This window comes from Amycolatopsis sp. NPDC098790 (assembly GCF_044759945.1).
Taxonomy (GTDB): domain Bacteria; phylum Actinomycetota; class Actinomycetes; order Mycobacteriales; family Pseudonocardiaceae; genus Amycolatopsis.
The window spans coordinates 830,488-884,254 of record NZ_JBIWAI010000001.1; the positions used below are offsets into that span (position 1 = coordinate 830,488).

Genomic DNA, 53,767 nt, shown 5'->3' on the forward strand with positions numbered 1-53,767 from the left:
AGCTCGGGCCCCAGGTCGGAGCTTTCACGTGAAAGCTCCGCGTTGGCGGGGTGGGCGGGTGCGGCCTAGCGTGGGCCGGTGACTGAAGCTCTTCCTGCCTGGCGCCGGCGGACCTCCGGGGAAACTCGGTGGCCCGCCATGGGTGTGGTCGTCGCGACCCTCGTGCTGCAGGTCGTCCTGCCCGACGACATGGCGCTGCACCCGTGGTGGCTGCTGCCCGGCGTCTCCGCGCTGCTCGTGGTCGCGCTGCTGCTGGTCAACCCCGGACGCATGGCGCAGTTCAGCGCCGTCGAACGGGTCATCTCGCTGCTGCTCGTGGCCACCGTGACCGCCGTCAACGCGTTTTCGGCCGTGTCCCTCGTCTACAACATCGCGACGGGCTCGATCGGCGACCGCGCCGGCGCCGTGCTGGTCACCGGCGGGATCGTCTACTGGACGAACGTCGTCGCCTTCTCGCTCTGGTACTGGGAGTTCGACCGCGGCGGCCCGGGCCGGCGGGCCGCAGGCCGGGCCGAGTTCCCCGACCTGCAGTTCCCGCAGATGGCCGACCCGGGCCTGGCGCACCAGGACTGGGAACCGTCCTACCTGGACTACCTCTACTTCTCCTTCACCAACGCGGCCGCCTTCAGCCCCACCGACGTCATGCCGCTGCGGATCTGGGCGAAGATGACGATGATGCTGCAGGCCGTCATCTCGCTCGTACTGGCGGTGATGGTGGTCGCCTGGGCGATCAACAACCTGAAATGACCGCTTGGGACCAACTCAGTGGCGCGAGATCGTGAAGCTCTGGCCGTCCGAGCCGATCGCGCCCGGGATCCAGGTGTTCGTGCCGCGGTCGTCGGCGTTCAGCGCGGACGGGCTGGTCGAGGCCAGGTTCGTCCCGTTGAACTTGACGCCGGTGAACTTGATGCCGCCCGAGATCGTCGGGTAGGAGTCGGTCGGGGACTCGATGATCGCCTCCGCCGACGCGTGCTTCGACGTCAGCGACTTCGTGGTCGTCTTGGTCCAGCCCTTGGTGGTGTCGGACAGGTCCAGCCGGTAGGTGTTGGTGGCCGTGCGCGTCACCGTGGCGGTGATGTGGTCGCCCGCGCTGACGGACACGTTGTAGTACACCGGCGCGGCCGGGTACATCTCGTACCAGGCGGAGTACACCGGACGTCCGCTCGAGCAGTCCGTCTCGACGCCGGTCTGTTCCACTGTGGACGATCCGTCGCCGTCGATGCCGACCCACGGCGCGAAGAGGTCGTTGGTCGACCGGCAGGTCACCGACGGTTCGGTCCAGCTCGCCGTCGCCGTCGTGAAACTGCCGAAACTGACATAACCGCCCCAGTTTCCGCCGGAGAACTGGTGGCCGTGGAAGTGGGATCCGTACTCGACCGCTGCGTGCGCGGTGCCGGAGACGGCCAGACCGGCGGCGGCCGCGGCGACCGCCGTGAGGACGCGGGCAGCACGCGACGAAAGGATTCTGGACATGCGAGGGACTCCGTTCACCGATGGGGACCGGGAAAATCGTTCCCCAAGTGTTGGAGCCGCACGAAAAGAAAGGTAGCTACTTTCGCATGGTCTTGCCCGCCCGAAACAACTGCCCGAAAAGACCCGTAAAGGCCTCCGCGGGGGAAAGAGGCCTTTACGGGTCGATATCGCTCACCAACCGCCCGGTCAGGTGAGCGGGGCTCCTACTGTTGCGACGCCGCGCGAGCCGCGTCCACGAACTTCGTCGTGTACGTCTGGGAAAGGTCGATCTTGTCCTTTTTCGGCTTCACGTTGCTGGAGGACTCGCCCAGCACCTTCAGCACGTTCTGCGCGCCCGCCGGGTCCATCCGGCCGTCCGGCGTGAACATCGGCAGGCTGTCCTTGAGCGACTTCACGTACAGCGCCTTGTCCCCGCCGGCGAACGACGGCGGCATGATGTCGGCGACCTGTTCCGGCGAGTGCGTCGAAATCCATTTCAGGGTCTCGACGTACGCATTGGCCAGTTTCTGCACGATGTCCGGATACCGCTTCACGATTTCGCAGCCCATGTACAGCGAGCTGGCCGGGTACAAACCGCCCAAAGCGGCTTTCGTGCCTTCGACCGTGCGCATTTCGTAGAGCACCTTGGCCTGCCCGGTGTTCGTCAGCTGCGCGATCGTCGGGTCGGTGGTCATCCCGGCGTCGATCGAACCCTGGTTCATCGCCGAGATGAACGTCTGCCCGGCGCCGACCTTGACCGGCGTGTAGTCCTTCGAGCTGACGCCGCCGCGCGCGGCGAGCGCCTTCGTCAGGAAGTCCGTCGACGAACCCAGCGACGTGACGCCGAGGTTGCGGCCCTTGAAGTCCGCGCCCGACTTGATGTCGCCCGCCTTGCCGGTGGCGACCATCTCGGCCTCGCCCGGCACGTTCGCGAACTGCACGACGCTCTGGATGCACTGCTCCTTGGCCTGCAGGTCGATCGTGTGGTCGTAGAACCCGACGACTCCCTGCACCTCGCCGGCCAGCAGCGACGTCTCGGCGTTGGCGCCCGACGGCTGGTCGAACAGCTCGACGTCCAAGCCCTGCTTCTGGTAGGCGCCGATCTGCGCGGCCAGCTGCCCGGGCAGGTAGATGACCTTCGAGATGCCGCCGATCATGATCTTGATGTGCGGCCGGCCGGTGTCGCCGAGGGCGATCTCCCGCGAGTCGCGGCAGGCGGTGAGCCCGGCCGCGGCGACCGCGACGGCCGCCAGGACGCCGATTGTCCTCTTCAAGCGCATGTCAGACCGCCCTGGTCGCGGCTTCGGAGGCCGACGGCGGGCGCCACCGCAGCAGCCTGCCCTCCAGCGTGCTGATGCCCCATTCGGCCAGCAGCGCCACCACCGTGATGATCAGCATCCCGGCGTAGACGCCCGCGGTGTCGAACGTGCCCTGCGCGTTGGCGATCAGGAAGCCCATCCCGGCCTTCGCGCCGGTGTACTCGCCGACCACCGCGCCGATCAGCGCGAACCCGAAGGCGACGTGCAGCGACGACAGGATCCACGACGTCGCACTGGGCAGCACGATCGACTTGAGCACCTGGCCACGGGTCGCGCCGAGGATGCGGGCGTTGTCGATCAGGTTGCGGTCCACCTCGCGAGCGCCGGTGAAGGCGTTGAAGAACACCGCGAAGAACACGAGCACGACGACCGTCGCGACCTTCGACGACAGCCCTAACCCGAACCAGATGACGAACAACGCGGCGAGCACGATGCGCGGCAACGCGTTGGCGGCCTTGATGAACGGCGCCAGCACCTGCGCGAGGTAAGCGCTGCGGCCGAGGATCACGCCGAGCACGACACCGGCGATCGCGCCGATGACGAAGCCGATCGCGGCTTCCTCGACGGTCACCAGGATCTGGTACCAGATCGAGCCGAAGTCGGTGCCGGTGGAGAACCACTCGACGAGCCGCTCCCAGATCTTCGACGGCTTCGAGTAGAAGAACGGGTCGATCCAGTAGGTCGCGGTCAGCTCCCAGCTGCCCAGCCAGACGACCACGATCGCCAGGCGCAGCAGCCAGATGTTGCGCTTGCGCTTCGCCGAAGCCTGCTTGGCGCGGGCGAGGATGTCCTGCTCGGTCTCGAGGACCGGGAGCGGCGCGGACGTGGCCGCGGGGGTCTCAAGCGACATTGCTCGCTCCCTTCTCGCGGGCCTTGTCGACCTCGCTGCGCAGTGATTCCCAGATGTCGGCGTAGAGCTTGCGGAACTCCTCGGTGAGCCGCAGCTCCTCGACCTTCCGCGGCCGCTCCAGCGGGATTTCGAAGACGTCCTTCACCGTGGCCGGCGACGTCGTGAGCACGACGACCTTGTCCGCCAGGGCGATCGCCTCGTCGAGGTCGTGCGTCACGAAGATGACCGCCGCGCCCGAACCGGACCACAGCCGCAGCAGCTCGTCCTGCATCAGCGCCCGCGTCTGGACGTCCAGCGCCGAGAACGGCTCGTCCATCAGCATGATCTTCGGCTTGGTGACCAGGGTCTGGGCCAGCGCGACGCGCTTGCGCATGCCGCCGGAGAGCTGGTGCGGGTAGTACTTCTCGAAGCCGGCCAGCCCGACGCGGGCGATCCAGTCGACGGCCTGCGCGCGGGCCTCGGCCTTCGAAACACCGCGGAAGCGCGGGCCGGACGCGACGTTCTCCAGCACCGAACGCCACGGCATCACGGCGTCGGTCTGGAACATGTAACCGACACCGTCCGGAATGGACTTGACGTCCTCGCCGTTCACCCGCACCCGGCCGGCGGACGGCGGCTGCAGGCCGGACACCAGCGAGAGCGTCGTCGACTTGCCGCACCCCGTGGGGCCGACGACGGCGACGAACTCGCCGGGCTGCACGGTCATGGTCAGATCGCGGACGGCCGTGTGCACGGAACCGGACCCGCTCGGGAACCTTTTGGTGGCTCCGGTGAGTTCGATCAGTGGGGGAACCATGGGGAGGTGACTCCTTCGTCACGTGGTGGGGCTCACGTTGGGAAGGGACGTTAAGTACGCGTGGCGCCCGCGTGAAGCTTGTCGACGTTCTGCGTGCCAAGTGCGCGTTCTGAATGTTTTGCTCATTTAGCGCACCCCCCTGACCAGGGGGTATGGTTCCGAGCCATGCCAAAGTGGGCGCTCTTCCCGCGCATGCGGTTCAGCAGGCAGGTGCTGCTGCTGCAGATCGGCGTGGTGCTCCTCGTCGTCGGGATCGGCGTCGCGCTGGTCAGCGTGCTCCTGCGCAGCACGCTGAACGCCCAGTACGGGGAACGGGCGCTGGCCATCGCGAAGTCCGTCGCCGCGGACCCCGTGGTGGTCGCCGACACCGCCGCGAAGCTCCCCGGCGGCGCGCTGCAGGACCGCGCGCTGGCCGTGGGCGACCGCACCAACGCGCTGTTCGTCGTGATCACCGACGACCGGGGGATCCGGCTCGCGCACCCGACCCCGACCGAGATCGGCAAGAAGGTCAGCACCTCGGCGGAGCGGGCGCTCGCCGGGCTCGACGACGTCAACACCGTGGCGAGCGGCACCCTCGGCCTGTCCGTCCGCAGCAAGACGCCGATCTGGACACCGGACCACCGCCGGGTGGTCGGCGAAGTCAGCGTCGGCTTCGAGGTCGCCCAGCCGATCAGCGACTTCAACCGGCTGCTGACGATCACGCTGCTGTTCGCGGGCGGCGCGCTGCTGCTCGGCGCGGGCGCGTCGGCGCTGCTGAACCGGCGGCTGCGGCGCGTCACGCACGGCCTCGAACCGCACGAACTGACCGAGTTGCTCTACGAACGCGAAGCCGTGCTGCACGGGATCGGCGAGGGCGTGCTCGCCGTCGACGAGGCGAACCGCGTCTCGGTGCGCAACGACGAGGCCGAACGCCTGCTCGGCACCGAACTCCCGCTCGGCGCGGGCCTTTCCGAACTGGAACTCAGCCCGCGCCTGCACAAGGCCGTCGCCGAGGGACGGCCGGTCGACAACCTCCTCGCGGTGGCCGGAAACCGCGTGCTCGTCGTCAATTCCCGCGCGGTCCGGCTCGACGACCGGGACATCGGCACGGTGCTGACCTTCCGCGACCGCACCGACCTCGACACGCTCACCCGCGAGCTCGACGGCATCCGCGCCCTCTCCGACGGCCTGCGCGCCCAGCGGCACGAGTTCGCCAACCGGCTCCACACGCTCTACGGGCTGCTCCAGCTCGGCCACCACACCGAGGCCGTCGAGTACCTGCAGACGCTGACGGACTCGCCGTCGGCGCGGCCGAGCGAACTGGGCGACGCCGTCGCCGACCCGTACCTGCAGGCGCTGCTCGTCGCGAAAACCGAGCAGGCGCAGGAAAAGGGGCTCACGCTCAAGCTCGCCGACGACACCTGGGTGCCCACGACCGTGACCGACCCGATCGCCGCGAACACCGTGATCGGCAACCTCGTCGACAACGCTCTGCACGCGGCCCGGATGGGCCCGCGACGGCCGGCGACGGTCGAAATCAGCCTGCTCGCCGAAGGCGGGACCCTGCATCTGTCCGTTGTGGACAGTGGTCCTGGCGTGCCGGCGGACCTGCGGAGGACGTTGTTCGACGAAGGCGTCTCGACGAAGATCGCGCCCGGCCACGGCCTCGGGCTGGCGCTGGCCCGCCAGGCCGCGCGCGCCCACGGCGGCGACGTCTGGCTGGCCGGCGCCGGAGACGGCGAGACGGGCGCCCTGTTCGTCGCGAAACTGCCCGGAATGCTGACGGAGGACCGATGATCCGCACGCTCATCGTCGACGACGACTTCCGGGTCGCCCGGGTGCACGCGGGGTTCGTCGAGGAGGTCGAGGGCTTCGCGGTGGTCGGCACCGCGCACACCGCGGCGGAGGCACGGGCGAGGGTGCGCGAGCTGGCCCCGGACCTGGTCCTGCTCGACGTCTACCTGCCCGACGAGTCCGGTCTCGCGGTGCTCCCGGAGCTGCAGACCGACACGATCGTGCTGTCCGCGGCGACCGACAGCACGTCGGTGACGGCGGCGATCCGGGCCGGGGCGCTGAACTACCTGATCAAGCCGTTCACCACCCGCCAGCTCGCGGAACGGCTGACGTCGTACGCGCGCTTCCGCGGCCTGCTCGCCGAAGACCGCGCCCTGGGACAGGACGACGTCGACCGCGCGTACCGGGTGCTGCACGACCAGGACCGCACGTCGGCACCGAAGGGCCAGTCGACGGCGACGTCCCGGCTGGTCTCGGAGCAGCTGCGCCGCGCCGGACGTCCGCTGTCGGCCGCGGAAGTCGCGGGCGAGCTGGGCATGGCGCGCGCGACGGCGCAGCGGTACCTGACGGCGCTCGCCGAGTCCGGGACGGTCCAGATGCGCCTGCGCTACGGCGCCACCGGGCGCCCGGAGCACGAGTACCGCTGGAGCGATGCCTGAAGTCAGCGGCGCGTGGTCGTCGTGTCCACGCGGTACTGGTACTGCTGCATCATGCTTTCGGCCACGCCGACCCAGCTCTGGACGAGGTTCGTGGACGGCGTCGGCGACGGCGGCAGGTCGACGCGGGCTTCGTCGGTCTCCGCCTGCTTCTTCTTCCCCTGCGGTTTCGCCTGCGCCTGGACGTTCTTCGGCGCCGGCTTCGCGGGCACGGGAACGAACACGGTCGTCGGGGCCGGCGTCGCGACCGGCGCCTGCGGGGCTTGCGGCTGGGGCGCGGGTGCCTCGGCGACCGCCGGGCGCGCGTCCAGCTGGGCGACGTCGGCCGGGGCCGAGCCGAACAGGCCGCCGGTGGCCAGTCCGCCGGCCAGCCAGCCCGCCGCGACCAGTAGCACCGCCGCGCCGCTGCCCAGCCACGTGCGGGCCCGGCGCCGGATCACCACCGATTTCGGGCGCAGGTCCTGGTCGCACACCGGTGGCCGGGTGAAGATCGGCTCGGCGGCCGGGACGTCGTCGTCGGTGCGGCGGCGCCGGGGCAGGCTCGCCGCGACGATGCCGGTGCGGTCCAGCAGCTCCACCGCGGTGCGGTCGCTGGACTTACGGGTCGCACTGCGCGGTGCGGTGCGAAGCATCGGGGACCTCCGGGACGGGACTGGCGGACCCCACGCATTCTGGACCATTTCGGACGACGCTGTCCGAAAGGCAACCTGAATGAGTGAAGCTCATTCTGGTCAGGCCGCCGCGCCCCGCCCGCGAGCCGGCGGCCGCAGCGGGTGCCATGCGGCGGCCGACGGCTGAATGAGCTTCACCGAACTCAGCTGTCCATTTGCTTGAGTCCCATCCGCGCGAGAATGGCGAGCGGCCGCTGGTACGCCGAGCCGAGCACCCGCGGGATCGCGTCGATGACGTAGGCGTCCGGCCCGATGAGGATCCGCGCCGACTTCCGTTCGATGCCACGGAGGATCGTCTGCGCCGCCTTCTCCGGCGTCGTCTTCGCGATCCGCTCGAAACCCTGCGCGGCCTTCTCCTGGTCGTCGGCGATGCTGCGCGCGTTGCGCACGATGTTCGTCTTGATCCCGCCGGGGTGCACGCAGCTCACCGCGACCGGGTGCCGCGCGATCAGCATTTCTTCGCGCAGCGCTTCGGTGAATCCGCGGACGGCGAACTTCGCCGCGTTGTACGCGCTCTGCGTCGGCACGCCGACGAAGCCGAAGACGCTGGAGATGTTCACGACGTGCCCGTCGCCGGACGCGATCAGGTGCGGCAGGAACGCCTTGGTGCCGTTGACGACGCCGCCGAGGTTGACGCCCATCAGCCAGTCGTAGTCCTCGAAGGTCATCTCCTCGACGGTCGCGCCCAGCGCGACCCCCGCGTTGTTCACGACGACGTTGACGCGGCCGAACTCCTCGGCGACCTCGTCGGCGTGGGCGAGCACGGCGGCGCGGTCGGCGACGTCCAGGACGTACGGGCGGGCGTTGTCGCCGGCTAGCTTCGCGGTCTCCTCGGCGTTCGCGGCGTTGACGTCGGAGAGCGCGACCCGCGCTCCGCGGCGCGCGAACTCGAGTGAGAGCGCCCGCCCGATCCCCGAACCGGCTCCCGTGACCACCACGACCTTGCCCGCGAACTGCTTCATCGGCCCTCCCTGGGTGTTACTCCGGAGTTACGGATACTAGCGGCTGTGAGCTTGCTGTGGGTGCGCCGAAAGTGTCGGTGCGGCGCCTTAAGGTGATGGGGTCGGTGCCCGGGGCGAGTGCGGCGAGGAGGCGATGCGCGTGCGGCGGCCCGCCGTCCTGCTCGTCTTCGCCGCGGTCCTGCTGCTCGGCGCGGCCTTCGTCGTCTTCGCGACCCGGCCGGCGCGGACCGCGAGCGCGACCCGGCCGGACCCCGGCGTGGCCGAAGCCGCGCCGACGCCCGACTTGCCCGCGGTGTCCAGCCCGGCGGTCGGCGCGTTGTTCCTCGACGGCGCGCACTACTGCACCGCCAGCGTCGTCCACAGCGACCAGGGTGACGTGCTGCTGACCGCGGCCCACTGCATCCACGACGGCGAGGGCGGCGGCTACCTCGCCGGCATCACCTTCGCGCCCGGCTACCACGACGGCGTCGCGCCGTTCGGCTACTGGACGGTCGCCGACGAGCTCGTCGCGCCCGGCTGGAGCGCGTCGTCGGACCAGGACCTCGACGTCGGCTTCGCCACCGCACACCAGGCCGGGGCCACGCGGTCCCTGGAAAGCCTGGTCGGCGCGAACACCCTGGCCACCGGCACGGCGTTCGAACAGGCCATCACGCTCACCGGCTACCCGGACGACTCCGAGGTGCCCGCCGTCTGCCGGAACACGACGAGCAAACAGGACACCTACCAGCTGAAAGTCGACTGCGCGGGCTTCCCGACCGGCACCAGCGGCGGCCCGTGGGTCACCGGGCAGGACCCGAAGACCCGCCTCGGCACGGTCGTCGGCGTCATCGGCGGCTTCGAGTACGGCGGCGACGACCCGGACACGTCCTATTCGAGCTACTTCGACACGGACGTGCAGGCCCTCTACCGGCAGACGACCGCCCGGGCATGATGCGCGTATGAGCGATCCCGTCGACGTACCCATCACCGGCGAGCCCATCCGGCTCGGCCAGTTCCTCAAGCTGGCCGGCCTCGCCGAAGACGGTTCCCACGCGAAGGACCTGATCGACGCGGAGGAGGTCACCGTCAACGGCGAGGTCGAGACCCGCCGCGGCCGGCAGCTGACCGACGGCGACGTCGTGGCGGTGGGCGCCGACCGCGGCAAGGTCGTCCTGGTCTCCTAACCCACGCTGGTCAGCGGCGGCAGGCCGATCGACGCGGCCAGCGCGTCCAGCTCGCGGCGCACCGGGCCGGGCAGCGGCACCCCCAGCGCCCGGCACTGCTCCAGGTGCTGGGCTTCGCGCCAGCCGGGGTAGCGGATCGGCGCGCCGCCCTCCCAGCCGAGCATGCTGCCGAACAGCGCGCTGGCCGCGCGGTAGAAGCCGTCGGCGCTGCGCAGCGTCGTCGGCGCGATCGCGAGCACCAGCAGGCCGGTGTCGTGTTCGTGGTCGGCGACGCCGGAGAGCACGCCGGCGAGAACCTCGACCAGCAGCGTCAGCCCGGCGGCTTCGGCGCCCGGCTTGTCCATGTCGAAGACGAACTCGGGGTACGCGCCCCCGGGCGCGGCCATGCCCAGCGGGTTCACCGGCTGGCCCGGTTCCCCGCCCGCGGCGAGCACGAGCCCGATCATGGCGTGCGGCAGCGCGCGGGCGGCGTGGTGCCCGGCCCGGCCGAACGGCCCGATCCCGCGCAGCGAAACGAGCCCGACGCCGAAGCGGCCGGCCCGCACCACCGCCCGGTCCATGGCGTCACCGACGGCCCAGAGCCCGGACGCGCGGCGGTAGTCGATCAGCGCGGCGGCCCCGCGGTCGGCGATCATCAGCGGCTGCGCGTGCGGCACGACCAGCCCGGATTCCAGCAGCGGCAGGTGGACGCGGGTCAGGTCGGCGACGCCCGTGTCCGGCGAGCCGGTCAGATCGCCGTGGCAGAGCGCTTCCGCGGCGATGCGGGCACGGGCTTCGGGGAAGCCGTGCGCGGCGAAGACGTGTGCCACGAGGGTGACCAGCTCATCGGCCCGCACGCGCGGCCAGGCCTGTTCGGGGATCGGGGTTTCCGGGGCCTCTTCGTCGAGGATGCGGAGTTCGGGGCGGGCGGAGCGGAAGGGACGCGGTCTGAGAGGCACTTCCCCGACATTGCCCAAGCGCGGGTTCGGGCGTCAACGAGGTTCGCCCGGCCCTACCCGACCGTGTGATCGGGACGTCCGAAGCGACGTACCCTGGGCGGCATGTGCCGAAACATCACCACCCTCCGGGGGCTCCAGCCGGCCGCGACGGGCGAGGAGATCGAGGCCGCGGCCCGTCAGTACGTCCGCAAGGTGACCGGCGTGCAGTCGCTGTCGGACGCCACGCGCGAGCCGTTCGAGGCGGCGGTCGCCGAGATCACGCGGATCACCGCGGAACTGCTGGAGCAGCTGCCCGAACGCCGTCAGCCACCGGCGACCGTGCCGCCGCTGCGCCGTCCCGAGGTCCGGGCGCGGATCGCGGCCCAGGCGCTCAAGCAGCCGTAATTGTCGGACCCCGTCGCTAGGCTGGCCGCATGAGCGGACAGGGTCTGGTGCTGGGCGGCGGCGGGGTCGCCGGCGTCGCGTGGATGACGGGGTTGCTGACCGGGCTGGCCGACCACGGCCAGGACCTGACGGGTGCGGACCTGCTGGTCGGGACGTCGGCGGGCTCGGTGGTCGCGGCGCAGGTGACGAGCGGGGTGGCGCTGGCGGAGCTGTACGCGCGCCAAGCGGACCCGGCGCGGCAGACCCGGGAGATCCCGGTGGAGGTCGACTTCGAGAAGTTCGCGGCGGAGTTCGGCGGCGCGGTCACCGGCGCGGCGACCCCGGCCGAGGTCCGGCGCGCGGTGAGCCGGCTCGCGCTGACGGCCGAGACGGTGCCCGAAGCCGACCGCCGGGCGGTGGTCGCGGAACGGCTGCCGGTGCACGAATGGCCGGAGCAGCGAGTGGTGATCGTGGCGGTGGACGCCTCGACCGGTGAGCCCCGGCGGTTCGACCGCGCATCGGGGGTCTCGCTGGTCGACGCCGTGGCGGCGAGCTGCGCGGTCCCGGGCATCTGGCCGGCGGTGACGATCGAGGGCAAGCGGTACGTGGACGGCGGCGTCCGCTCGGCCGACAACGCCGACTACGCGACGGGCTGCACCCGCGTCACGGTGGTGTCCCCGCTGGGCGCGGCGGATTCGCCGTTCCCGATGGAGAAGCCGTTGCCGGAGGTGCTGGACGACCTGCGCGCGGCGGGCGCGGAGGTCGCGCTGATCACCCCGGACGAGGCGTCGGTGGCGGCGATCGGCGCGAACCCGCTGGACCCGGCGACCCGGAGGCCGGCCGCGGAGGCGGGTCGGGCCCAGGGGGCGGGGTTGACGCTCAGCTGGAAGTAGGCCGGCTTGGCCGGGCTCGCGGCCGGCCGGCTCCGAAGCCTGGTGACGGCTGCCCGCGAGCCCGCCCGGGCAAAGTCCTTTCCCTCGTCGGCTACCCTCGTGGAGCGAGGTAGCGTGTCCGAGCGGCCGAAGGAACATGTCTTGAAAACATGCGAGGGGGCAACCTCTCCGTGGGTTCGAATCCCACCGCTACCGCTCTGGCTCCCGGGCGCGCCGTAGCCGCGCCCGGGCTCAGCCCTCCACCTGCTCTAGGTGCTCGAAGACGCGGTCGAACGCCGCCGCGATCGTCGCCTGCTCCTCGGGGCTCAGCAGGTCGATCAGGTGCTCGCGCACCCCTTCCACGTGCGTCGGCGCCGCCTTCTCCAGCAGGGCCTTGCCCTCTTCCGTCAGCTCCGTGATGACGCCGCGCTTGTCCTCCGGGTCGCGCACGCGCCGGACCACGCCCGCGTCCTCGAGGCGGCCGACCTGGTGGGACAGCCTGCTCTTCGTCGACCCCATCAGCACCGCCAGCTCCGACATCCGCATCCGGAAGCCGTGCTGCATCTCCAGGCAGACCAGCACCTCGTAGTCGGTCAGCGAAACGTCGTGCCGCTCGGCCAGTTCGCGGTGCAGCCGCTGCCGCAGCCTCAGCGTCGCCACGATGTAGGAGCGCCACGCCGCCATCTCGGCTTCGTTCAACCAACGCACAGGCCGCTCCTCGCTCATAAGGCAGCCTAGAACGCTGATCAAGCGACCGCGCGGTCCGAGTCCGAACTGCGCGCGGCTGAAAACGTCACCGCAACATCGCCCGAAGGTGGGGTTACGAAAAGGTTGAGACTCGGCCGGAAAAGGCGCATTCTGCTTGTCGGCGGATGGTCGGCCAGGGTAGGGCGCGGCGACGGTGACGTGCCGGCCCGGCTCCCCGCCGGGAGAGGTCAGGTGGTTGCGTGGCGGGTGATCCTCGCGGTTGACCGCCGGCTGTGTCCCCGCGACCGGAACGGCTCAAGAACGGGCCGGGCGCGATTGCGAACAGCCACACGCGCGGGCTTCCATGCGTTCACGCATACGGCGTCGATCGGGCCTGTATCGGGTCACGACCTCGGCAGTCGTGACGACAGCGCCTGAACGCCGGCCCCAACGCGGCCAACCGCTCGACCAAGACAAACCTCGGTACAGAGCCTGGGTGCGGCCGCCAGCGCGACGGCCGGGCCCAGGCTCGTTAATATCCTGCGGGTGAGATTCGACGACGACGCCGGCCTGGACGCCTCCGAAGTCCAGGACCTGCGCGGAAGCGGTGGAGGCGGCGGCGGGATCGGCGGCCGCGTTGCGCTCGGCGGCGGCGGGCTGGGCGTCGTCGGGGTCATCATCTACTTCGTGCTCTCCCAGCTCGGCGGGGTGAGCACCGGCGGCAGCGGCCTGAGCGGCGGGCTCGGCAGCGTCGGCTCCGGCCAGCAGGTCGACAACTCGAAGCTCTCCAGCGAGTGCCGGACCGGCGCGGACGCCAACAACAACCACGACTGCGCGATCGTCGCGATCGTCAACTCCGTCCAGGACTACTGGACGCAGCAGTTCTCCCGCTCCGGCTCGACCTACCGCAAGGCGCCGACGAACTTCTTCAACGGCGGCGTCCGCACCGGTTGCGGCAGCGCCACCTCCGACACGGGCCCGTTCTACTGCCCGGCCGACTCCGAGGTCTACATCGACCTCTCCTTCTTCGACGAGCTGAAGTCCCGCTTCGGCGCGCAGGGCGGCCTCTTCACCGAGGCGTACGTGCTCGCGCACGAGTACGGGCACCACGTGCAGAACCTGCTCGGCACGTCGAAGAAGGGCACCGGCACCGGCCCGACGTCCGGTTCGGTGCGCCTGGAACTGCAGGCCGACTGCTACGCCGGCGTCTGGGCCAACCACGCCTCGACGACGCCGACCGAGAGCGGCAAGCCGCTGATCACCGACGTCACGCAGGACGACATCAACTCCGCGCTGGACACCGCGTCCCGCATCGGCGACGACTACATCCAGCAGAACCTCGGCGGCGGCCAGGTCGACCGCTCGAAGTTCACCCACGGCACGTCCGCGCAGCGCAAGAAGTGGTTCACCACCGGCTTCCAGACCGGTGACCCGGCCCGCTGCGACACCTTCGGCACCAACAACTTGGGCTGACCAGCGCCCCAATGTGGCCTTCGGTGCGTCTGACGCACCCAAGGCGGCCTTCGGTGCGTCAGACGCAACCAAGGCCGCCTTGGGGCGCTGGGCTCAGGAAACCAGCGCGTGCGGGTCACCCGCGGCGTGGGCCGTGAGGGACCGCTGAGCCGACCGCTTCTGCGCCGTCAGCGACTTCGACTTGGCCTTGCCCGGCTGGACGCCGTTGATGCTCTCGGTGCTCGTCGCGTAGACGCCGAGGGCCCAGGCGACGCCGTCGGCGTTGCGGTCCAGCGCGACCCGGTCGACGTTGCCCAGGTTGTCGCAGGCCTGGTGGTAGCACGGGTCGAACGCGATGCCGGCCGTGCCGCCCCACTTCGCCGCCTGCGCCGGGGTCTTCACGACTTCGGCGCCGGTGTCCAGGCCGCCGGCCGGGATGCCGACGGCGATGAACTCGCCGTAGTCCGAGCGGCCGGTGAAGTCGGTGCCCTCGAGGGACACGCCCCGCGCGGCCTGCAGGTAGTCGACGAAGGTCTTCTCGATCTGCGCCGAGCCGTACGGGCCGGCGCCCGCGCCGACACCGTCGGAGTTGTCGCCGTCGTAGGCGAAGTAGCCGGCGTTCGGCGAGCCGATCATGTCGAAGTTCAGGTACAGCGCGATGTCGAGCTGCTGCTCGAAGGTCAGCTGGTCGACGTAGTAGGTCGAGCCGATCAGGCCGAACTCCTCCGCGCTCCAGAAGCCGAAGCGGACGCCGTTGTTGACCTTCGGGCTGCTCCCCAGCTGCAGCGCGGTCTCGAGCAGGGCCGCCGAGCCGGTGCCGTTGTCGTTGATGCCCGGGCCGGCCGGGACGCTGTCGAGGTGCGACCCCAGCATCACGACGTTGTCCTTGCGGCCGGTCTTGGTCTCGGCGATGACGTTGTAGCTGGTCCGCGCTTCCTGGAAGGTGCGCAGCTCCAGCGTCACCGGCTGCCCGGCGAGGGTGGCCAGCTGCGCCCCGTTCGCCGCGGTCACGCCCCCGGTCGGGATCTCCGCGACGGCCGGGTCCCCCAGGGTCCCGTTCAGGTCGCCGTCGGTGTTGTTGTAGACGATGGCGCCGATCGCGCCCGCCGCCGCGGCGGTCTGCTGCTTCTGCGCGAACGAGCAGCCGCCGCGCTTGATCAGCGCGATCTTGCCCGCGACGTCCGCGGTGTAGTCGGTGGCCTCGCAGCCGCTCGTGTCGTCGACCGGGATCACGGCAAGCGGCGCGGTGATGCCGCCGACGGGCGTCGAGACGGTGTACTCCATCGCGATCACCGGGACGTTTTGACCGCCCGCGGTCAGCTTCTCGGCCAGGGTCTCGGAGTAGGTGAACGGGAACTCCTGGCGGGTGACCTGGAAGCCGGCCGCCTCGAGCTTCGTCGCGATGTACTCGGCGGACTTCTGGTGGCCCGCGGTGCTTGCCGCGCGGGTGCCGCCGTTGGTGTCGGCGATCCGCTGGAGAGCGATCAGGTGCCGGTTGACGCCGTTGACGTCGACCTTCTTGACGAGCTGTTTCGCCAGTGCCGGACCGTCGGGGACCGTGTTCGCCGCGGCGGCCGGGGTCAGTCCGAGCGCCAGCGTCGCGCAGGCGGCTAGGGCCACCGGCGGGAGGGTTCTCTTTCGGAAGAGTGACATGGTTGCTCACCTTTGTTCCGAATGAGAAGGACGTCAATGCGTCATTCGGCGGGAACTTCACCCGCCGGTATACAGTCGACACATGTACGCGATCACCATCCGTGAACCAGGTGACCCGGAAGTTCTCGAGTGGGCGGAGGTCGCGGATCCGCGTCCCGGCCCCGGCGAAGTGCTGGTGGACGTCGCGGCGAGCGCGGTGAACCGGGCGGACCTCCTGCAGCGCCAAGGCCACTACCCGCCGCCGCCCGGCGCGAGCGAAACCCTCGGCCTCGAATGCTCGGGAACCATCGCGGAACTCGGCGAAGGCGTCGAAGGCTGGAACGTCGGCGACGAGGTCTGCGCGCTGCTCGCGGGCGGCGGCTACGCGGAAAAGGCCGTCATCCCGGCCGGGCAGCTGCTGCCGGTGCCGGGCGAGATCGACCTGCTGACCGCGGCCGCGCTGCCCGAGGTGGCGTGCACGGTGTGGGCGAACGTCGTGATGCACGGGAAGCTCACCGAAGGCGAGGTGCTCCTCGTCCACGGCGGCGCCGGCGGCATCGGCACGCACGCCATCCAGGTCGGCAAGGCGCTGGGCGCGACCGTCGCCGTCACCGCCGGTTCGGCCGACCGGCTCGAGAGCTGCCGCCAGCTCGGCGCCGACCTCACGATCAACTACAAGGAAGAGGACTTCGTCGAGGTCCTGAAGGAGGAGACGGGTGGCGCGAACGTCATCCTCGACAACATGGGCGCGTCCTACCTGCAGCGCAACGTCGACGCGCTGCAGCAGGACGGGCGCTTGGTGATCATCGGCATGCAGGGCGGGGTGAAGGGCGAGCTGAACGTCGGCTCGCTGCTCGGCAAGCGGGCGTCGGTGTTCGCGGCGGGCCTGCGCTTCCGGCCGCTGGAGCAGAAGGCGGCGATCGTCGCCGACGTCCGGGAACGCCTGTGGCCGCTGGTGTCCGACGGTCTGGTGAAGCCGATCGTCGGCCAGGTCGTGCCGATGGCCGAAGCCGCGAACGCGCACCGGATCCTGGAAGAGGGCTGGGTGTTCGGGAAGGTCCTGCTGGCGGCGAAGTCCTAGCGGAGTTCTTCGAGGACCCGCACGAGCTGGTTGATCTCGAAGACGTTGGAGTAGTGGGCGAGCCCGATGCGCACGGCGCCGCCCACCTCTCCGACGCCGAGGGACGCGAAGACGCCCGCGGTGCCGTCGTCGGCGAAGGCGCACAGCCCCTGCGAAGCGAGGTACTCGGCGACTTCGGGCGCCTTCTTGCCGGCGACGGCGAAGGCGAGCGCGGGGATGCGGCGCATGGCGTTGCCGATGACCATGATGTGCCGCAGCGAAAGCAGTTCCGTCGACAGCTGCGCGAGCAGGCCGGCGTGGTACGACTTCGCCGAGCCGAGCGAGGTGACCAGGCGCTCGCGGCGTGACCCGGTCGCGGCGTCGTCGAGACCCGCGAGGTAGTCGATCGACGCGATCAGGCCGGCCAGCAGCGGGTAGGCGTGCGGACCGAGTTCGAGGCGGGCGGCGCCGCGCGCCATCGGGTCGAGCGAGACCGACGAGATCCGCTCGATCAGTTCGGGGTCGCGGAAGACGAGCGCGCCCACCGACGGGCCGCCCCACGCCTGCGCGGACACGACCATGACGTCGGCGCCGAGCGCGTTGATGTCCAGCGGCAGGAACGGCGCGGCGTACGTGGCGTCGACGACGACCAGCGCGCCGACGCGCTTGGCGAACTCGATGATGGTCGGCACGTCCGGCCGGGTGCCGACGGACCCGGACGCGAGCGTGACCGCGACGGCCTTGGTGCGCGCCGACACGAGCTGCTCGTACTGCCACGCGGGAAGTTCACACGTTTCAATGTCGATCTCACCCCAGCGCACGACGGCCCCGACGCGCTTCGCGGCCCGCTGCCACGGCGCGAGGTTGGCCTGTTCGTCGAGCCGCGACACGACGACTTCGTCGCCGATGGTCCAGCGCTCGGCGAGCGCGTCGCAGAGGCGGCGCAGCATCACCGGCGAGCTGGGCCCGAGCACGACGGCGGCCGGGTCGGCCCCGACCAGGTCGGCCACGGCCCGGCGGGCCGCGGTCACGATGCTTTCCGCGCGCTGTGAGGCCGGAAACGCTCCGCCCGGCCCGGACACCGGGGCGCGCATCGCCGTCGAAACGGCCGAAGCGACCTGTTCCGGGACCAGCATTCCGGCGGCGCCGTCGAAGTGAATCCAGCCGTCACCCAGCGCGGGAAAGAGCCCACGGATACGAGCGACGTCGAACGCCATGGGGACACCGTACGGACGTGCGGTTTCGCCGCGCGTCCGGGGTTGGGTGGAGAGCCACCGGGAACCCGGTTTACGGCTACGCTCGGAGACGGACGCCCCTCGGGTGTCGCGGAGCGTGGCGGAGGCAAGCCAGGATGGAGCACATGACCGAGCCGAACTTCACAGCCGGTGACGCTGGCCAGGAATCTTCACCCCACGTGGTGGTCGTGGGCCCGGACGGCACCCCGGTGGGCGCGACGCCCATCGAAGGCGAGCACCCCGAGTCGGTGGGCGACCTCGTCGAAGAGCCGGCGAAGGTGATGCGCATCGGCACGATGATCAAGCAGCTGCTGGAGGAGGTCCGCGCGGCCCCGCTGGACGACGCGTCCCGCAACCGGGTGCGCGAGATCCACCAGACTTCGGTGAAGGAACTGGCGGCGTCGTTGGCGCCGGAGCTCCAGGACGAGCTGGAGCGGCTGGTGCGCCCGTTCACCGACGACTCGACGCCGTCGGACGCCGAGCTGCGGATCGCCCAAGCGCAGTTGGTCGGGTGGCTAGAGGGGTTGTTCAGCGGAATCCAGACGGCGCTGTTCGCCCAGCAGATGGCGGCTCGGGTTCAGCTCGAGCAGATGCGGCGGGGGTTGCCTGCCGGGCCTTCGGCTGGTGGGCATGGGCTTGAGGGGCACGGGCCGGGGATTTCGGGGACGGGCCAGTACCTCTGAGTTCGGTTGTGAAGGCCTCCTCGGCCGGCTTTCGGTTTTCGGCTTTCGGGTCGGCGGGGAGGCCTTCTCGGCTTTTGGCGGTGTCCGGCCTGCTTTCGCTTTGGCGAGCGGGGTCGACTCTTCGGGCTCGCCTTGTTCGGGCTCGCGGCCGGTGAGGCCCAGCTCGCGAGGCATACGGGCCGAGTCTCGCGTGTAGCCAGACCGACTCGGGATTGGCTCCGGAGGAGGTTGTCCACAGACCGAAGGGGATGTGGACAACCTCTGTGGACAACTCGCTTTCCGGCGGGTTTTGTCCCCCGGCGCCGATAGACTGGCCAAGGGGACGCCCCCCAGGGAAGGGCGGGGGCCGGTTTGCCGGACTGTGGCCCTCCCCGCCTCCCGCCTCCCCGCCGCGGCGGTCAGCTCAGTGAGCGGCGTGCGGCCGATAGCTGCCTGGACTGCCGGCAGCGGTCCGGCTGGTGGCTGCGGTCCGGCTGCTGCCAGCGGTCTGGCTGGCGGCTGAACGTCGAAATCGGCGGCCGAGTTCGAAGGCGATCGCCCGCAGCGACACCCCCGGGCTGGCGGACCTGATCGGCGATCCGGGGCTCAACCACCGCGCTCTGGAGCGGCCGGTGCCGCCGCCGCGCGGACGGCGGCGCTCCAGCGTTTCGGTAGTTGATCCCGACCGCCCGCAGCGGTCAGCTCAAGGAGCGGAAGAACTCCCGGAGATCGCCGATCAAAGCGTCTGGTTCCTCCAGCGCCGGGAAGTGGCCGCCCCTCGGGAACTCCGTCCAGTGCACGATCTTGTCCGTTCGCTCGGCCAACGTGCGGATCGGCAAGCCGATGTCGTCCGGGAAGACCGCTACCCCCGTCGGGACCGTGTTCGATGCCGGCGGGGCTCCCCAGCCTCCCGTCAACGCGGCATACAGGCGGGCCGACGAGTTCGCCGTCTCCGTGAACCAGTAGATCGACACGTCCGTCAGCAGGTCGTCGCGGTCGATCAGGTCCGCTGTCGTGTTCGAGAACGAGCGGAACTTCTCCGCTATCCATGCCAGCTGGCCCACCGGTGAGTCGTGCAGGCCGTACGCAAGCGTTTGCGGCTTGGTCGCCTGGATGATCGCGTACCCCGTGCCCGTTGCCGAGAACGCCTGGCCCTTCTCCAGTGATCGGCGGCCGGTGGCCAGCTCGTCGCCCGTCAAGCCTTCCAGGTCCGCCGGCGAACGCGGTACCGCCGACGCCACCATCGTCACGTGGATCCCCAGCAGCCGCGAGGGGAACTGGATCGCCAGCTCGCGCGAGATGATCGCGCCCCAGTCGCCGCCGTGGGCGCCGAAACGCTCGTAGCCCAGCGTTGTCATCAGCGTGGCGAACGCGCGCGCGATGCGGTCCGGGCCCCAGTCCGGGGTCGGGGTCGGGCCCGAGAAGCCGTAGCCCGGGATCGACGGGACCACCAAGGTCAACGCCGAAGCGGGGTCGCCGCCGTACGCGCGCGGGTCCGTCAGGGGGCCGATCACGTCCAGGAACTCGACTATCGAGCCCGGCCAGCCGTGGGTCAGCAACACCGGCGTCGCGTCCGGCTCCGGTGAGACCACGTGCAGGAAGTGCACCGTCGTCCCGTCGATCGACGTCGTGAACTGCGGGAAGCCGTTGATGCGCTCCTCCTGCGCCCGCCAGTCGAAGCCGGTGCGCCAGTACTCCGCCAGCTCGCGCACGTAGTCGACCGGTGCCCCGAGCCGCCAGCCGGCGTCGGCGGGCTGGTCGGGCCAGCGCGTCTTCGCCAGCCGGTCACGCAGATCGTCGAGGTCGGCCTGGGGAACGTCGATGCGGAACGGCTTGATCGTCATACCCCGACAATACGAACTATCGCGGACAGATCCGGTCCTCGATGCGATCCAGTACCCGGTCGACACCCCGGCCGTCCACAGTGGACGACGCCGTCGCGGACAACCGCTCCCGAAGAGCCGCGTCGGACAACAGCGAACGCAGAACCGCCGTCACCGCCGGCAGTCGCGCGGAAAGGGACTCCGCTGGGCCGAGCCCCGCCGCCAACCCGAGGTCGAGCGCCGCCCGGTAGCCCGGCTCCTGGTTGTCCACCAGACGCACCGCGGCCGTCGGGACGCCGAGGCAGCACAGCTCCACGAACGTCACCCCGGCCGCGCTCACCGCGACGTCCGTCGTCGCGAACAGCTCCAGCAACGCCGGGCTCGGCGCCGCGACCCGGACCGACTGGCCCGGCCGCAACACGGGCACCGCGGGTTCGCCGCGCACCAGGACGTCCGCTGCGAAGGGCAGCTCCGTGTCGCGAAGCGCGCGAAGCAGCAACCCGACCGTCGGGGCCCACTGGTCGCCGCCGCCGAGGGCCACCGTGACGTGCGGCGGGGGCCCGGCGGGCGTCCGGCGCGTAGAGCGCACGACGTCCCGAAGCGGTGCGTACGCGATGCCGCGCAGCAACACATCCGAGCCGTCGTCAGGCCGCGAAGCAGGCGCGAAGCCCGAATCCACGACGATGTCCGCGGGCCGGCGCCCGAACACGTCGTCCTCGATCGACACCAGCAGTGCACCCGAAGCGTTGACTTCGCCACGCAGGTCACCGAGGCCGTAGTGGTCGACGACCACCGCGTCGAACCCGGAAGCGTCGAATGGCACGCGCGTCACGCCCAGCTCGTCGAAGCGTGAAGCGAGCCACCCGACACCGTCGACGCTGCCCGAGAACGCGACGGACCAGCCCCGCGCCACCGCCCGCTCGGCGTAGGCGACCATCCGCGCGACGTGCCCCGCGCCGATCGACGGCGAAGCGTCCGCGCGCAGCAGCAACCTCACGAACCGACCTTCTTCTGCTCGACGTGCGCGTTCAGCGCCACCAGGTCCGGCCGCGACCGCAGCAGCCCGGCGACCGCGCGCCAGTCGCCGACGCCGTCACCCAGCTCAAGCACCACAGCGGACAACAGCTCCCAGTCCTCCGCGGTGTCCAGCGTCACGCGCAGGTCGTCGGCGGCCGGGCTCACCACGACACCGGCGCACGAGTAGCGCGAAGGCTGCGAATAGATCCCCGAGGTGACGTGCTCGCGGTCCGCGCCGGTCGCGGAAGCGACCTGCTCGAGCAGCACGGAAGCCCGCACCAGCTCGGCGTCGAACCCGCGCGGCAGCGTCCGGACGAGCGTCGTGCTCACGTAGTCCAGCGACGGCTGGGCCCGCCACAGCGTCGCGAGCTGGCCGATCAGCGACGGGTCCAGCAGCGGGCAGTCGGCGGTGAGCCTGATCACGGCGTCGGCGGGGTGCTCGCGCAGCGCGACCGCGAACCGCTCGAGGACGTCGTCCAACGGCCCACGCACCACCGCGGCACCGCAGCGGGTGGCCTCCAAGGCGACGTCGTCATCCGAAGCGTCCGAAGAGGTCGCGACCACCACCTGGTCGACGCCCGGAGCGGCCGCCGCGGCCCGCACCACCCAGCCCAGCACGCTGCGGCCGGCCAGGGGCCGCAGCACCTTGCCGGGCAGCCTGGTCGACGACGACCGGGCTTGGATGACGGCGTTGACCACGGGCGCTCCACGCATGGGTGACATGATGGCCGACGGCCACAGTCACCGAAACGCGGAGGTCAACGATGTCCGAGCTGGATGGCTCCAGCATCCTGCTCACCGGCGGGACCGGTTCCTTCGGCAAGGCGTTCATCGCGCACGCGCTCGCCGAACTGAACCCGAGCCGGCTGGTCGTGCTCTCCCGCGACGAGCTGAAGCAGTACGAGGCCCGGCAGTTGTTCAACGACGACCCGCGCCTGCGCTGGTTCATCGGCGACATCCGCGACCGGCGCCGGCTCGAGCGCGCCATGCACGGCGTCGACTACGTCGTGCACGCCGCCGCGCTCAAGCAGGTCGACACCGGTGAGTACAACCCGTTCGAGTTCGTCCAGACCAACGTCGTGGGCTCGCAGAACGTGATCGAGGCGTCGATCGACATGGGCGTCAAGAAGGTCGTCGCGCTGTCGACGGACAAGGCGTCCAGCCCGATCAACCTCTACGGCGCCACCAAGCTGTGCGCCGACCGGATGTTCATCAGCGGCAACCACTACGCGGCCGCGCACGTGACGCGCTTCTCGGTGGTCCGCTACGGCAACGTGATGGGCTCGCGCGGCAGCGTCATCCCGTTCTTCCGCAAGCTGGCCGAGCAGGGCGAGTCGCTGCCGATCACGCACAAGGACATGACCCGGTTCTGGATCACGCTCCCCCAGGCCGTGCGGTTCGTCGTCGACTCGTTCGACCAGATGCACGGCGGCGAGCTGTACGTGCCGCGGATCCCGAGCATGCGGCTGGTCGACCTGGCCCAGGCGATCGCGCCGGGCAGCGAGATGCACGAGGTCGGCATCCGCCCGGGCGAGAAGCTGCACGAGGAGATGATCGCCCCGGACGACGCGCGCCGGACGGTCCAGCTCAAGGACCGCTACGTCGTGCAGCCGCACCTCGCCGGCTGGGGTTTCGAGCCGCCGGCGGACGGCACGCCGATGCCGGAGGGCTTCGCCTACCGCTCGGACACCAACGACCTCTGGCTGAACGGCGAGGAGCTGCGCGAACTGGTCGAGCAGCATGCCTGACTTCCTCCCCTACGGCCGTCAGTCCATCAGCGACGAGGACATCCAGGCCGTCGTCGACGTGCTGCGCGGCGACTGGCTGACCACCGGGCCCGCGGTCCAGCAGTTCGAGACGGACCTCGCGGCCCACACCGGCGGCACGTCGGCGGTGGCCGTCACCTCGGGCACCGCGGCCCTGCACGTCGCGTACGCGGCGGCCGCGCTCAAGCCGGGTGACGAGGTCGTCGCCTCCCCGATGACGTTCGTCGCCACCGCCGCGACCGCCGCGCTGCACGGCGCGAAGGTGGTCTTCGCCGACGTCGAAGCCGACACCGGCAACCTCGACGTCGAGGCCGCGAAGGCCGCGGTGACCGAGCGCACGAAGGTCGTCGCCGCCGTCGACTACGCCGGCCACCCGGCCGAGCTGGACGCCCTCGGCGAGATCGCGCACAACGCCGGCGCGCTGCTCCTCGAAGACGCGGCGCACTCCGTCGGCGGCTCCTGGCAGGGCCGTCCGGTGGGCTCGATCGCCGACCTGACGACGTTCTCGTTCTTCCCGACGAAGAACCTCACGACGGCCGAGGGCGGCGCCGTCGTCACGCCCGACGAGAACCTCCTGGACCGGGCGCGGAAGTTCCGCAACCACGGCCTGGTCCGCGACCGCGCCGAGCAGCGCTACCCCGACGAGGGCGGCTGGCACCAGGAAGTCCACGAGTTCGGCCTGAACTACCGCCTGCCGGACGTCCTCTGCGCGCTCGGGTCCAGCCAGCTGAGCAGGCTCGCGGAGTTCAAGAAGCGCCGCGCCGAGATCCACGCCCGCTACAACGCGGCGCTGGCCGACGTCGACGGCGTGGCGACGCCGCCGAGCCGCCCGGGCGCCGATCCCGTGTGGCACCTGTACCCGCTGCGGGTCCTCGAAGGCCGCCGCAAGGCGCTGTTCGAGCACCTGCGCGGCGCCGGCATCGGCGTCCAGGTCAACTACATCCCGGCGTACTGGCACCCGGTGTTCGAGGACCTCGGCTACCGGCGCGGCCTCTGCCCGAACGCCGAGGCGTACTACGAGCAGGAGCTGTCGCTGCCGCTGTTCCCGTCGCTGACGGACGCCGACGTCGACCGCGTGGTCGACGCCGTGCGCGCGTTCTTCTAGATCAGGTCCCAGGTCAGGGGCGTGCCCTTCGCGGCGTCGACGCGGAAGGTGCGCCCCACGACCTTGGTGATTTCGGCGGGAGCCAAGCCACCCGCGGGCCGGATCGAGCGAACGTTGGCCGCGGTGACCTCGTCGCCGGCGCGGACGTCCTCGACGACGTAGAGGGACCGGCGCAGCCGCAGGCCCTCCTTCTCGCTCTCGCGCGGGCCCAGTACGGGCTGCCCGAGGGCCTCCCACGCCCGGTGCGTCTCGGTGACCAGGGCGGCCAGCTCCGACGGCTCCAGCGAGAACTCCGAGTCGACGCCGCCGTCGGCGCGCGCGAGCGTGACGTGCTTCTCGATCGCCACCGCGCCCAGCGCGACGGCCGCGACCGGCGCCCCGATGCCCGGGGTGTGGTCGGACAGGCCCACCAGCGTCTGCGTCAGGCCCGCGAGCAGCGGCAGGCCGCGCAGGTTGCTCTCGGTCGGCGACGCCGGGTAGCTCGCCGTGCAGCCGAGCACGATCAGCTGCTCGTTGCCCGCTTCGCGCGCGGTGCGGACCGCGGCGTCGATCTCGGCGACGTTCGCCATGCCGGTCGAGATGACCAGCGGCTTACCGGTCTTCGCGCACAGCTCGACCAGCGGCAGGTCGACGATCTCCGACGACGCGATCTTGTACGCCGGCGCGTCGAGGGATTCCAGCAGCTCGACCGCGGTCGGGTCGAACGGGCTGGAGAAGATCTCCAGGCCGTGCGACCGGGCCCGCTCGAACAGCGGCGCGTGCCACTCCCACGGCGTGTGGGCCTTTTCGTACAGTTTGTACAGGTTTTCGCCGCCCCACAGGGAATGCGAGTCGCCGATCCGGAACGCCGGGGTGTCGACGTCGATGGTGATCGTGTCGGGGCGGTAGGTCTGCAGCTTGACCGCGTGCGCGCCGGTCTCCGCGATGGCGTCGACGATCGACAGCGCGCGGCCGAGGTCGCCGTTGTGGTTGCCGGACATCTCGGCGATGACGAAGGGCGCGTGACCGGGGCCGATCGAGTGCGCGCCGATCCGGACGTCGTGCATGGTGCCTCCCCGGGGTGGACTGCGGGTCAGCTCAGAGTCTTGCGCAGCTGCCGGAAGCCGCTGACGGCAGGCGCGGCTTCGGCGTACCCGGCGCCCTCGAAGAGCTTTCCCGAAGCGGCGTTGTCCTGGTGCACGGCGGCGAACACGATCCGGACGCCGAGGCGCTCCCGGGCCACCCGCTCCCCCTCGGCGAGCACCGCGCCGGAGAGCCCGCGGCCGCGGCTTCCGGGGGCGAGCGTGATGCTCACCTCCCAGCCGTCGCCGTCGCGCCGGTCGAACCGGACGGTGCCGACCGGCGCGTCCTCGTGCTCGACCACGAGCAGCAGCCGCTCGGGGTTCGCGAGCACCCCGCGCAGCCACGCGAGGTGCTCGTCCAGGGCGACCACCGCCGTCGACCGCGACGACTGCCGGGTCTTCGGGTCGTTGCGCCAGCCCAGCAGCAGCTCGGCGTCCGCTTCGGTGGCTTCCCTGGCGCGCAACCTACTGGCTGACGGGCTCTTCGACCCGGTCCTCGAGACGGCGCAGCCGGTCCTCGTAGCGGGAGATGCCCGCCAGCCGGACGCGGATCTGCGCGTGCTGGCGCTGGATCTCCTCGATGAGCGTGCGGGCCTCGGCGATCTCCGCCGAGTCGGCCTTCGGCACCAGCGACATCGACTCGCGCAGCGTCTCCAGGCGGCCTTCCTGCGCGGCCACGTGCGGGATCAGCCGGTCGAGCTCGGCGCGCGTCCAGCGCAGGTCGCCGCGGGCCTGCTCGAGGCTGTGCTCCGCGTTGTCCAGCCGGCGCCGGTGGTCGGCGGTGGCGTGCTCGAGGTCGTTGACGCGCGCGGCCAGGCCGCGGGTGCGGTCGTCGACGCGGAAGTCGATGAGCTTGGCGATCCGGTCGATCACGCCTCTGCCGAGTTTCTGCACTGCCATGGGTGGTCCTTACGTGGGTGGGGGTGGCGCGTCTAGCGCAGGAGGGTGGTGTCGCCGGTCTTGGTCCAGGAGTCCAGCAGCCGCCCCTCGGCGGCGATCTGGTGCTCCGGGCCGACGATGCAGGAGTCGCCGGCGGCGTGCTCCCACGAGGTCTGGTCCGGGTTGTCGATGAACGAGAACCCGGTGAGCACGAGCTGCGCGGTCGGGAACGACGTGCGCGCGATCCACGCGGCCAGCGTGCCGGTGGTCGACCACGTCGGCTCGTCGCGCGTCGGCAGGCCCAGCGCGTCCGACAGCGGGAGCACGACCTCGCGGTTCGACACCGGGACCGCGCCGAGGTCGGCGGGCCACCAGCCCGGCACGTCCTCCGGCTCCCAGTGCATCCGGCCGGGCTCGACCAGCAGGTAGAGGCGCCTGCGGTAGTCCTGGAAGACGTACGGCGTCGCCCGGATCGCCCGGTTGAACACGACGACGTGCGTCCGCGAGCCGACGACCTCTTCGCCCGGTTTGTCCACGACGAAGCCGTTGACGCGGATCACGAGGTCGCACGCGTCGACCGCCTTCGCCCGCTGGGGGTCGGGCGGGAGCGGCTGGTTTCCGACGACGGCGACCGAACGGGGGTCGGGCCGGTCGGCGTACGCCGCGAGCAGGTTGACCATCAAGCTCGCCGCGCCGAGAGCAGCAGTCATAAGCCGAGAAAGTACCAGCACGCAGGACACACCCCGCCGCGTAGCGGTGCCTAACGTCTACCACACGGGCGGGGTGGCCCGGACGCCGCTCGTCCCATCGGTACCCTCGTCCACGTGCATGCCACCAGCACGGTTCAGGCCGCGAACTCCCCCGTTGCCGCGTCGGCGCCGCCGACGTCGGACAGCAAGACGTTCGCGCGCGCCTTCGCCGACATCAAGGCCGGTTTCTCCGCCCGCGAGCTGTGGGGTCACCTCGGCTGGCAGGACATCAAGCAGCGCTACCGCCGCTCGGTGATCGGGCCCTTCTGGATCACGATCAGCCAGGCCGTCATCGCGCTCGGGCTCGGGCTGCTGTACTCGCAGCTGTTCAACTCCCCGATCCAGGTGTTCCTGCCGTACCTGTCCACGGGCTTCATCCTGTGGGGCTTCATCAGCGGCTGCCTCGCCGAGGGCATGGAGACGTTCATCTCCAACGAGGGGCTGATCAAGCAGCTCCCGGCGCCGCTGAGCGTGTACATGCTGCGCACGGTGTGGCGGCAGTCGCTGCTGCTGGCGCACAACATGATCGTCTACGTGGCGATCCTGGCGATCTTCTTCACCGCGCTGGACAACCCGTACTCGCTGGGCGACGCGAGCGGCCAGTGCGCGACCGGCCTGTTCTGCCACCCCGGCCTCAGCTGGAACATCCTGCTGGCCATCCCCGGGTTCTTCCTGCTGGCGCTGAACGCCGGCTGGGTGACGCTGCTGCTGGGCATCATCTCGACCCGCTTCCGCGACATCCCGCAGGTCATCAACTCGCTGATCCAGCTGCTGTTCTACGGCACCCCGATCGTCTGGCCGGTCGACCAGCTGCTGTCCGGCGGAACCCGGTCGGGGATCTCCTGGGTGCTGCCGATCATCCAGCTGAACCCGCTGTACCACTTCATGCAGGTGGTCCGCGCGCCGCTGATCGGGCAGTCGTTCACGCCCGGCAACTGGATCGTGGTCGGCTCCATCACCATCGTCGGCTGGGCGCTCGCGCTCGTCGCGATGCGCAACTACCGTGCCCGCGTCTCCTACTGGGTGTGACACAACATGGTCAGCATTGACGTCCAGAACGCCTTCGTCGACTTCCCGATCTTCGACGCGAAGACCCGGTCGATGAAGAAGCGGGTCCTCGGCAAGGTCGGTGGCAAGATCGGCACCGACACCAAGGTGCCGATCATCGAAGCCCTGCACGACGTGACCCTCAACCTCCGCGAAGGCGACCGGGTCGGGCTCGTCGGGCACAACGGCGCCGGCAAGTCCACGCTGCTGCGGCTGCTCGCCGGCATCTACGAGCCGACCCGCGGGTCCGCGCGGATCCAGGGCAAGATCGCGCCGGTCTTCGACCTCGGCATCGGCATGGACCCGGAGATCTCCGGCGAGGAGAACATCATCATCCGCGGCCTCTTCCTCGGCATGACCGCCAAGGAGATGGAGAAGCGGGTCGACGACATCGCGGAGTTCACCGAGCTCGGCGACTACCTGCAGATGCCGCTGCGGACGTACTCGACGGGTATGCGCGTGCGGCTCGCGCTGGGGGTCGTCACCTCGATCGACCCGGAGATCCTGATTCTCGACGAGGGCATCGGCGCGGTCGACGCGGCGTTCCTCAACAAGGCGCGCGACCGGCTCAAGGACCTGGTCAAGCGCTCGGGCATCCTGGTGTTCGCCAGCCACGCCGACGAGTTCCTGTTCGAGCTGTGCGACTCAGCGCTGTGGATGGACGAAGGCCACATCAAGCAGCAGGGCTCGCTGCGGGACGTCCTCACCGGCTACAAGGGCCGCGACCCGTTCCAGGACATGAGCAAGGAAACGCTGCAGCGCCTGGGCATCGAACCGGTGGCGACGACGAACGGCGGGGAATGATGGCCAGCGAGACCCGGCAGCTGCCCGACGGCGCGGTCGTCGGCGTGGTCGTCACGCGGCACCGGCGCGAGCTGCTCGCGGACTCGCTGAAGATCATCGCGGCCCAGACCCGGCCGGTCGACCACCTCGTCGTGGTCGACAACGGGCCCGACGACTCCGCTCGCGAAGTCGTCGAGAACTACCCGCTGCCGCACACGTACCTGCCGTCGCACCGCAACCTCGGCGGTGCGGGCGGGTTCGCGCTGGGCATGCTGCACGCGTTGTCGCTGGGCGCGGACTGGGTCTGGCTGGCCGACGACGACGGCCGCCCGGCCGACGAGAACGTCCTGGCGATCCTGCTCGAAGAGGCGGAAAAGCGGGGCCTGGCGGAGATTTCGCCGGTGGTGTCCAACATCGACGCCCCGGAGAAGCTGGCGTTCCCGCTGCGCCGCGGCCTGACGTGGAAGCGGTCGCAGTCCGAGCTGGGCGTGGACTTCCTGCCCGGCATCGCGTCCCTGATGAACGGCGCTTTGTTCCGAGCGTCCACTTTGGACGTCGTGGGCGTGCCGGACCTGCGCCTGTTCTTCCGCGGCGACGAGGTCGAGCTGCACCGCAGGCTCGCGCGGTCGGGCCTGCCGTTCGGCACGTCGCTGAAGACGAAGTACCTGCACCCGGACGGCTCGGACGAGTTCAAGCCCATGCTGGGCGGCAAGTTCCACGCGCAGGACCCGGAGAACGAGGTCAAGCGGTACTACACGTACCGCAACCGCGGGTACCTGTTGTCCCAGCCGGGAATGCGCAAGATCGGCGCGCTGGAGATCGTCCGGTTCGGGCTGTACTTCGTCGGCGTCAAGCGCGACCCGAAGGCGTTCCTGCAGTGGCTGAAGCTGGTGCGCCAGGGCCGCGCGGAGAAGTTCTACCGCTACTGAAACTGCCCTTCGAGCGGCACCGGCACGGATTCGGTCCGGATGTTGGTGATCTCGCCTGCGGGCACGGTCTTCCGCCAGACGCGGTAGTCCACTTCGGACAGACCGAGGTCGCGCGCGACGAGGTAGTCCTCGTCGACCAGGTGCAGGTCGGCGGAGTCGCGCGTCCGGCCGAGGAGTTCGAAAGTCCCACCGCGCCACCGGCACAGCGTCCGCACGAAGGTCAGGTCGTCCAGCTCGACCTGGTCGACGGCCTTCATCCGGAAGCCGTAGGTCTCCCCGAAATCGGCCGGAGCGGCCGCGCCGGGCAGCGGGTGCAGGACGACCCGCGCGGGGCCCGCGAACTCGGCGTCGAAGTCGCCACCGCGGTACCGGGCGGTGTAGCCGCGGCGGACGAGCGGCGGCAACGGCACGGGCGGCGGGAAGAAAGTGGCCTCGCCGAAAGCGTCCTTCTGGTCGGGGATCCACCCGACTTTCCGGCTGTGGTACTGCGCGAGCCGTTCTTCGCTGTTGTCGGCGCGGCGCACGAGGAGTTCGGCGCCGACGGGAATTTCGGTCAGCAGCAGGACGTATTCGGGCAGCGGGTGGTCGACGCCGGGGAAGTACCCGGTCCCGAGGTACGGCGGCGGGTAGACGCGGGTCATTCCCAGTTCGTGCGCGATTTCCCGGTCGGTGGAGCCGTAGGAGGTGCGGAACGGGAACGTGTGGCCGGCGGTGAAGCGGAGGAGGTAGAGCTCGTCGAGCGGGCCCCAGCCGGGGATCTTGGCCAGGCCGTAGTTGCGGACGGAAGCGGCGGTGTCGAGTTCGGCGACGTCCTCGGCGCGGCCGGCGAAGCCTTGGATCCGGTGCGGTTCGAAGCGGCCGGGGACGAGGACGTTGCCGAGGTAGAGGCCGACCAGTCCCGGTTTGACCGGCAGCTGGACGACCGTGCTGCCGAGGAGACCGGCGGGAGCGTCAGGACTCATCGGTTCTCCTGCCGTTCCCGCCACGGTCCGAGACTGTCTGTGCGGACCTCGTGGATGTCGCTGACCATGTGCTTCGGAACCGTGGCTTCGAAGGTGAACTGGTCGGGCCGGTTGAAGTTCACTTCGGGGTGTTCCTCCGGCTTGGCCCAGGTCTCGGCCATCCAGCGTCCGTCTCCGGTGCCGACGGCACCGATGCCGTACCCGTCTTCACCCTCGCGGTAGATCTCGAACTCGTGCTCGAGGAAGGTGCCCCAAGTACGGATCGTGTACCACTCGTCGAGGTCCGCGATCGGCACCTGCTTCCACGGAGCGCCATCGCGGTAGAGCTGCATTTCGGCGGGCACCCGAGCTGCCGCTCGATAGGTTTCGCCCTGGTAGACCGCGTACTCCGCGGGCGAGATACTACGAACTTCCGGCACTTGCGCCTCCTCGGCCGCGTACGTCGAACCACCCACGGTCGGGCAGGTACACCCCCGCCAACGTTTCCGATCCGTCAGCGTTCACGAGCCACATCTCACCACGACCTGCATAGGCTTGGGGCGTGTGGATCCATTCCGGCACACCGCCGCCGGTGTAGCCCGTACCGAGGAACGGCGGGTCCCACGGGCGGGGCTTGGCCTGGCCGGAAAGCATCTGCATCTCATGCGCGGTGACCGGGTCGGTCCCGCCGTAACTGATCTGCATGGCTTTGGCATCGGGGGATGCCGGGAACCGCAACTGGTAAGCCTCGTTCGCGCCGGCCTTGATCGGTGTCCAACCTGCGCCCTTGTCGTCGAGAGCGAGCTTGTCGCGGAACTCCTGAGGCGTCCCGTACTGCGATGTGTCGCTGCCGCGCGCGATCGATCCGCCGACCGCAGCCGGATCGAACTTCTCGGTGGGCTTCGGGTTCAGCAGCGTGTTTTCACCGATCTCCGGCTTGACCACCTTCGTCATGATCTCGCCCGGGTTGGCCTTCAGCTCGTCGCGGACCGCCACGATCTCCGCGCGCTGGGCGGGGGTCAGGTCCGCCGTCGGCTTGAGGGTCATCGCCAGGTGCTGGTCCGGGTCGTAACCCAATCTGCTCGCCGCGTCGCGGATTTGGTTGTCCGTCGAAGTGGGGCGCGTCTGCATCGACGGGCGGGTGTACTGGCCCTGCAGCTCGTCGGCCGTGGCGTGGTGGCCCAGGTTGTTGCGCATCCCGCCCGCGCCGTCCGGTGGGTGCGTTGGTGGCGGGTTCGAGCCCGGTGGTGGCGGGTTGCCTCCGCCGCCGGCCGCGGCCGTCTTCGTCGGTGGGGCGTCGACCGGTTTGCCCGCCGCCGCGATCGTGGCCGCGTTGTTCGCTTCCGTTGTCTGGTAGTGCTCGTGGACCGCCTTCGTGCGCGCTCCCGCGTCCTCGACCGCTTTGCCCGCGCGGGATACGTGTTCCTTGGCCGCGCTCACCGTTCCGTTGAGCGTGCCCGTCATGCCCGCGCCGATCACGCCCATCGACTTCGCGCCGAAGTTCGCTCCCGCCACCGTCTGGCCGACCGCGTGGACCTTGTCCTTCGTGCGGCCGAGGTGGCCCTCCATCGTGCCGAGCGAGTCCGTGTGGACCCCGTAGCCGCCGCCGTGACCGCCCGACGGCGCGTGGGACTCGTGCGCCGGGCGTGGCTCCGCCGGGTGCGGGTTCGGCGTCTCGTGGTGCGTCGGCGACGTGTCGACGTGGTGGGGCGTGCTGGTGTGGTGCGGCGTGCTCGTGTGGTGGGTCGCCACGTCACGCCTCCGTCTCGTACGGCTTCGCGGCCTGGTACGCGCCCATCGTGAGGCCGCCGACCGTCGAGAACCGGTCGAGGCCCTTGGTCAGCTTCTCCATCGCCTCCATCAGCTTGGCCAGCCGGCCGCCCTGGCGCGCGAAGCCCTCCAGGAGCTTGCTGATCTTGCCGGCGATCTTCGACGCCGTCGCCGCGGCGCGGGCCGACGCGACCCCGCAGAACGCCGCGATCGAGCCGCCGAACGTCACCCCCGCCGAGGCCGCCGCGATCAGCGCGTCGCGGATCAGCTCGGCGATCACCGACGAAATGAGCCCGAAGACGATGCCGCGCAGCGTGCAGACGAGCATGCCGGAGATACCCGCGACCGCCGCGGTGCCGTCGAGCGTCTTGCCGAGCGACTCCAGCTCCTCGGCCATCTTCGTGAGGCTGTCGCGGTAGGCGTCGGCGGCCTGGCCGGTCCACTCGGCGACGCTGCGGAGGTCGTCGCGGTGCTCCTGGGCGAGGGTGTGCATCTCGGCCGCGGCGGACTTGAGCTGGTCGACGTTCGCGTTGATCTCGTCCGGGTTGCCGAGCAGCGCGTCGAGCGGCTCGCGCAGGAAGCTGACGTGCTCGAGCAGCCAGCCGACGCCGGCGTTGAGGATGGCGCCGAGCGGGTCGATCGCGGCGCCGACGGTGTCGACGACCGCCCCGGCCGCGCTGACCGCGACGCCGAGGACGTGTTCGCCTTCGGACTCGGAGTCCGACTTGATCGAGTCGACGAGCCCGGCGTAGGTGTCGAAGATCCCGGCACCCGAAGTCGCGGTGGTCATGGTCCCCCTCAGTCGCGGCGCATGAACGTGTTGTCCCCGAAGTCGTCATCGTCGTCACGCGGCGGCCGCGACGGGCGGCGGACCGGCGGTGGCGGCGGGGTTTCCGGCTCCTCGTGCTGCCAGAGCCGGCGCTCCTGGACCGGTTCGGGCGCGGGCGGCTCTTCGGGCTCTTCCGGAGGCACGTACCCGGTGACCATGTGCATCGCCTCGGAGTCGCCGCCCAGCGGCTCGAACGCGGCCGCGACGTTCACGGCGGCACCGCGCTGGGCCTTGCGCGCGAGCTTGAGGATCTCCTCCGCGAGCTTGGCACCCGACTTCCCGGCGAGCGCGGCGTCGGTGAGCTGCAGGTCGGTGAGCGAGCCGTTCGGGGCGACGCCGACGCGGATGGTCCCGTCGGGCGAGGCGACGGTCGTCCCGGCGGCTTCCAGCCCGACGCGGAACTGTTCGGCCTTCGCCTGGACGTCCGCGATCTTCGTTTCGAAGCCCGCCAACCATTCCTCAGGCGTCATCGCTCGCCTCCGCGGTGTCCGACGCGAGGCGAAGGCTACTGGTTCCCCGACCAGCAGAAACAAGAAACGGCCCCGGTTCCCCGGGGCCGTTTCCGATATGTCCGTTATTCGCCGATGACGGGTGGCGCGGTGCGCATGTCCGTCCCGAAGACCTCGTCCGGGTCGCCCTCGACGAGGTAGGTCGGGCGCGAGTGCTCCGTGTCCTCGTCGCCCTCGCCCTTCTGGCCGCGGCCCAGGCCGCCCCCGCCCATGCCGCCGCCGCGCCCGGCGGCGCCGCCCGAGCCGAGACCACCCATCCCACGCCCGGCGGCGGCTTCGGCCGCCCCGATGCCACCCGGCCGCGCGGCCCCCGACGCGGCACCCGCGCCGGTGGCGTTGCCCGCCGCGCCCGAGCCACCGGGCCCGAAGCCGCCCCCACCGCGGCCGGCGCCCCCGCCGACCTTGGAGTTGTAGGCCTCGTCGCCGCCGAAGTTCATCCCGCCCATCGGCATCGGACTCATCGGCGGCATGCCGCCGAGCGACTGGTTCGGGTTCGACGACGACCCACCGGCGACCGGACCCGGCGTGAAGCCGGCCGGGGTGGTGGTGCCGGCGGGCAGCAGGCCTGCCCCGGTCGTCGAGCCGGGGCCGGAGAACTGCGGGGTGCCGGTGGTGCCGGGGATGTTGCCGGTGGTGAAGCCGTTGCTGCTGCTCGGCGTGTTCACCGAGCTGGAGCCGGGCATGTCCACGCGGCCGGGGTCGTTGATGCCGTTCTTGTCCCCGGTGCCGTTGGGATCACCGGAACCGCCCCCGGTGCTGAAGCTGGGCGGCGGCGCGAAGGCCGGCTGCTTCGACGCGGCTTCGTAGAGGTTCTTGTCGTAGGTCGACATGACGCCGGCGGCCTGGTCGTGCGCGGCCTGGCTGTCCTTCTGCTTCTGCAGGGACTTGTCGACGTTGTCGGGCAGGCTGAACGGGTTGGAGGTCGCCCAGGACTTGAACTCGTCGCCCCAGCTGAACGGGATGGGGGCGGGCATGGAGTTCTTCGCCGTCGAGGCGGCTTGGCCCTGGTCGTAGATGGTTTCCGAGGCGAGCTTCGCGTTCTGCGAGTTCGCGTCGGACCACTTGCCGAGGCTGGTGAAGTACTGCTGCGCGTTGGTCGCCGCGCTGCCTTCCCAGGTGCCCTTCGAGGCGTTGACGGCGGTGTTCATCGACTGGGCGAACTTGTCGAAGACCTGGTGGACCTTGTGGTAAGCCGTCGAGACGTCCGAGACCTGCTCGACGCTCAGGTTGCTCTCCAGGAACGCCTGGAGTTGCGTGTGGTCGGTGCCCTTGTAGTCCGCGTTGGGCGCGTTCAAGCCGGTGACGTACTCGACGTCGCGGCCCTTGGTGGCGTCGGCGACGTTCTTGTCGCCCATCTCCTGCGACTGGTTCTTCGCCTTGGCTTGGGCCACCCACTGCTGGACCGGTCCGAACAACCAGCTGCCCGGGTCGACGCCTTCCTCCGCCTTCTTCTGGAGGTACGCATCGCGCTCGGCGGGCGCCATGTTCGAGACTTCTTCGGGCGACTTGTCCGCAGTCTTCGGCGGTGGCCCCTGTCGCGTCGTCATGTGGGTCCCCTATCCCTTCGGCAACCGCGGTTCGACAGCGGCCTTCGCGACCGCCTCGGCAATCTGGCACGCCTCGTCGGAGCTGCCGACGGAAGTCACCAGAACGTCCACCCGGGACGCGTCGCCCACCGGCAGAGCGAGCGTGCAGCCGGCTCCGGCCGTTTCCGGGGCTTCCTTCGCCTGCCGGCCGTTGATGTCCTTGTCGAGTACGCCCGCACCCTGGTCGTTCAGCTGGTCGACCCGTGCCTCGTCGCGGATGGTCGTTCCGATGACCATCGACTTGTCACTCGCCGAAGCGATTTTCTTCTGGTATTTGCACACCCGGGAGCCGCCGAGCGTCTTGTTCTCCGGCTCGTTGAACTCGCCGTAGCTGCTCAAATCACCTTTTTCGAGGAGTGTGCAGGGATCCGAGATCGACTCGGTGTCTCCGGAAGAGGAGCTCTGCGGGGCCGACGATTCCCCGCCACCCGCCGTCGAGGACTGCGCGGGTGAAGCAGTCCCTGGCTGCGCGCTGGTGCAGCCGGCCAGCAGGGCGCCACCGGCAACGAGCGGGAGCAGGGCACGAACAAGAAGGAGTTTCATCTACCTCAGGCCTGACCGGTCTGCAGCGAAGAGAACGCCTGGTTCTCGGTTTCCTTGTACAACCCGGCTGCTCGGGCCAGCGCCTCGTCGGCCTGCTTGGCGACCTGCTTGAGCTCGCTCAGAACGGCCTTCGCCGAACCGGTGGCGTCGTTGGCGCTCTTCTGGTCGTGCTTGGCGACGGTCTGCCCGTACGGGTGGCTGCCGAGCTGCGGCGCCTGGTCGAGGTCCACCGTGTCGAAGTACAGGTTGTCGAGGTCGTTGACCAAATCGAGGAGTGCGTCCCGGATCGGCTTCACGCCCTCCGGGGTGATCTTGAAGCCGCCGCCCTTGGCGGCGTCGACCAGCTTCTGGGTCTCCGCCGTGACGCCCTGGATGGCGCCGAGGTTCATGACGTCCGCGAACGAACCGCCGCCCCCACCGTCCGCTATCAACATCGCAGCTCCACCCCGAATCACTCAGCCCGTGCGTGTGCACCCGGAAGTCTACTAGCCGGGCACCCTGCGCAACGGCTGTTCACCGATCTCCCCTTTGAGACGTCGGAACCCCACCACCGGTTCCCGGCGGCTCAGAACTGCCCTTCGAGCTGCGCGTACAGCTGCTGGGCCAGCCGCGCGTTGTCCGCCGGCGCGTACGTGATCCAGCGCTGGCCGTCCGCGGCCGCCCTCGAGGACATCAGCCAGCGGCCCGACTCCGTGTCGAACCAGGCCAGCGGGGGGTACGTGCCGCCTCGGGTCTGGGCCGTGAACTGGCCCACGCGCTTCTTCGGCTCCTGGAACACGCGCTCGATCATGCGGAGCTGGGGCCCGCCGCTGCCGGCGCCCGACGAACGGGGGCCGCTCACCCCCGCGAACGGGTCGTACGCGTCGTCGCGGCGCTGGTGGCGGGGCTGCTCCGCCGGGCGCGAGATCGTCACCGACTGGCCGGGGGCCGCCGGGGTCAGGGGCAGCAGGTCGACGATCGCCGGGACGATGCCCGTCGGGCGGACCTCCTCGAACACGATCAAGTTCTCGTCCTGGCGAGCGAGCACCGCGAACTGGCCGTCGGACGCCACGCGGGCGAACAGGTGGCGGTCGCCCAGCTCGGCCGCCGCGGTGATCGCCACGCTGCCGCGGACGAACGTCGCCAGCGCCAGTTCCGCGTCCGCGTCGAGGCGGCCGCGGCTCCACAGCCCGCGCCCGTTCAGGTCGCGGACGACGGCGTCGCGGATCATCGCGCGCTGCTCGACCGTCGTGCCGACGTGCGGGACCTCGAACGGCGTCGGCGCGCGGCCGAACCCGAGCTGCTCCAGCAGGATGTCCACCGCTGCCAGTGACAGCGAGAACGAGTGCGGCATCGCTTCCATCCCCCCGCGGGTTCATCCGGACTTGCCGAAACGGTAGTCCATCCGCTCTCGGCGAACCCGCTTGCCCGGAGAAGATCGCCGCTGGTCCGATGGACGCATGGCCGACCCGAAACCCGCACTCGTGCTGCACCTCGCCACCGGCGGGGAGCCGCTGCTGTTCGCGCTGACGACCGAAGGATCCGGCGAGCTGGCGGGGAAACTCGCCCAGCTCGTGCGGGACGGCGCGGTCGAAACGGTGACCACCAAGGACCACTCGGCGATCGCGATCAACTTCGCCCACGTGGCCGCCGCGTACGTCGACGACCTCACCCGCAAGAGCACGGTGTTCGGCATGCACGGCTGAGAAACGCCGAAGGCCGCCTCACGACCAGCGTGAGACGGCCTTCGGCGAACAACCTCAGAGCTTGTACAGGCGCTTCCAGTTCTCGCGCGAGGTCAGCTCCGGCATGGCGCGCTTGTACTGCTCCTGCACCGCCGCGCCTTCCTTGCGCAGCCGCTGGACGACCTTCGCGCCGCGCTTGGCCAGGTCGAACATCTTGACCTTGTCGTACGAGCGGACGCGGACGCCTTCCTGGTTCGCGTCCGTCACGACCGCCGTGTCGAACAGGGCGATGTGCCACCAGTTCGCCTCGTCGATCGGCACCGCGCCGAGGCCGAAGCGGCTGCGGCCGAGGACGCGGTCGAGCACGCGCTTGATCAGCACCAGGCGCTGCATGCTGGGCCGCGGCGCGCTGTTGATGATGCCGATGTCGTTGGACGCGATGCCCGGGACGTCGGTCGCCTTGTAGCGCTTGGTCTCGGGGTACTGGTCGCGGATGCGGCGGATCTCCTGCATCGCCTCGACGCCGCCGTCACGCAGGACCTCGGGGCCCTTCAGGAAGTCCTCGACGGCCTTGATCAGCGTCGCCGACAGGCCGTACTGCATGCCCAGCAGGTAGCGCACCAGCTGCGCGAGCAGGACCCGCGAGAGCAGGTTGAGGTTGAACGGCGAGTGCAGTGCCGCGGTGATGATCGAGTTGCGCAGGTTGAAGTACCGGTGCCACTCGTCCCAGTCCTTCATGTGGAAGTCCGCGTGCCACACGCCCGCACCCGGCAAGGTGACGGTCGGGAAGCCGTGCGCGCGGGCGCGGTAGGAGTACTCCGCGTCGTCCCACTGGAAGAAGAACGGCATCGGGTAGCCCGTGGCCTGGACGACCTCGTAGGGGATCAGGCACGACCACCAGCCGTTGTAGCCGGCGTCGAGGCGCCGCTCCTGGCGGTTCGGCTTCAGCGTCTCCTCGTCGACGCCGAGCAGGTCGGCCGTCGAAAGGGAGTGCTCGACCGGCTGGCCGGGTTCCAGGGTGTTGAGCCGGGCGTACTCGGCGCCGACGTGCAGCTGGTTCGGGTGGAACAGGTTGAGCATCTGGCCGCCGACGATGATCGGGTTGGCGGCGCGGTTCGAGAACGCCGTCATCCGGATCACCAGGTCCGGCTCGAGCAGGACGTCGTCGTCCATGAACAGGACGTTCGCGTGCTCGGTGGCGGTGTGCCCGGCGACCTCGAAGAGGCCGCGGGTGAAGCCGCCGGCGCCGCCGAGGTTCGGCTGCTTGATGTAGTGCAGCTTGTCGGCCAGGTCCTTCGCGACCTGCTCGAATCCGTCGCGGGACTCGACGAGGTCGGTGCCCTGGTCGGCGACGTAGATCGCGTCCAGCGTGTCCAGCGAAGAGACGTCGGCGGCGAGGGCCTGCAGGTTCTTGAGGCAGTCGTCGGCGCGGTTCATCGTGCAGATGGTCACCGCGGTCGGGCGGATCTTCTCCGGTGCCTCGACCGTCCAGCGCACCTGCTCGACGCGCAGCGTCTGGCCGCCCTCGGTCTCGAGGTCCAGCCAGAGCGCGCCGCCGTCGTAGAACTTGTCCAGCTTCGAGGTCAGCGACACCTTCGCCTGCTTGGCGTCGGCGACCTGCTGGGCGTCGACCACGCGCGGCTCGCCCTCGACGTCGGAGGCGCCCATCGACAGCAGGCCGGTGCCGGTGACGACGGCCTCGACCGACACCTCGGACACGTTCGTCCAGCGCTGCCAGTAGCTGGCCGGGAAGCGGCCGAAGTACGTGTTGCCGGACACCTTGGAGGCCGGCTCGAGGGTCAGGACCGCACGCTCGCGCACGGCCGAACCCCACTCCAGCTCGGCGTAGAGGTCCTTGCTGACGATCGGCGCCGGACCGGCGTAGAGACCGCGCTGCGCCGTGAGGCGACCCTGCGGAGTGTGCTCGGTGAACCGCGTCTCGGCGGCCGCGCCGGCTTCGGTGGCCGGTGCCGGGGTGGCTGTTTTACCGGGCATTGAGTTCCTCAGTTCTCCTCGGTCGACGGCTCGCGGAACACGACCCACTTGAGCATCACGAAGTTGATCACCGTGGCGGTGGCCTGCGACACGGCCCAGCACAGGGTGTGCTGCCAGGCGGACTCGGGCAGCACGTTCAGCATCAGCTGGTTCACCCCGACCGCGACGAAGAACGTCACGGTGTAGAGCAGGACGAACGAACCGACCTGTGCCTTGCCGTCCTTGCGGCCGCCGGCGAACGTGAACTTCCGGTTCAGGAAGAACGCCGTGGTCGTGCCCACGATGAAACTGATAGCGCGAGCGACGTCGACCCACGGTGAAGCGGCCATCCCGGCCACCTGCGTCAGCAGGGTGTAGGTGCCCAGGTCGACCAGGGCGCAGAAGCCCCCGATCAGGGCGAAGCGGATGAGCTGGCCCAGCAGTCCGGGAGAGGACTGAGCAGCCGTTAGGTCGGCTTGCGGATCGGTCGCCACCACTGCATTACCTCGTTGCCTGAGTCATGGTCACCCGCGCGGGCGCTTGTGCCTTGATGCGCAAAGTGTAGAGACGAGCACTTCAGGGTCACGTTCCGGGCGTGTTTCGGCGTGGCTACCCTGGTCGGGTGACCCAATCCCCCGAGACACAGCGTCGCACGCTCACCGGCTGGGGACGCACCGCTCCGACCGTCGCCGACGTCCTGACCACGCCGGACGTCGAGACCATCGCCCGTGCCGTGCGCCAGGCCGGCGAGCGCGGCGTCATCGCGCGTGGCCTCGGCCGGTCCTACGGCGACCCGGCGCAGAACGCGGGCGGCCTGGTCGTCGACGTGACCGCGCTCGACCGGATCCACTCGATCGACCCGGACTCGGGCCTCGTGGACCTCGACGCCGGCGTCAGCCTCGACAAGCTGATGCGCGAGGCGCTGCCGTACGGCCTGTGGGTCCCGGTGCTGCCGGGCACCCGCCAGGTGACGATCGGCGGCGCGATCGCCAACGACATCCACGGCAAGAACCACCACAGCGCGGGCAGCTTCGGCAACCACGTCGTGTCGATGGACCTGCTGACCGCGGACGGCCAGGTGCGCACGCTCACGCCGGAGGGCCCCGAGTCGGAGCTGTTCTGGGCGACCGTCGCGGGCATCGGGCTGACCGGGATCATCGTGCGCGCCACGGTCCGGATGAAGAAGACCGAGACCGCGTACTTCATCGTGGACGCCGACCGCACGGGCAGCCTGGACGAGACGCTCGGCCTGTTCACCGACGGCTCCGACCTGACTTACGACTACTCGATGTCGGTGCCGGACCTGATCTCCTCGGACCACCGCCTCGGCCGGGCGACCTTCTCGCGCGGCTCGCTCGCGAAGCTGGACGAGCTGCCGCCGAAGCTGCGGGCCGAGCCGCTGAAGTTCGACGCGCCGCAGCTGGCGACCCTGCCGGACGTCTTCCCGAACGGCCTGGGCAACAAGCTCACGTTCGGGCTGATCAACGAGCTGTGGCAGAAGACCGTGCCCAAGAAGGGCGCGCGCGGCAAGATCCAGAACCTGACGCAGTTCTACCACCCGCTGGACATGCTGAGCGAGTGGAACCGCGCCTACGGCTCCAAGGGCTTCCTGCAGTACCAGTTCTCGGTGCCGTTCGGCGCGGAGGACCAGCTCAAGGCCATCTGCCGGCGCATCGCGACGTCGGGGCACTACTCGTTCCTCAACGTGTTCAAGCGCATGGGCGACGCCAACCCGGCGCCCATGTCGTGGCCGTCGCCGGGCTGGATGCTCAGCGTCGACTTCCCGATCAAGCACGGCCTGAGCCGGTTCTGCCTGGAGCTCGACGACGCCGTGCTCGAAGCGGGCGGCCGGCTGTACACCGCGAAGGACTCCCGGACGTCGGCGGAGACGTTCGCGAAGATGTACCCGCGGCTCGAAGAGTGGCGCAAGATCCGCGCTTCCGTTGACCCCGAAGGCGTTTTCGCCTCTGACATGAGCCGGAGGCTCGAACTGTGATCGACGCGGTGGGCAACCCCCAGTCCCTGCTCCTGCTCGGCGGCACGTCCGACATCGCGCTGGCGATCGCCGAGAAGTACCTGGCCGAGAAGCCGCTGCGGGTCGTGCTCGCGGCCCGGCCGTCGCCCCGGCTCGACGCGGCCGCGCAGCGCCTGAAGGACCGCGGCGCCGAGGTGTCCACTGTGGACTTCGACGCCAAGGACACGGCGTCGCACCCGGGCGTGCTGGACAAGGCGTTCCAGGGCGGCGACATCGACGTGGCGGTCGTCGCGTTCGGCCTGCTCGGCGACCCGGAAGAGGTCTGGCAGGACCACGCGAAGGCCGTCGAGCTGGCGACCGTGAACTACACGGCCGCGGTGTCGGTCGGCGTCGCGCTGTCGGAGAAGCTCAAGGCCCAGGGTCACGGCACGGTGATCGCGCTGTCGTCGGTGGCAGGCGAGCGCGTCCGGCGGTCGAACTTCGTGTACGGCTCGACGAAGGCCGGTTTCGACGGCTTCTACCTGGGTCTGGGCGAGGCGCTGGCGCCGTCCGGCGTGCAGGTGACGGTCGTCCGGCCCGGGCACGTCAAGACGAAGATGACCGAGGGGCTGAAGGACGCTCCCCTGGCGCAGACGGCCGAGCAGGTCGCGGAGATCGCCGTGTCGGCCGCGCGCGCGGGCAAGGACCTCGTGTGGGCGCCGGCGCAGTTCCGGCTGGTGATGTCGGCGCTGCGGCACGTCCCGCGGCCGATCTTCCGCAAGCTCCCCATCTGAGGCCTCCACCCCCGGGTTGACGCGGAGTTCCATCCGGACCCGGTCCGCGAGCCGATGTGCGCACCAGGCAGCCGAAACAGACTGTCACCATGGTGAACACGACGCGCGACCGCGGTGGGCTGACGATGCTGCTCCGCGACGTCGCCCTCCCGATGGCCCTCTACTACGTCCTGCGCTCCTTCGAGGTCGACGCACTGTGGGCGCTGCTGATCAGCGCCGTCCCGCCGGTGCTGCGGACCGGGTACGTCCTGGCGCGGCACCGGCGGATCGACCCGATCGGCGCGTTCGTGCTGGCCGTGCTGCTGGTCAACAGCGCGGTGGCGATCTTCTCCGGCGACCCCCGGCTGCTGCTCGTCCGCAGTGCCTGGCTCACGCTGCCGCTCGGCGTGGTCATGCTGGCCAGCCTGGTCGTCGGGCGGCGGCCGCTGCCGTTCCGGGCCGCCTGCGCACTCCAGCCCGCTCGCGCCGGGCACCTCGACCGGCTGTGGGGCCTTTCCCGGCCGTTCCGGGAGCGGTGGCGCTCGGCGACGCTCTGGTGCGGTGCCGGGTGCCTCCTGCTGGGGTGCGCCGTCGTCGTGCTGGCGTTCACGCTGCCGGTGGACGTCGTGCCGTTCCTCGACGCCGTGCTGACGGCGGGCAGCGTGGTGCTCGGCGTGAAGCTGATGCGGCAGCGGCTCGGCATCAACCGTCCGGTTGATGCGTGACGAGCCGGCTCGACGATGCCGCCGGCCGGCCTGGTCGGCGAAGCTCGGGGCATGCTCGGCACGCTCTTCTGCGACATCGCCGCCCCGGTCGGCGGCTACTACCTGCTGCGCGCGTTCGACGTCGCGCCCGTCTGGGCGCTGACGCTCAGCGGTCTGCCGCCGGCGCTGCGGGTGCTCTACCTCGCGGTGCGGCACCGGCGCGTCGACGGCATGGGCGTCTTCGTGCTGCTGATCGTCGCAGTCGGCTTGGCGACGACGCTGCTGACCGGGGACGCGCGGCTGCAGCTGGTCCGCGGCGCCTGGTTCAGCGTGCTGATCGGCGTCTGGATGCTGGCGAGCCTCCGCGTCGGCCGCCGCCCGACGACCTACCAGGCGACGCTCGCGCTGCTACCCGGCCGGGCGTCCACATTGGAGGCGCGGTGGGCGGACACGGCGTCGTTCCGGCGGGTCTGGCGGGTGCTGACGGTCGTGTGGGGCGTCGGCGGGCTGCTGCACAGCGCGGGCAGCATCGTCATGGCGTACACGCTGCCCGTCGACGTCGTGCCGGGCCTCGACACGGCGTTGTCGATCGGCAGCTTCGTGCTGCTGCAGGTCGTCACGCAGGTGCTGCTGGCCCGGGAAGGGACGATGAACCGGCTGTTCCGCGGCCGGGATCAGCTGCCCGCCGCGTGAGCGGGGACCAGGTACAGGTTCTGGGTGCCCATCCACGGCGAGTCGATCCGCCAGCTCGCCAGCGCCGTCGGCGGCGGGGTGCGGCGGGTCGTGGCCAGGACCAGGTCCGGGCTGATCGGGGCGACGCTGTGGTCGAAGTTGTGGAAGTTGGCCTCCAGCAGCGCGCGGCCGAGGTCGCCGCTGCGGCGCTTCGTCTCGCTGATCGCCGGGTCGACCGCGCCGCGGTCGGAGAACTCGTCCACCAGCTCGCAGTCGCACGCGTACGCCAGCGCGCCGACCTCGCCCGCCGTCTCCACCTTGCGGCCGTGGGCGATCGACGCCAGCTGCTCGCCGATCTCGCGGTACTCCGTCGTCGACGCGTGGTTGCTCGTGATCGGCGCGAACTGCCGGGGCAGCCCCGGTAGCGCGTACGCCACGAGACTCGCCGCGAGGACCACGCCCGTCGCCGTCCACGCGCCGCGGCGGACGCGGTCCGGGACCGCGCTCGCGCACGCCGCCAGGAAGATCGTCGCGCCGATGATGCTCGGCGCGTAGTACCAGTGGTACGGCGGGACGCCGAGCCGGCTGTAGGCCAGGTAGTGCAGCGCGCTCGCGACGGCCAGCGCCGCGAACGGCGTCAGACGGCGGGCCGTCTCCGAGCCCCGGCGGTACTGGACGATCCAGACCACGCCGGCCAGGCCCGCGAGGGGTAGCGGCAGGAACGACAGCACCGCCTCGGCCGGGAAGTTGCGCCAGTACAGGAGCGGGCCGTTGGTGAAGCTGAACGGGCCCCACGACTGCTGGCTGATCTTGATGACCAGCGTGTCCGGCACGGCCGAGCCGAGCACGAGCCAGCTGAACCCGAACCACGGCAGCATCACCGCGAGGGCGGCGAACGCCGTGCGCCAAATGCCGGCCCAGAACTCCCGGCGGGCCGCGAACAGCACCGCCGCGATCAGCAGCAGGTCGATCCGGACGAGGGCGAGCAGCCCGATCACCACGCCGAGCCGGCCCGCCTTGCGCTCGCCCGCGTAGACGAGCGTCCAGACGACGCCGGTGGCGCCGAGCGCGACCTCCAACCCGACCGACGACAGCAGCAGCGGGTTGAGCAGCAGCAACGCGAACGTCACGGGCGCGAACGCGGCCGGCAGCCCGGTGCGCTCGCCGAGCCGGCGCAGGCCGAGGACGAGCAGCACCTGCGCGGCGACGAACACGATGCCGGCGGCCAGGACGGCGTCGCGAACGATGAACGTGACCGCGGCCAGGGCCAGGACGTTGAGCGGGGACGTCGCGGTGTTCGCCGTCCCCTGCTCGATCAGGCCCCAGTGCGCGTGGAAGGCGAGGTTCTTCGCGTAGGACAGCGTGATGTAGGTGTCATCGATGAGATGGCTGCTGACCAGGGCGAACATCAGAGCGGAGGCCGCCGCGGCGCCCGCCGGGAGGGCCCACGAGCGGGCGACGGGCACGGTCGCCGGCAGCGCGGTGGCGACCTTGGGGAGTTCTGCGGAGGCGCTTCGCATCCGAAACACCGTACCCCGCCCGTGATGCTTCTGTGATCTGAGCGGAGTACGGGTGGCTCAGCCCACAGCGGTCGGCTTCGCACTTTCCTAGGGAAAGTGCGGCTAGATGTAGTGCCCTGTGAGGTTGTTGACGGGGGTGATGGGTGGTTTGCCGCCGAGTGAGGTGTGGGCTCGGTGGTGGTTGTAGCGGTGCAGGAACTCGGGTAGCGCTTCGGCGCGGTGGTGTGAGCTGGTGAAGAGCTGGGCGTAGGCCCAATCCTCGGCGAGGGTGCGGTTGAACCGTTCGGCTTTTCCGTTGGTTTGCGGCCGGTAGCGGCGGATGAAGCGGGCTTGGGCGCCGAGGTCGGCGAGGGTGTCGCGCCAGGCGTGAGAGCGGCGGTAGGCCAGGGCGTTGTCGGTCATGACGCGTTCGATCCGGTCGATGCCCAACTCGGCGAACGCGGTGGCGGCGCGGCGGAGGAATCCGGCGCAGGTGGCGGCGGTTTCGTCGGGGTGGATTTCGGCGTAGGCGATGCGGGTGTGGTCGTCGATGGCGCAATGAACGTACTCGTAGCCGACGCGTGGTGCGTGACGTGCGGCGGCGTGTTGGGTGCTGTCGCGGCCGTGGGCTCGCCAGCCGCCGCCGTCGCGGAGCCGGCCGAGTTTCTTCACATCGACGTGGAGGAGTTCGCCGGGCGGTCGCGTTCGTAGCGGCGGATGGGTTGTCCGGTGGGGCGGTCCAGCCAGGCCAGTTTGGGCATGTGGTGGCGGGTCAGGACCCGGTGCACCGTGGAGGCGTGCAGGTCGAGGATTCCGGCGATGCGGGCCGGGCCCAGTCGGCGGGTCCGGCGCAGGTCGATGATCTGCTGCTCGATCTCCTCGGGAACCCGTCGGGGTGAGTGGTGCGGCCTGGAGCAACGGTCGAGCAGGCCGGCTTCGCCGTGTTCGCGGTAGCGGCGGACCCATTTGTGCCCGGTCGCGCGGGAGATTCCCAGCTCGGCGGCGACATGCGCGACTGGGCGTCCAGCGGTGACACGGTCGATCAGCAACCGGCGTCCGTGCAGGGTCAACCGGGCGTTACGGTGGGACACGAAGACCTCCGTTGTGTTCGGTGATGGCGTCAGACACCAGCACCACACACGGAGGTCTTCGTCATGTTCAACCCGACGCGCCGCTCAACCGTCAACAACGTCCATGGTCACTACAGCTAGATGCCGTTCCCCTCGCCGGAATTGTTCGAATCACCGGAGTTGCCGGAGTTTCCGCCGCCTCGGCCGGGGAAGCCGCGGCCGTCGGGGCCCTGGTTGGGGCCGTCGTACTGGCGGTGGATGCCGGGGCGGCCGTCGCGGGGGCCGCCGCCGTGGTGGGTCGCCGCGGCGATGCCACCGACGATGCCGCCGCCGATCAGCAGGCCGAGGACGCCGACTCCGACGAGCTGCGTGGCGCGGTGCCCGACGAATCGCCGGAAGCCGCCGGGCTGCCGCGGGGCGACTTGGGGCGGGCCCCAAGCGCCGTAGGCGTGGCCGGGGCCGGGCTGGGCGAGCTGGGGAGTGGGCGGCGCGGGTGGGGGCTGCTGGCCGTGGGCCGCGGTCTGGTCGCCGGCCTGCGCCGCGTTCGGCAGGGCACTGGTCCCGGCCGGGGCCTGGGCAGTCGACCCGGCCGGCTGTTGCGCGGCGGCGGGCTCGGCCTGCGGGGCCGGCTGGCCCGGCTCAGCGGCGGAAGGAACCTGCGCGGTCGGCTGGCCCGGCTCGGTGGCCGGTTGCTGCGCGGTGGGCTGGTCCGCCGCGCCCGGCGTGGGTGCCGCCGGCTGGTGCGTCGTCGGCTGGTCCGCCGCGGTGGGCTGCTCGACGGTCGGCTGGTCGGCCCCCTTCGGGACCTCGCGCGGCTGGTCGTTCATCGTCGCTCCTGGGGTCACGGGGACGGGCGTACTGCCCGCCCCCACCACCTCAGGGTGCGCCGCTCAGCTGTGCGTCACCTGAAACGAACCTGTCGATCCGCCATGAGAACTCACAGGTAGAACGCCAGGAACAGCGTGACCACCCAGGTCGCGCCCAGCACCTGCAGAATGCGGTCCTTGAGCGCGATCTCCTCGGGCTCGCCCGCGATGCCGCCGTCGACGTCGACCGCGTAGCGCAGCACCGCCACCACGAACGGGACCATCGAGATGAGCGCCCACACCGAGTTGTGCTCGGTCTGGCGGATCTCGAACGCCCACAGGCAGTACGACATGATCAGGATCGCCGCCGACGTCGCCCAGACGAACCGCAGGTAGCTGGCCGAGTACTTCTTCAGCGACGAGCGGATCTTCGCGCCCGTCCGCTCGAAGAGCATGATCTCCGCGTAGCGCTTGCCGGCGACCATGAACAGCGAGCCGAACGCCGTGACCAGCAGGAACCACTGCGAAAGCGCGATCCCGCCCGCGACACCGCCGGCGATCGAGCGCATCAGGAAGCCCGAGCCGACGATGGCCAGGTCGACCACCGGCTGGTGCTTCAGGCCGAAGCAGTAGCCGAGCTGGACGGCCTCGTAGACGCCCAGCACGATCGCCAGCTGCCAGCTCGCGAAGAACGACACGCCGAGGCCGGCCAGGAAGAACACGACCGCGGACCCGTACGCGACGGGCACCGGCACGATGCCGGCCGCGATCGGGCGGTTCCGCTTGGTCGGGTGGGCGCGGTCGGCCTCGACGTCGATGGCGTCGTTGATGAGGTAGACCGAGCTCGCCACCAGCGAAAACGCCACGAAGGCGACGATCGCGTCGAGCAGCAGGCCCGTGCGGTCGGTCGACTTCGAGAACGCGAAGAACGGGGCCGCGAAGACCAGGACGTTCTTCACCCACTGCCGGGGCCGCGCCGTCTTGATGACGCCGCCGACCAGGCCGAAGGGGCCGCGGGAAACCGTCCCCGAAGTCACCGGTGTCTCCGGTGCCTCAGGAGTCACGGCCGCTTCGTCGCTGTTGCGCTGCTCGGTCGTCTCGCTCATGGGTTCTTCTTCAGCTTCCGTCGTATCAGACCACCGACGAGCCCCCCGAGAGCTGCACCGGCCAGAACGTCTGTCGGATAGTGAACGCCGAGCACGAGCCTCGAGGCCAGCATCGGCGGTACCAGGGCGGGCACCAGGTTACGCCCGGTCAATCCGGAGTAGAGCACCGCCGCCGCCGTCGTGGACGTCGCGTGCGACGACGGGAAGCTCAGCTTGCTCGGCGTGCCGACCAGTACCTCCACGCTCGGGTGGTCCGGTCGGGGCCGCCTGACCACGCGTTTCACCGCGATCGACGCGGCGTGCGCCCCCACGACACCGGCCGAAGCGACCAGCCAGTCCTTGCGCCGCTCCTTGTCGACCACCGCGCCGAGAAGGCCCAGGCCGAACCAGCCCAGCGCGTGCTCGCCGAAGTGCGACATGCCGCGCGCAGCCTTCACCGAAGCTTCACTCTTCAGAAAGCCCTGTGCCTTCGCCAGGACCGCCACCTCTCCGGTGGGCTGCCCCTTCTCAAGCATCGAGGGACCCGTCGAGCGGCGCGCCGTCGGTCAGGTGCGGGGCGATCTTGTTGTCGAACGCCGACAGCGCCGAGCCGATGGCCATGTGCATGTCGAGGTACTTGTAGGTGCCCAGCCGGCCGCCGAACAGCACGTTCTTCTCGCGCGCCTCGGTCTTGGCCAGCTCCCGGTAGGCCTCGAGCTTCTCGCGGTTGTCCGGGGTGTTGATCGGGTAGTACGGCTCGTCTTCCTCACCCGCGAAGCGCGAGTACTCGCGGAAGATGACCGTCTTGTCCTTGGGGTAGTCCCGCTCCGGGTGGAAGTGCCGGAACTCGATGATCCGGGTGTAGGGGACTTCCTGGTCGTTGTAGTTGACGACCGAGGTGCCCTGGAAGTCACCGGTCTCGGCGACCTCGGACTCGAAGTCGACGGTGCGCCAGGTGAACTTGCCCGCCGAGTAGCCGAAGTAGCGGTCCAGCGGCCCGGTGTAGACGGTCGGGGTGCCGGCCGGGATGTGCTCGCGGACGTCGAAGTAGTCGACGTTCAGCCGGATCTCGATGTTCTCGTGCTCGGCCATCTTCTCGAGCCACGCGGTGTACCCGTTGACGGGCAGGCCCTCGTAGGTGTCGTTGAAGTACCGGTTGTCGAAGTTGTAGCGGACCGGCAGGCGCGTGATGATGTTCTCGCCGAGGTTCTTGGGGTCGTTCTCCCACTGCTTCGCGGTGTAACCCTTGATGAACGCCTCGTAGAGCGGCCGGCCGATCAGCGAGATGGCCTTTTCCTCGAGGTTCTGCGCGTTGGCGGTCTCGAACTCGGACGACTGCTTGGCGATGAGCTCGCGGGCCTCGTCCGGGGTGTGGGACTTGCCGAAGAACTGGTTGATCAGGCCCAGGTTCATCGGGAACGAGTAGACCTGGTCCTTGACCCGCGCGAACACGCGGTGCTGGTAGTTCGTGAACTCCGTGAAGCGGTTCACGTACTCCCAGACGCGCTTGTTCGAGGTGTGGAACAGGTGCGCGCCGTACTTGTGCACCTCGATCCCGGTCTCCGGGTCCGCCTCCGAGTACGCGTTGCCACCGAGGTGGCTGCGCCGCTCCAGGATGAGGACCTTCTTGCCCAGCTCGGCCGCGGCCCGTTCGGCGACGGTCAGGCCGAAGAAACCGGACCCGACGACGACGAGGTCGTAACCTGCGAAATCGTCTTCAGTAATCTGTGCGGGGTTCGTGTGCGCGCTCACGGGCGTCGAGGGTACGGGGGTCGTGAACCCGGCCCGCACCCGACTATCACATTTCGGCTTACGACACACCTGGAAAGCAGTGCCTGCACCCGAGGACTTCTGGAGCTACTTCGCCGCGGTGGCCACCTATCTGGCCGTGCTCGCGGTGCCCGGCGGCGTCGTCGGGTGGGCCGCGGGCGTCCGCGGTTGGGCCCTCGCCGGGCTCGCGCCGCTGCTCAGCTACGCCATCACCGGCCTGGCCGGCCCGTGGCTGGCGATCGCGCACGTGCCGTACGGCCCGCTCAGCGTCGCCGCGGTCACGCTGCTGCTCGCCGCCGTGCTCTACGGCCTGCGACGGCTGGCGATCGCGCGCGGCTGGCTGACACCGGGGGCGGAGGAGCCGGCTCAGGCGTGGACGCGCCGGGCCCACCTGGCCGTGGGTGCCTGCGTGGCGGTCGCCACCGCCGTGTCGATCGCCGTCGTGGTCACCGGCCGCGGCGGGACGACCGCGGTGTTCCAGCGCTGGGACACCGTCTTCCACGCGAACGGCATCCGCTACATCGCCGAGACCGGCGACGGCTCGCTGACCGGCATGGGCACCATCAACTGGTACCCGGACGGCTCCTTCTACCCGAACGCCTACCACCTGGTCGGCGCGCTGGTCTACCAGCTCTCGGGCACGTCGATCCCCGTCACGCTCAACGCCGTCACGATGCCGATCGCCGGGCTGTTCGCCGTCGCCATGGTCGCGCTGGTGCGCCAACTCGGCGGCCGCGCGGTGTTCGCCGGCAGCGCGGCGCTGGTCGCGGGCGGCGCGACGACCGGGGCGTACGAGTCGGTGTCGAGCGGCCTGCTGCCGTTCGCGCTCGGGATCGTGCTGACGCCGCTGGCCGTGGTCGCGCTGCAGCGGTTCGTCGTGCGGCCGGGCGTCGACACCGGCGCGGTGCTGGCCCTGAGCGCGACCGGCCTGCTCGCCGCGCACTCGAGCGCGTTGTTCGGGGCACTGCTCTTCGCGTTCCCGCTGGTCGTGCAGCGCTGGTACCGGGCGCTGCGCGGCAAGCGCCTCGACGGCGTCGCGCCCGGGAAGGCGGCCTGGCGGGTCGTCGGCGGCGACGTCCTGCGGATGCTGCCGGTGATGGTGGCGGCGGGCGTGCTGTCCGCGCCGATGATCCTCGGCGCGATCACCTTCACGTCCGGGTCGTACCCGTACCACGCCTGGGGCTCGCACATGCCGGTGTGGAAGGCGCTGGCGATGCTGGCGACGTTCAAGCAGGTGCTGCCCGTCCCGCAGATCTGGCTGACGGTGTTCCTCGCGATCGGCGTGCTGACGCTGGTCGCGCTGCGGCGGATGCGCTGGGTGGTGCTCTCGGCGCTCGGGCTGTCCGCGCTGTTCGTGGTCGTCGCGTGCTTCGGCGGCGAAGACTGGGTGATCACGCTGTCGCGGCCCTGGTGGAACGACCGGTTCCGGCTGATGGCGCTGGCCGCGATCCCGATGTGCCTGCTCGCCGCGCACGGCATGAGCGAGGCCCAGCAGTGGCTGGCGAAGGTCGCGAGCGGACGCGCCTGGGTGCGCGCGCGGCCGTGGCTGACCGGCCGGGTCGGGCTGGCGACGGCGGTGCTGCTGGTCGTCGCGATGGGCGTGCTGACCGGCGGCTTCTACCGCGCGGCCAACGCCAAGACCGTGTCGCTGCTCTACTACAACGGCCTGCCCGGCGAGACCGTCCCGCCGGTGAGCCAGGACGAGATCGACGCGATGGAGCACCTCGGCACGCTGGGGATCCCGGCCGACCAGAAGGTGCTCAACGACCGCATGGACGGCACGGCCTGGATGTACGCGCTGACCGGCGTGCACCCGGTGGCCGGCCACTACGACGCCGGCGTCGCTCCCCCGGACGCGCTCTACCTGGCGATGCACTTCGGCGACTACGACAGCGACCCGCAGGTCCGCGCGGCCACGCGGCGGCTGAACATCCACTACGTGCTGGTCGGCAGCGGCACGATCCGCCGGGACACGCCGATCGCGCCGGGCCTGCGGCACCTCGACGGGCACGACTTCGTGCGCGAGGTCTACCGGAACCCGGGTGCCGTGATCTACCAGATCGTGAAATAGACAGAGCGTGAAATGACAAAGCCCCCGTGGCCGCGGCGCCCCGTGCCGCGGCCACGAGGGCCCTCCGTCCCCCAACCACCCCCGGGGTGATCTCTGGCGTCTGCAGTGATGGACGCCTGGGGGACGGCAAACGGTTTCCCGGTTACCCGGATGTCACCCGTTCGGACCAGCGTGCAGTTCGGGCAGGACGTCGCTCGCGACCTGTTCCAGCACCGCCTCGCGGCCTTCGTAGGGCGACGACGACCGCGGCCAGTGCGCGATGACGTCGGTGAAGCCCAGCTCGCCCGCGCGGCCCGCGGCGTCGCGGAACGCCTCGACGCTGCTCAGCGAGAACACCGGGGACGCGTCGAGGCTGAGGTGCCGCTGGATGCTCGGACGCTCGCGGCCGACCGCGTCGAGACGCTCGTCGAAGACGTCCGTGAGCTGCTTGATGCCGGCCCACCACTCGTCCTCGGTCTTCCCGCCCCGGCCCGTGGTGACCCAGCCGGCGCCGAAGCGCGCCGCGAGGGTCATCGTGCGGGGGCCGTTCGCCGCGACCACGAACGGCAGCCGCGGGCGCTGGACGGTGCCCGGCAGGTTGCGGGCCTCGCGGGCCCGGTAGTACTCGCCGTCGAAGTCGAACTTGTCGGTCATCAGCAGGCCGTCGAGCGCCTCGACGAACTCGGTGAACCGGTCCGCGCGCTGCTTGGCCGTCAGCTCGGGGGCGCCGAGCACCGCGCCGTCGTAGTGCTGGTGGTCGACGCCCGCACCGACGCCCAGGATGAACCGGCCGTCGGAGATGTCGTCCAGGGTGGTCAGCTCGCGCATGAACGGCACCGGGTGCCGGGCGACCGGGGAGGCCACGAACGTGCCCAGCCGGATCCGGGACGTCACCATCGCGGCCGCGGTCAGGGTCGGGACGGCGGAGAACCACGGGCCGTCGACCAGGTTTCTCCAGCCCAGGTGGTCATAGGTCCAGGCGTGGTCGAAGCCGTACTCCTCGGCGGCTCGCCACTTCGGCTCGGCCGCCCACCAACGATCTTCAGGGAGAATGACGATGCCTACTCGCACACTCCGGCACGCTATCGGTAGCCACCGACAATCGCTCGGATGGGGACGAGGCCACCCGAACGTGTCAGGGACAATGGCGGGGTGGAGAGACCTCAGTTGATCGCGTCCGACGTCGACGGCACCCTGCTCGGCCCCTCCGAATCGCTCAGCGCCCGCACCATCGCGACCGTCCGCCGGGCGATCGAGGCGGGCGTCCCGTTCGTGCTGGCCAGCGGCCGGCCGCCGCGGTGGATCGCGCCCATCGCCAAGCCCCTCGACCTGACCGGGTACGCGGTCTGCGCGAACGGTGCCGTCCTGTACGACTGCGGCCGCGAGGAGGTCGTCGCGGTGCACGGCCTGCTCCAGCCCGAGCTCCTCCACGACATCGGGCACGCGCTGGACAAGGCCGTCCCGGGCTGCCGGCTGGCCGCCGAGCGCGTCAGCACCGACGCCGACCACGAGATGCGCAGCTTCGTGATCGAGCCGAAGTACCACAACCCGTGGGGCGACGGCGAAGGCCGCACCGCGCCGCGCGCCGAGGTGCTCGGGCACCCGGCGATCAAGCTGCTGGTCAGCCACGTCGGGATGTCGTCGGAGGAGATGGCGGACGCGGTGAACGCGCTGTTCGACCGCGAGGTCGACGTCACATACTCGTCCTCGGGCGGGCTGGTGGAGCTGTCCGCGCACGGCATCACGAAGGCGACCGGACTGGCCGACGTCGCCGAGCGGCTGGGCGTCGAGCAGGAGCGCGTGATCGCCTTCGGCGACATGCCCAACGACGTCGAGATGCTCCGCTGGGCCGGCCACGGCGTCGCG

56 protein-coding genes, 1 tRNA gene and 1 pseudogene (1 of these 58 cut by a window edge) are annotated in these 53,767 nt (G+C 70.4%); 23 read left to right on the forward strand and 35 right to left on the reverse strand.

Annotated elements, in window-relative coordinates:
• Positions 1–138: 138 nt before the first annotated feature.
• The gene (locus ACIQWX_RS04240; protein ID WP_400865325.1) at positions 139–747 is read left to right on the forward strand and encodes a hypothetical protein; all 609 of its coding nucleotides are present in this window, start codon (positions 139–141) and stop codon (positions 745–747) included.
• A 15-nt stretch (positions 748–762) separates the two neighbouring features.
• On the opposite strand, the gene ACIQWX_RS04245 is transcribed toward ACIQWX_RS04240, so the two are convergent.
• From ACIQWX_RS04245 to ACIQWX_RS04260, 4 genes are all read right to left on the reverse strand, one after another.
• The gene (locus ACIQWX_RS04245; RefSeq protein ID WP_400865328.1) at positions 763–1,473 is read right to left on the reverse strand and encodes a G1 family glutamic endopeptidase; all 711 of its coding nucleotides are present in this window, start codon (positions 1,471–1,473) and stop codon (positions 763–765) included.
• A 203-nt stretch (positions 1,474–1,676) separates the two neighbouring features.
• Positions 1,677–2,732, reverse strand: a complete 1,056-nt coding sequence (locus ACIQWX_RS04250; protein WP_400865330.1) for an ABC transporter substrate-binding protein — start codon at positions 2,730–2,732, stop codon at positions 1,677–1,679.
• Position 2,733: 1 nt separating this feature from the next.
• Complete coding sequence (locus ACIQWX_RS04255) at positions 2,734–3,621, reverse strand: ABC transporter permease (RefSeq protein WP_400865332.1); 888 nt, start codon at positions 3,619–3,621, stop codon at positions 2,734–2,736.
• Complete coding sequence (locus tag ACIQWX_RS04260) at positions 3,611–4,417, reverse strand: ABC transporter ATP-binding protein (RefSeq protein ID WP_400865335.1); 807 nt, start codon at positions 4,415–4,417, stop codon at positions 3,611–3,613. Before ACIQWX_RS04260 ends, ACIQWX_RS04255 begins: the two co-directional genes overlap by 11 nt.
• Positions 4,418–4,609: 192 nt before the next feature.
• On the opposite strand from ACIQWX_RS04260, the gene ACIQWX_RS04265 reads away from it, so the two are divergent.
• Positions 4,610–6,193, forward strand: a complete 1,584-nt coding sequence (locus tag ACIQWX_RS04265) for an ATP-binding protein (protein ID WP_400869384.1) — start codon at positions 4,610–4,612, stop codon at positions 6,191–6,193.
• A complete protein-coding gene (locus ACIQWX_RS04270) occupies positions 6,190–6,849 on the forward strand; it encodes a response regulator (protein WP_400865338.1) in 660 nt (219 codons plus the stop codon). Before ACIQWX_RS04265 ends, ACIQWX_RS04270 begins: the two co-directional genes overlap by 4 nt.
• Before the next feature lie 2 nt (positions 6,850–6,851).
• Here the strand turns inward: ACIQWX_RS04270 and ACIQWX_RS04275 are convergent, their stop codons facing one another.
• Entirely contained in the window at positions 6,852–7,478 is a 627-nt protein-coding gene (locus ACIQWX_RS04275; RefSeq protein WP_400865340.1) for a hypothetical protein, read from the reverse strand.
• 182 nt (positions 7,479–7,660) lie between these two features.
• Positions 7,661–8,479 carry an SDR family oxidoreductase gene (locus tag ACIQWX_RS04280; RefSeq protein WP_400865343.1) on the reverse strand — a complete coding sequence of 273 codons (819 nt, stop codon included), beginning with the start codon at positions 8,477–8,479 and terminating at the stop codon, positions 7,661–7,663.
• A 133-nt stretch (positions 8,480–8,612) separates the two neighbouring features.
• On the opposite strand from ACIQWX_RS04280, the gene ACIQWX_RS04285 reads away from it, so the two are divergent.
• Together ACIQWX_RS04285 and ACIQWX_RS04290 are read left to right on the forward strand one after the other, a co-directional pair.
• The gene (locus tag ACIQWX_RS04285; RefSeq protein ID WP_400865346.1) at positions 8,613–9,410 is read left to right on the forward strand and encodes a trypsin-like serine peptidase; all 798 of its coding nucleotides are present in this window, start codon (positions 8,613–8,615) and stop codon (positions 9,408–9,410) included.
• Between the two features lie 7 nt (positions 9,411–9,417).
• Entirely contained in the window at positions 9,418–9,642 is a 225-nt protein-coding gene (locus tag ACIQWX_RS04290; protein ID WP_400865349.1) for an RNA-binding S4 domain-containing protein, read from the forward strand.
• Here the strand turns inward: ACIQWX_RS04290 and ACIQWX_RS04295 are convergent.
• Positions 9,639–10,580, reverse strand: coding sequence for an Ldh family oxidoreductase (locus ACIQWX_RS04295; protein WP_400865352.1), 942 nt, complete (start codon positions 10,578–10,580; stop codon positions 9,639–9,641). The two genes, ACIQWX_RS04290 and ACIQWX_RS04295, sit on opposite strands and share 4 nt — an antisense overlap.
• 102 nt (positions 10,581–10,682) lie before the next feature.
• Between ACIQWX_RS04295 and ACIQWX_RS04300 the strand changes: the two genes are divergently transcribed.
• The 3 genes from ACIQWX_RS04300 (at position 10,683) to ACIQWX_RS04310 (ending at position 12,031) form a co-directional block, all read left to right on the forward strand.
• Positions 10,683–10,964 carry a DUF2277 domain-containing protein gene (locus ACIQWX_RS04300; RefSeq protein ID WP_400865354.1) on the forward strand — a complete coding sequence of 94 codons (282 nt, stop codon included), beginning with the start codon at positions 10,683–10,685 and terminating at the stop codon, positions 10,962–10,964.
• Positions 10,965–10,993: 29 nt separating this feature from the next.
• A complete protein-coding gene (locus ACIQWX_RS04305) occupies positions 10,994–11,836 on the forward strand; it encodes a patatin-like phospholipase family protein (protein ID WP_400865357.1) in 843 nt (280 codons plus the stop codon).
• A gap of 108 nt (positions 11,837–11,944) precedes the next feature.
• Positions 11,945–12,031, forward strand: a tRNA-Ser gene (locus ACIQWX_RS04310).
• Between the two features lie 36 nt (positions 12,032–12,067).
• Here ACIQWX_RS04310 and ACIQWX_RS04315 read toward each other — a convergent pair.
• Entirely contained in the window at positions 12,068–12,541 is a 474-nt protein-coding gene (locus tag ACIQWX_RS04315) for a MarR family winged helix-turn-helix transcriptional regulator (RefSeq protein ID WP_400865359.1), read from the reverse strand.
• 507 nt (positions 12,542–13,048) lie between these two features.
• Between ACIQWX_RS04315 and ACIQWX_RS04320 the strand changes: the two genes are divergently transcribed.
• Positions 13,049–13,975, forward strand: a complete 927-nt coding sequence (locus ACIQWX_RS04320) for a neutral zinc metallopeptidase (RefSeq protein ID WP_400865362.1) — start codon at positions 13,049–13,051, stop codon at positions 13,973–13,975.
• Between the two features lie 93 nt (positions 13,976–14,068).
• Here ACIQWX_RS04320 and ACIQWX_RS04325 read toward each other — a convergent pair whose 3' ends face one another.
• Entirely contained in the window at positions 14,069–15,607 is a 1,539-nt protein-coding gene (locus tag ACIQWX_RS04325) for a M28 family metallopeptidase (RefSeq protein WP_400865365.1), read from the reverse strand.
• An 82-nt stretch (positions 15,608–15,689) separates the two neighbouring features.
• On the opposite strand from ACIQWX_RS04325, the gene ACIQWX_RS04330 reads away from it, so the two are divergent.
• Positions 15,690–16,667 (forward strand): NAD(P)H-quinone oxidoreductase, encoded by a 978-nt coding sequence (locus ACIQWX_RS04330; protein ID WP_400865367.1) that lies wholly within the window; start codon positions 15,690–15,692, stop codon positions 16,665–16,667.
• Here ACIQWX_RS04330 and ACIQWX_RS04335 read toward each other — a convergent pair.
• Positions 16,664–17,863, reverse strand: a complete 1,200-nt coding sequence (locus tag ACIQWX_RS04335; RefSeq protein WP_400865369.1) for a cysteine desulfurase-like protein — start codon at positions 17,861–17,863, stop codon at positions 16,664–16,666. The genes ACIQWX_RS04330 and ACIQWX_RS04335 overlap by 4 nt on opposite strands.
• 134 nt (positions 17,864–17,997) lie before the next feature.
• On the opposite strand from ACIQWX_RS04335, the gene ACIQWX_RS04340 reads away from it, so the two are divergent.
• Positions 17,998–18,564, forward strand: a complete 567-nt coding sequence (locus tag ACIQWX_RS04340; RefSeq protein WP_400865372.1) for a bacterial proteasome activator family protein — start codon at positions 17,998–18,000, stop codon at positions 18,562–18,564.
• A 677-nt stretch (positions 18,565–19,241) separates the two neighbouring features.
• Here the strand turns inward: ACIQWX_RS04340 and ACIQWX_RS04345 are convergent.
• The 3 genes from ACIQWX_RS04345 to ACIQWX_RS04355 are packed head-to-tail and all read right to left on the reverse strand — an operon-like array spanning position 19,242 to position 22,106.
• Positions 19,242–20,387 (reverse strand): epoxide hydrolase family protein, encoded by a 1,146-nt coding sequence (locus tag ACIQWX_RS04345; protein WP_400865374.1) that lies wholly within the window; start codon positions 20,385–20,387, stop codon positions 19,242–19,244.
• Positions 20,388–20,403: 16 nt separating this feature from the next.
• Positions 20,404–21,363, reverse strand: a complete 960-nt coding sequence (locus ACIQWX_RS04350) for a PseG/SpsG family protein (protein ID WP_400865377.1) — start codon at positions 21,361–21,363, stop codon at positions 20,404–20,406.
• Positions 21,360–22,106: a cytidylyltransferase domain-containing protein gene (locus ACIQWX_RS04355; protein WP_400865380.1), complete on the reverse strand. Its 747-nt coding sequence runs from the start codon at positions 22,104–22,106 to the stop codon at positions 21,360–21,362. The genes ACIQWX_RS04350 and ACIQWX_RS04355 overlap by 4 nt, the downstream gene beginning before the upstream one ends.
• A gap of 41 nt (positions 22,107–22,147) precedes the next feature.
• Between ACIQWX_RS04355 and pseB the strand changes: the two genes are divergently transcribed.
• Positions 22,148–23,131 carry a UDP-N-acetylglucosamine 4,6-dehydratase (inverting) gene (pseB, locus tag ACIQWX_RS04360; protein WP_400865383.1) on the forward strand — a complete coding sequence of 328 codons (984 nt, stop codon included), beginning with the start codon at positions 22,148–22,150 and terminating at the stop codon, positions 23,129–23,131.
• Positions 23,124–24,254, forward strand: a complete 1,131-nt coding sequence (gene pseC, locus ACIQWX_RS04365) for a UDP-4-amino-4,6-dideoxy-N-acetyl-beta-L-altrosamine transaminase (RefSeq protein WP_400865386.1) — start codon at positions 23,124–23,126, stop codon at positions 24,252–24,254. Before pseB ends, pseC begins: the two co-directional genes overlap by 8 nt.
• Here the strand turns inward: pseC and pseI are convergent.
• The 4 genes from pseI to ACIQWX_RS04385 are packed head-to-tail and all read right to left on the reverse strand — an operon-like array spanning position 24,251 to position 26,874.
• On the reverse strand, positions 24,251–25,300 hold the full coding sequence (gene pseI, locus ACIQWX_RS04370) for a pseudaminic acid synthase (protein ID WP_400865389.1): 1,050 nt from the start codon (positions 25,298–25,300) through the stop codon (positions 24,251–24,253). The two genes, pseC and pseI, sit on opposite strands and share 4 nt — an antisense overlap.
• 26 nt (positions 25,301–25,326) lie before the next feature.
• Positions 25,327–25,779, reverse strand: coding sequence for a GNAT family N-acetyltransferase (locus ACIQWX_RS04375; protein ID WP_400865393.1), 453 nt, complete (start codon positions 25,777–25,779; stop codon positions 25,327–25,329).
• A gap of 1 nt (position 25,780) precedes the next feature.
• Entirely contained in the window at positions 25,781–26,215 is a 435-nt protein-coding gene (locus ACIQWX_RS04380) for a hypothetical protein (RefSeq protein WP_400865396.1), read from the reverse strand.
• Positions 26,216–26,247: 32 nt separating this feature from the next.
• Complete coding sequence (locus ACIQWX_RS04385) at positions 26,248–26,874, reverse strand: hypothetical protein (protein ID WP_400869386.1); 627 nt, start codon at positions 26,872–26,874, stop codon at positions 26,248–26,250.
• Positions 26,875–27,018: 144 nt separating this feature from the next.
• On the opposite strand from ACIQWX_RS04385, the gene ACIQWX_RS04390 reads away from it, so the two are divergent.
• The 3 genes from ACIQWX_RS04390 to ACIQWX_RS04400 are packed head-to-tail and all read left to right on the forward strand — an operon-like array spanning position 27,019 to position 29,702.
• Positions 27,019–27,972 (forward strand): ABC transporter permease, encoded by a 954-nt coding sequence (locus ACIQWX_RS04390; RefSeq protein WP_400865398.1) that lies wholly within the window; start codon positions 27,019–27,021, stop codon positions 27,970–27,972.
• 6 nt (positions 27,973–27,978) lie between these two features.
• Positions 27,979–28,794 (forward strand): ABC transporter ATP-binding protein, encoded by an 816-nt coding sequence (locus ACIQWX_RS04395; protein WP_364463389.1) that lies wholly within the window; start codon positions 27,979–27,981, stop codon positions 28,792–28,794.
• Positions 28,794–29,702, forward strand: a complete 909-nt coding sequence (locus tag ACIQWX_RS04400) for a glycosyltransferase (protein WP_400865401.1) — start codon at positions 28,794–28,796, stop codon at positions 29,700–29,702. The genes ACIQWX_RS04395 and ACIQWX_RS04400 overlap by 1 nt, the downstream gene beginning before the upstream one ends.
• On the opposite strand, the gene ACIQWX_RS04405 is transcribed toward ACIQWX_RS04400, so the two are convergent.
• The 9 genes from ACIQWX_RS04405 to ACIQWX_RS04445 all read right to left on the reverse strand — a co-directional run bounded on the left by ACIQWX_RS04405 (position 29,696) and on the right by ACIQWX_RS04445 (position 37,213).
• Complete coding sequence (locus ACIQWX_RS04405; protein ID WP_400865404.1) at positions 29,696–30,664, reverse strand: hypothetical protein; 969 nt, start codon at positions 30,662–30,664, stop codon at positions 29,696–29,698. The two genes, ACIQWX_RS04400 and ACIQWX_RS04405, sit on opposite strands and share 7 nt — an antisense overlap.
• The gene (locus ACIQWX_RS04410; protein WP_400865406.1) at positions 30,661–31,083 is read right to left on the reverse strand and encodes a hypothetical protein; all 423 of its coding nucleotides are present in this window, start codon (positions 31,081–31,083) and stop codon (positions 30,661–30,663) included. Before ACIQWX_RS04410 ends, ACIQWX_RS04405 begins: the two co-directional genes overlap by 4 nt.
• A complete protein-coding gene (locus ACIQWX_RS04415) occupies positions 31,067–32,395 on the reverse strand; it encodes a hypothetical protein (protein ID WP_400865408.1) in 1,329 nt (442 codons plus the stop codon). Before ACIQWX_RS04415 ends, ACIQWX_RS04410 begins: the two co-directional genes overlap by 17 nt.
• Before the next feature lies 1 nt (position 32,396).
• On the reverse strand, positions 32,397–33,203 hold the full coding sequence (locus tag ACIQWX_RS04420; protein WP_400865411.1) for a WXG100 family type VII secretion target: 807 nt from the start codon (positions 33,201–33,203) through the stop codon (positions 32,397–32,399).
• Between the two features lie 8 nt (positions 33,204–33,211).
• The gene (locus ACIQWX_RS04425; protein ID WP_400865414.1) at positions 33,212–33,712 is read right to left on the reverse strand and encodes a YbaB/EbfC family nucleoid-associated protein; all 501 of its coding nucleotides are present in this window, start codon (positions 33,710–33,712) and stop codon (positions 33,212–33,214) included.
• 104 nt (positions 33,713–33,816) lie between these two features.
• Positions 33,817–35,298 (reverse strand): hypothetical protein, encoded by a 1,482-nt coding sequence (locus ACIQWX_RS04430; protein ID WP_400865415.1) that lies wholly within the window; start codon positions 35,296–35,298, stop codon positions 33,817–33,819.
• A 9-nt stretch (positions 35,299–35,307) separates the two neighbouring features.
• Positions 35,308–35,880 carry a DUF3558 family protein gene (locus ACIQWX_RS04435; protein WP_400865418.1) on the reverse strand — a complete coding sequence of 191 codons (573 nt, stop codon included), beginning with the start codon at positions 35,878–35,880 and terminating at the stop codon, positions 35,308–35,310.
• 5 nt (positions 35,881–35,885) lie between these two features.
• Complete coding sequence (locus ACIQWX_RS04440; RefSeq protein ID WP_400865421.1) at positions 35,886–36,314, reverse strand: hypothetical protein; 429 nt, start codon at positions 36,312–36,314, stop codon at positions 35,886–35,888.
• Positions 36,315–36,445: 131 nt separating this feature from the next.
• On the reverse strand, positions 36,446–37,213 hold the full coding sequence (locus ACIQWX_RS04445) for an ESX secretion-associated protein EspG (protein ID WP_400865424.1): 768 nt from the start codon (positions 37,211–37,213) through the stop codon (positions 36,446–36,448).
• Positions 37,214–37,319: 106 nt separating this feature from the next.
• Here ACIQWX_RS04445 and ACIQWX_RS04450 point away from each other — a divergent pair, with 106 nt between their 5' ends.
• A complete protein-coding gene (locus ACIQWX_RS04450) occupies positions 37,320–37,565 on the forward strand; it encodes a hypothetical protein (RefSeq protein WP_400865426.1) in 246 nt (81 codons plus the stop codon).
• A 54-nt stretch (positions 37,566–37,619) separates the two neighbouring features.
• Here the strand turns inward: ACIQWX_RS04450 and ACIQWX_RS04455 are convergent, their stop codons facing one another.
• Both ACIQWX_RS04455 and ACIQWX_RS04460 read right to left on the reverse strand, forming a co-directional pair.
• Positions 37,620–39,539, reverse strand: coding sequence for a glycosyltransferase (locus tag ACIQWX_RS04455; RefSeq protein ID WP_400865429.1), 1,920 nt, complete (start codon positions 39,537–39,539; stop codon positions 37,620–37,622).
• Positions 39,540–39,547: 8 nt separating this feature from the next.
• Positions 39,548–40,015: a GtrA family protein gene (locus ACIQWX_RS04460; protein ID WP_400865432.1), complete on the reverse strand. Its 468-nt coding sequence runs from the start codon at positions 40,013–40,015 to the stop codon at positions 39,548–39,550.
• Between the two features lie 125 nt (positions 40,016–40,140).
• Here ACIQWX_RS04460 and ACIQWX_RS04465 point away from each other — a divergent pair, with 125 nt between their 5' ends.
• From ACIQWX_RS04465 to ACIQWX_RS04480, 4 genes are all read left to right on the forward strand, one after another.
• Complete coding sequence (locus ACIQWX_RS04465) at positions 40,141–41,514, forward strand: FAD-binding protein (protein WP_400865435.1); 1,374 nt, start codon at positions 40,141–40,143, stop codon at positions 41,512–41,514.
• Entirely contained in the window at positions 41,511–42,266 is a 756-nt protein-coding gene (locus tag ACIQWX_RS04470; RefSeq protein ID WP_400865438.1) for a decaprenylphospho-beta-D-erythro-pentofuranosid-2-ulose 2-reductase, read from the forward strand. The genes ACIQWX_RS04465 and ACIQWX_RS04470 overlap by 4 nt, the downstream gene beginning before the upstream one ends.
• A gap of 89 nt (positions 42,267–42,355) precedes the next feature.
• Positions 42,356–42,970, forward strand: coding sequence for a VC0807 family protein (locus tag ACIQWX_RS04475; protein ID WP_400865441.1), 615 nt, complete (start codon positions 42,356–42,358; stop codon positions 42,968–42,970).
• 51 nt (positions 42,971–43,021) lie between these two features.
• Positions 43,022–43,642: a VC0807 family protein gene (locus ACIQWX_RS04480; protein ID WP_400865444.1), complete on the forward strand. Its 621-nt coding sequence runs from the start codon at positions 43,022–43,024 to the stop codon at positions 43,640–43,642.
• On the opposite strand, the gene ACIQWX_RS04485 is transcribed toward ACIQWX_RS04480, so the two are convergent.
• The 6 genes and pseudogenes from ACIQWX_RS04485 to glf form a co-directional block, all read right to left on the reverse strand.
• Positions 43,624–45,141: a hypothetical protein gene (locus ACIQWX_RS04485; RefSeq protein WP_400865446.1), complete on the reverse strand. Its 1,518-nt coding sequence runs from the start codon at positions 45,139–45,141 to the stop codon at positions 43,624–43,626. The genes ACIQWX_RS04480 and ACIQWX_RS04485 overlap by 19 nt on opposite strands.
• Positions 45,142–45,243: 102 nt before the next feature.
• Positions 45,244–46,211: pseudogene (locus ACIQWX_RS04490) on the reverse strand (IS481 family transposase).
• A gap of 116 nt (positions 46,212–46,327) precedes the next feature.
• Positions 46,328–47,017 (reverse strand): hypothetical protein, encoded by a 690-nt coding sequence (locus ACIQWX_RS04495; protein WP_400865448.1) that lies wholly within the window; start codon positions 47,015–47,017, stop codon positions 46,328–46,330.
• A 110-nt stretch (positions 47,018–47,127) separates the two neighbouring features.
• Entirely contained in the window at positions 47,128–48,102 is a 975-nt protein-coding gene (locus ACIQWX_RS04500) for a decaprenyl-phosphate phosphoribosyltransferase (RefSeq protein ID WP_400865451.1), read from the reverse strand.
• Positions 48,099–48,617 carry a phosphatase PAP2 family protein gene (locus ACIQWX_RS04505; protein ID WP_400865454.1) on the reverse strand — a complete coding sequence of 173 codons (519 nt, stop codon included), beginning with the start codon at positions 48,615–48,617 and terminating at the stop codon, positions 48,099–48,101. Before ACIQWX_RS04505 ends, ACIQWX_RS04500 begins: the two co-directional genes overlap by 4 nt.
• Complete coding sequence (gene glf, locus ACIQWX_RS04510; RefSeq protein ID WP_400865457.1) at positions 48,610–49,833, reverse strand: UDP-galactopyranose mutase; 1,224 nt, start codon at positions 49,831–49,833, stop codon at positions 48,610–48,612. The genes ACIQWX_RS04505 and glf overlap by 8 nt, the downstream gene beginning before the upstream one ends.
• A 79-nt stretch (positions 49,834–49,912) precedes the next feature.
• On the opposite strand from glf, the gene ACIQWX_RS04515 reads away from it, so the two are divergent.
• A complete protein-coding gene (locus ACIQWX_RS04515) occupies positions 49,913–51,922 on the forward strand; it encodes a DUF6541 family protein (protein ID WP_400865459.1) in 2,010 nt (669 codons plus the stop codon).
• Between the two features lie 153 nt (positions 51,923–52,075).
• On the opposite strand, the gene ACIQWX_RS04520 is transcribed toward ACIQWX_RS04515, so the two are convergent.
• A complete protein-coding gene (locus ACIQWX_RS04520; protein WP_400865461.1) occupies positions 52,076–52,972 on the reverse strand; it encodes an LLM class flavin-dependent oxidoreductase in 897 nt (298 codons plus the stop codon).
• Positions 52,973–53,068: 96 nt separating this feature from the next.
• Here ACIQWX_RS04520 and ACIQWX_RS04525 point away from each other — a divergent pair, with 96 nt between their 5' ends.
• Positions 53,069–53,767, forward strand: the 5' portion of a protein-coding gene (locus tag ACIQWX_RS04525; protein WP_400869388.1) for an HAD family hydrolase. 99 nt of this gene lie beyond the right edge of the window; 699 of the gene's 798 nt are visible here — the first part of the coding sequence; it begins with the start codon at positions 53,069–53,071; its stop codon lies off the right edge, out of view.

What these genes read in the sequence shown, in the direction of transcription:
- ACIQWX_RS04445 (WP_400865424.1), bottom strand. Translation starts at nt 37,213, where the DNA reads ATGCCGCACTCGTTCTCGCTGTCACTGGCAGCGGTGGACATCCTGCTG.
- ACIQWX_RS04330 (WP_400865367.1), top strand. Translation starts at nt 15,690, where the DNA reads ATGTACGCGATCACCATCCGTGAACCAGGTGACCCGGAAGTTCTCGAG.
- ACIQWX_RS04285 (WP_400865346.1), top strand. Translation starts at nt 8,613, where the DNA reads ATGCGCGTGCGGCGGCCCGCCGTCCTGCTCGTCTTCGCCGCGGTCCTG.
- ACIQWX_RS04485 (WP_400865446.1), bottom strand. Translation starts at nt 45,141, where the DNA reads ATGCGAAGCGCCTCCGCAGAACTCCCCAAGGTCGCCACCGCGCTGCCG.
- ACIQWX_RS04430 (WP_400865415.1), bottom strand. Translation starts at nt 35,298, where the DNA reads ATGACGACGCGACAGGGGCCACCGCCGAAGACTGCGGACAAGTCGCCC.
- ACIQWX_RS04385 (WP_400869386.1), bottom strand. Translation starts at nt 26,874, where the DNA reads ATGGTCAACCTGCTCGCGGCGTACGCCGACCGGCCCGACCCCCGTTCG.
- ACIQWX_RS04275 (WP_400865340.1), bottom strand. Translation starts at nt 7,478, where the DNA reads ATGCTTCGCACCGCACCGCGCAGTGCGACCCGTAAGTCCAGCGACCGC.
- ACIQWX_RS04300 (WP_400865354.1), top strand. Translation starts at nt 10,683, where the DNA reads ATGTGCCGAAACATCACCACCCTCCGGGGGCTCCAGCCGGCCGCGACG.
- ACIQWX_RS04335 (WP_400865369.1), bottom strand. Translation starts at nt 17,863, where the DNA reads ATGGCGTTCGACGTCGCTCGTATCCGTGGGCTCTTTCCCGCGCTGGGT.
- ACIQWX_RS04240 (WP_400865325.1), top strand. Translation starts at nt 139, where the DNA reads ATGGGTGTGGTCGTCGCGACCCTCGTGCTGCAGGTCGTCCTGCCCGAC.
- ACIQWX_RS04405 (WP_400865404.1), bottom strand. Translation starts at nt 30,664, where the DNA reads ATGAGTCCTGACGCTCCCGCCGGTCTCCTCGGCAGCACGGTCGTCCAG.
- ACIQWX_RS04250 (WP_400865330.1), bottom strand. Translation starts at nt 2,732, where the DNA reads ATGCGCTTGAAGAGGACAATCGGCGTCCTGGCGGCCGTCGCGGTCGCC.
- pseC (WP_400865386.1), top strand. Translation starts at nt 23,124, where the DNA reads ATGCCTGACTTCCTCCCCTACGGCCGTCAGTCCATCAGCGACGAGGAC.
- ACIQWX_RS04290 (WP_400865349.1), top strand. Translation starts at nt 9,418, where the DNA reads ATGAGCGATCCCGTCGACGTACCCATCACCGGCGAGCCCATCCGGCTC.
- ACIQWX_RS04270 (WP_400865338.1), top strand. Translation starts at nt 6,190, where the DNA reads ATGATCCGCACGCTCATCGTCGACGACGACTTCCGGGTCGCCCGGGTG.
- ACIQWX_RS04355 (WP_400865380.1), bottom strand. Translation starts at nt 22,106, where the DNA reads ATGTCACCCATGCGTGGAGCGCCCGTGGTCAACGCCGTCATCCAAGCC.
- ACIQWX_RS04505 (WP_400865454.1), bottom strand. Translation starts at nt 48,617, where the DNA reads ATGCTTGAGAAGGGGCAGCCCACCGGAGAGGTGGCGGTCCTGGCGAAG.
- ACIQWX_RS04455 (WP_400865429.1), bottom strand. Translation starts at nt 39,539, where the DNA reads ATGCCCGGTAAAACAGCCACCCCGGCACCGGCCACCGAAGCCGGCGCG.
- ACIQWX_RS04500 (WP_400865451.1), bottom strand. Translation starts at nt 48,102, where the DNA reads ATGAGCGAGACGACCGAGCAGCGCAACAGCGACGAAGCGGCCGTGACT.
- ACIQWX_RS04255 (WP_400865332.1), bottom strand. Translation starts at nt 3,621, where the DNA reads ATGTCGCTTGAGACCCCCGCGGCCACGTCCGCGCCGCTCCCGGTCCTC.
- ACIQWX_RS04480 (WP_400865444.1), top strand. Translation starts at nt 43,022, where the DNA reads ATGCTCGGCACGCTCTTCTGCGACATCGCCGCCCCGGTCGGCGGCTAC.
- ACIQWX_RS04260 (WP_400865335.1), bottom strand. Translation starts at nt 4,417, where the DNA reads ATGGTTCCCCCACTGATCGAACTCACCGGAGCCACCAAAAGGTTCCCG.
- ACIQWX_RS04435 (WP_400865418.1), bottom strand. Translation starts at nt 35,880, where the DNA reads ATGAAACTCCTTCTTGTTCGTGCCCTGCTCCCGCTCGTTGCCGGTGGC.
- ACIQWX_RS04280 (WP_400865343.1), bottom strand. Translation starts at nt 8,479, where the DNA reads ATGAAGCAGTTCGCGGGCAAGGTCGTGGTGGTCACGGGAGCCGGTTCG.
- ACIQWX_RS04305 (WP_400865357.1), top strand. Translation starts at nt 10,994, where the DNA reads ATGAGCGGACAGGGTCTGGTGCTGGGCGGCGGCGGGGTCGCCGGCGTC.
- ACIQWX_RS04395 (WP_364463389.1), top strand. Translation starts at nt 27,979, where the DNA reads ATGGTCAGCATTGACGTCCAGAACGCCTTCGTCGACTTCCCGATCTTC.
- pseI (WP_400865389.1), bottom strand. Translation starts at nt 25,300, where the DNA reads ATGCACGACGTCCGGATCGGCGCGCACTCGATCGGCCCCGGTCACGCG.
- ACIQWX_RS04265 (WP_400869384.1), top strand. Translation starts at nt 4,610, where the DNA reads ATGCGGTTCAGCAGGCAGGTGCTGCTGCTGCAGATCGGCGTGGTGCTC.
- ACIQWX_RS04495 (WP_400865448.1), bottom strand. Translation starts at nt 47,017, where the DNA reads ATGAACGACCAGCCGCGCGAGGTCCCGAAGGGGGCCGACCAGCCGACC.
- ACIQWX_RS04245 (WP_400865328.1), bottom strand. Translation starts at nt 1,473, where the DNA reads ATGTCCAGAATCCTTTCGTCGCGTGCTGCCCGCGTCCTCACGGCGGTC.
- ACIQWX_RS04345 (WP_400865374.1), bottom strand. Translation starts at nt 20,387, where the DNA reads ATGACGATCAAGCCGTTCCGCATCGACGTTCCCCAGGCCGACCTCGAC.
- ACIQWX_RS04420 (WP_400865411.1), bottom strand. Translation starts at nt 33,203, where the DNA reads ATGACCACCGCGACTTCGGGTGCCGGGATCTTCGACACCTACGCCGGG.
- ACIQWX_RS04315 (WP_400865359.1), bottom strand. Translation starts at nt 12,541, where the DNA reads ATGAGCGAGGAGCGGCCTGTGCGTTGGTTGAACGAAGCCGAGATGGCG.
- ACIQWX_RS04400 (WP_400865401.1), top strand. Translation starts at nt 28,794, where the DNA reads ATGGCCAGCGAGACCCGGCAGCTGCCCGACGGCGCGGTCGTCGGCGTG.
- ACIQWX_RS04475 (WP_400865441.1), top strand. Translation starts at nt 42,356, where the DNA reads ATGGTGAACACGACGCGCGACCGCGGTGGGCTGACGATGCTGCTCCGC.
- ACIQWX_RS04340 (WP_400865372.1), top strand. Translation starts at nt 17,998, where the DNA reads ATGGAGCACATGACCGAGCCGAACTTCACAGCCGGTGACGCTGGCCAG.
- pseB (WP_400865383.1), top strand. Translation starts at nt 22,148, where the DNA reads ATGTCCGAGCTGGATGGCTCCAGCATCCTGCTCACCGGCGGGACCGGT.
- ACIQWX_RS04380 (WP_400865396.1), bottom strand. Translation starts at nt 26,215, where the DNA reads ATGGCAGTGCAGAAACTCGGCAGAGGCGTGATCGACCGGATCGCCAAG.
- ACIQWX_RS04325 (WP_400865365.1), bottom strand. Translation starts at nt 15,607, where the DNA reads ATGTCACTCTTCCGAAAGAGAACCCTCCCGCCGGTGGCCCTAGCCGCC.
- ACIQWX_RS04425 (WP_400865414.1), bottom strand. Translation starts at nt 33,712, where the DNA reads ATGACGCCTGAGGAATGGTTGGCGGGCTTCGAAACGAAGATCGCGGAC.
- ACIQWX_RS04440 (WP_400865421.1), bottom strand. Translation starts at nt 36,314, where the DNA reads ATGTTGATAGCGGACGGTGGGGGCGGCGGTTCGTTCGCGGACGTCATG.
- ACIQWX_RS04450 (WP_400865426.1), top strand. Translation starts at nt 37,320, where the DNA reads ATGGCCGACCCGAAACCCGCACTCGTGCTGCACCTCGCCACCGGCGGG.